48 protein-coding genes and 1 tRNA gene (1 of these 49 running past the window's edge) are annotated in these 57,671 nt (G+C 41.4%); 19 read left to right on the forward strand and 30 right to left on the reverse strand.

What is annotated here, in order from left to right:
• Positions 1 to 163 precede the first annotated feature (163 nt).
• Positions 164 to 478: a zinc-ribbon domain-containing protein gene (locus HM003_07075; protein MBX5329093.1), complete on the forward strand. Its 315-nt coding sequence runs from the start codon at positions 164 to 166 to the stop codon at positions 476 to 478.
• 7 nt (positions 479 to 485) lie between these two features.
• On the opposite strand, the gene HM003_07080 is transcribed toward HM003_07075, so the two are convergent.
• The 4 genes from HM003_07080 to HM003_07095 form a co-directional block, all read right to left on the reverse strand.
• The gene (locus tag HM003_07080; GenBank protein ID MBX5329094.1) at positions 486 to 1,568 is read right to left on the reverse strand and encodes an SPFH domain-containing protein; all 1,083 of its coding nucleotides are present in this window, start codon (positions 1,566 to 1,568) and stop codon (positions 486 to 488) included.
• Between the two features lie 5 nt (positions 1,569 to 1,573).
• Positions 1,574 to 2,101, reverse strand: a complete 528-nt coding sequence (locus HM003_07085; protein ID MBX5329095.1) for a hypothetical protein — start codon at positions 2,099 to 2,101, stop codon at positions 1,574 to 1,576.
• 12 nt (positions 2,102 to 2,113) lie between these two features.
• Positions 2,114 to 3,385 carry a hypothetical protein gene (locus HM003_07090; GenBank protein ID MBX5329096.1) on the reverse strand — a complete coding sequence of 424 codons (1,272 nt, stop codon included), beginning with the start codon at positions 3,383 to 3,385 and terminating at the stop codon, positions 2,114 to 2,116.
• Between the two features lie 184 nt (positions 3,386 to 3,569).
• The gene (locus HM003_07095; GenBank protein MBX5329097.1) at positions 3,570 to 4,256 is read right to left on the reverse strand and encodes a hypothetical protein; all 687 of its coding nucleotides are present in this window, start codon (positions 4,254 to 4,256) and stop codon (positions 3,570 to 3,572) included.
• Positions 4,257 to 4,410: 154 nt separating this feature from the next.
• Here HM003_07095 and HM003_07100 point away from each other — a divergent pair, with 154 nt between their 5' ends.
• From HM003_07100 to HM003_07110, 3 genes are read left to right on the forward strand one after another with little or no spacing between them, the layout of a single operon-like run.
• Positions 4,411 to 6,351, forward strand: a complete 1,941-nt coding sequence (locus HM003_07100) for an AAA family ATPase (GenBank protein MBX5329098.1) — start codon at positions 4,411 to 4,413, stop codon at positions 6,349 to 6,351.
• Positions 6,351 to 7,178 (forward strand): hypothetical protein, encoded by an 828-nt coding sequence (locus HM003_07105; protein MBX5329099.1) that lies wholly within the window; start codon positions 6,351 to 6,353, stop codon positions 7,176 to 7,178. Before HM003_07100 ends, HM003_07105 begins: the two co-directional genes overlap by 1 nt.
• The gene (locus tag HM003_07110) at positions 7,175 to 7,741 is read left to right on the forward strand and encodes a hypothetical protein (protein MBX5329100.1); all 567 of its coding nucleotides are present in this window, start codon (positions 7,175 to 7,177) and stop codon (positions 7,739 to 7,741) included. Before HM003_07105 ends, HM003_07110 begins: the two co-directional genes overlap by 4 nt.
• A gap of 129 nt (positions 7,742 to 7,870) precedes the next feature.
• On the opposite strand, the gene HM003_07115 is transcribed toward HM003_07110, so the two are convergent.
• Genes HM003_07115 through HM003_07130 form a run of 4 tightly spaced genes read right to left on the reverse strand, consistent with a single transcriptional unit; the run spans position 7,871 to position 15,828 of the window.
• Positions 7,871 to 8,308 (reverse strand): NusA-like transcription termination signal-binding factor, encoded by a 438-nt coding sequence (locus HM003_07115; GenBank protein MBX5329101.1) that lies wholly within the window; start codon positions 8,306 to 8,308, stop codon positions 7,871 to 7,873.
• Positions 8,305 to 8,637, reverse strand: a complete 333-nt coding sequence (locus HM003_07120) for a 50S ribosomal protein L30e (protein MBX5329102.1) — start codon at positions 8,635 to 8,637, stop codon at positions 8,305 to 8,307. Before HM003_07120 ends, HM003_07115 begins: the two co-directional genes overlap by 4 nt.
• Complete coding sequence (locus HM003_07125) at positions 8,637 to 12,461, reverse strand: DNA-directed RNA polymerase subunit A' (GenBank protein ID MBX5329103.1); 3,825 nt, start codon at positions 12,459 to 12,461, stop codon at positions 8,637 to 8,639. Before HM003_07125 ends, HM003_07120 begins: the two co-directional genes overlap by 1 nt.
• 1 nt (position 12,462) lies before the next feature.
• A complete protein-coding gene (locus tag HM003_07130) occupies positions 12,463 to 15,828 on the reverse strand; it encodes a DNA-directed RNA polymerase subunit B (protein ID MBX5329104.1) in 3,366 nt (1,121 codons plus the stop codon).
• Positions 15,829 to 16,127: 299 nt separating this feature from the next.
• Here HM003_07130 and HM003_07135 point away from each other — a divergent pair.
• From HM003_07135 to nadA, 4 genes are all read left to right on the forward strand, one after another.
• Positions 16,128 to 16,250 (forward strand) — tRNA-Leu (locus HM003_07135).
• 60 nt (positions 16,251 to 16,310) lie between these two features.
• Positions 16,311 to 16,874: a molybdopterin-dependent oxidoreductase gene (locus tag HM003_07140; GenBank protein MBX5329105.1), complete on the forward strand. Its 564-nt coding sequence runs from the start codon at positions 16,311 to 16,313 to the stop codon at positions 16,872 to 16,874.
• A 384-nt stretch (positions 16,875 to 17,258) separates the two neighbouring features.
• Positions 17,259 to 17,729, forward strand: a complete 471-nt coding sequence (locus HM003_07145) for a DUF3795 domain-containing protein (protein MBX5329106.1) — start codon at positions 17,259 to 17,261, stop codon at positions 17,727 to 17,729.
• A 76-nt stretch (positions 17,730 to 17,805) separates the two neighbouring features.
• On the forward strand, positions 17,806 to 18,744 hold the full coding sequence (nadA, locus tag HM003_07150; protein MBX5329107.1) for a quinolinate synthase NadA: 939 nt from the start codon (positions 17,806 to 17,808) through the stop codon (positions 18,742 to 18,744).
• Between the two features lie 5 nt (positions 18,745 to 18,749).
• On the opposite strand, the gene nikR is transcribed toward nadA, so the two are convergent.
• Entirely contained in the window at positions 18,750 to 19,157 is a 408-nt protein-coding gene (nikR, locus tag HM003_07155; GenBank protein MBX5329108.1) for a nickel-responsive transcriptional regulator NikR, read from the reverse strand.
• 93 nt (positions 19,158 to 19,250) lie between these two features.
• Between nikR and HM003_07160 the strand changes: the two genes are divergently transcribed.
• The 8 genes from HM003_07160 to HM003_07195 all read left to right on the forward strand — a co-directional run bounded on the left by HM003_07160 (position 19,251) and on the right by HM003_07195 (position 22,867).
• Entirely contained in the window at positions 19,251 to 19,928 is a 678-nt protein-coding gene (locus tag HM003_07160) for a hypothetical protein (protein MBX5329109.1), read from the forward strand.
• Positions 19,912 to 20,181 (forward strand): hypothetical protein, encoded by a 270-nt coding sequence (locus HM003_07165; protein MBX5329110.1) that lies wholly within the window; start codon positions 19,912 to 19,914, stop codon positions 20,179 to 20,181. The genes HM003_07160 and HM003_07165 overlap by 17 nt, the downstream gene beginning before the upstream one ends.
• A gap of 7 nt (positions 20,182 to 20,188) precedes the next feature.
• Entirely contained in the window at positions 20,189 to 20,743 is a 555-nt protein-coding gene (locus HM003_07170) for a hypothetical protein (GenBank protein ID MBX5329111.1), read from the forward strand.
• Positions 20,736 to 21,203 (forward strand): hypothetical protein, encoded by a 468-nt coding sequence (locus HM003_07175; GenBank protein MBX5329112.1) that lies wholly within the window; start codon positions 20,736 to 20,738, stop codon positions 21,201 to 21,203. The genes HM003_07170 and HM003_07175 overlap by 8 nt, the downstream gene beginning before the upstream one ends.
• Positions 21,204 to 21,209: 6 nt before the next feature.
• Positions 21,210 to 21,653, forward strand: coding sequence for a DUF1893 domain-containing protein (locus HM003_07180; GenBank protein MBX5329113.1), 444 nt, complete (start codon positions 21,210 to 21,212; stop codon positions 21,651 to 21,653).
• A gap of 104 nt (positions 21,654 to 21,757) precedes the next feature.
• On the forward strand, positions 21,758 to 22,084 hold the full coding sequence (gene trxA / locus HM003_07185; GenBank protein ID MBX5329114.1) for a thioredoxin: 327 nt from the start codon (positions 21,758 to 21,760) through the stop codon (positions 22,082 to 22,084).
• Positions 22,085 to 22,091: 7 nt separating this feature from the next.
• Positions 22,092 to 22,232, forward strand: a complete 141-nt coding sequence (locus HM003_07190; GenBank protein ID MBX5329115.1) for a hypothetical protein — start codon at positions 22,092 to 22,094, stop codon at positions 22,230 to 22,232.
• A gap of 68 nt (positions 22,233 to 22,300) precedes the next feature.
• A complete protein-coding gene (locus tag HM003_07195) occupies positions 22,301 to 22,867 on the forward strand; it encodes a hypothetical protein (protein MBX5329116.1) in 567 nt (188 codons plus the stop codon).
• 4 nt (positions 22,868 to 22,871) lie between these two features.
• On the opposite strand, the gene HM003_07200 is transcribed toward HM003_07195, so the two are convergent.
• On the reverse strand, positions 22,872 to 23,474 hold the full coding sequence (locus HM003_07200) for a hypothetical protein (protein MBX5329117.1): 603 nt from the start codon (positions 23,472 to 23,474) through the stop codon (positions 22,872 to 22,874).
• Positions 23,475 to 23,543: 69 nt separating this feature from the next.
• A complete protein-coding gene (locus HM003_07205; GenBank protein MBX5329118.1) occupies positions 23,544 to 24,026 on the reverse strand; it encodes a hypothetical protein in 483 nt (160 codons plus the stop codon).
• A 275-nt stretch (positions 24,027 to 24,301) separates the two neighbouring features.
• Between HM003_07205 and HM003_07210 the strand changes: the two genes are divergently transcribed.
• Both HM003_07210 and HM003_07215 read left to right on the forward strand, forming a co-directional pair.
• Entirely contained in the window at positions 24,302 to 24,838 is a 537-nt protein-coding gene (locus tag HM003_07210; GenBank protein MBX5329119.1) for an Lrp/AsnC family transcriptional regulator, read from the forward strand.
• On the forward strand, positions 24,835 to 25,161 hold the full coding sequence (locus HM003_07215) for a hypothetical protein (GenBank protein MBX5329120.1): 327 nt from the start codon (positions 24,835 to 24,837) through the stop codon (positions 25,159 to 25,161). Before HM003_07210 ends, HM003_07215 begins: the two co-directional genes overlap by 4 nt.
• Here the strand turns inward: HM003_07215 and HM003_07220 are convergent.
• From HM003_07220 to HM003_07300, 17 genes are all read right to left on the reverse strand, one after another.
• Positions 25,135 to 26,067 carry a hypothetical protein gene (locus HM003_07220; protein ID MBX5329121.1) on the reverse strand — a complete coding sequence of 311 codons (933 nt, stop codon included), beginning with the start codon at positions 26,065 to 26,067 and terminating at the stop codon, positions 25,135 to 25,137. The two genes, HM003_07215 and HM003_07220, sit on opposite strands and share 27 nt — an antisense overlap.
• 46 nt (positions 26,068 to 26,113) lie before the next feature.
• Positions 26,114 to 29,965 (reverse strand): PKD domain-containing protein, encoded by a 3,852-nt coding sequence (locus tag HM003_07225; protein MBX5329122.1) that lies wholly within the window; start codon positions 29,963 to 29,965, stop codon positions 26,114 to 26,116.
• A gap of 223 nt (positions 29,966 to 30,188) precedes the next feature.
• A complete protein-coding gene (locus tag HM003_07230; GenBank protein MBX5329123.1) occupies positions 30,189 to 30,440 on the reverse strand; it encodes a hypothetical protein in 252 nt (83 codons plus the stop codon).
• Positions 30,441 to 30,822: 382 nt separating this feature from the next.
• Positions 30,823 to 31,275, reverse strand: a complete 453-nt coding sequence (locus HM003_07235; GenBank protein MBX5329124.1) for a hypothetical protein — start codon at positions 31,273 to 31,275, stop codon at positions 30,823 to 30,825.
• 113 nt (positions 31,276 to 31,388) lie between these two features.
• Positions 31,389 to 32,954, reverse strand: a complete 1,566-nt coding sequence (locus HM003_07240) for a hypothetical protein (protein MBX5329125.1) — start codon at positions 32,952 to 32,954, stop codon at positions 31,389 to 31,391.
• A gap of 325 nt (positions 32,955 to 33,279) precedes the next feature.
• Entirely contained in the window at positions 33,280 to 34,065 is a 786-nt protein-coding gene (locus HM003_07245; GenBank protein MBX5329126.1) for a hypothetical protein, read from the reverse strand.
• 92 nt (positions 34,066 to 34,157) lie between these two features.
• Positions 34,158 to 35,192, reverse strand: a complete 1,035-nt coding sequence (locus HM003_07250; GenBank protein ID MBX5329127.1) for a hypothetical protein — start codon at positions 35,190 to 35,192, stop codon at positions 34,158 to 34,160.
• Between the two features lie 176 nt (positions 35,193 to 35,368).
• Positions 35,369 to 37,375: a hypothetical protein gene (locus HM003_07255; GenBank protein ID MBX5329128.1), complete on the reverse strand. Its 2,007-nt coding sequence runs from the start codon at positions 37,373 to 37,375 to the stop codon at positions 35,369 to 35,371.
• A gap of 78 nt (positions 37,376 to 37,453) precedes the next feature.
• Positions 37,454 to 39,019: a PKD domain-containing protein gene (locus HM003_07260; protein MBX5329129.1), complete on the reverse strand. Its 1,566-nt coding sequence runs from the start codon at positions 39,017 to 39,019 to the stop codon at positions 37,454 to 37,456.
• 112 nt (positions 39,020 to 39,131) lie between these two features.
• Positions 39,132 to 41,018 (reverse strand): hypothetical protein, encoded by a 1,887-nt coding sequence (locus HM003_07265; protein MBX5329130.1) that lies wholly within the window; start codon positions 41,016 to 41,018, stop codon positions 39,132 to 39,134.
• 110 nt (positions 41,019 to 41,128) lie between these two features.
• The gene (locus HM003_07270) at positions 41,129 to 42,220 is read right to left on the reverse strand and encodes an ABC transporter ATP-binding protein (protein ID MBX5329131.1); all 1,092 of its coding nucleotides are present in this window, start codon (positions 42,218 to 42,220) and stop codon (positions 41,129 to 41,131) included.
• Positions 42,217 to 43,491 carry an ABC transporter ATP-binding protein gene (locus HM003_07275; protein MBX5329132.1) on the reverse strand — a complete coding sequence of 425 codons (1,275 nt, stop codon included), beginning with the start codon at positions 43,489 to 43,491 and terminating at the stop codon, positions 42,217 to 42,219. Before HM003_07275 ends, HM003_07270 begins: the two co-directional genes overlap by 4 nt.
• Before the next feature lies 1 nt (position 43,492).
• Positions 43,493 to 44,653, reverse strand: coding sequence for an ABC transporter permease (locus tag HM003_07280; protein ID MBX5329133.1), 1,161 nt, complete (start codon positions 44,651 to 44,653; stop codon positions 43,493 to 43,495).
• A gap of 3 nt (positions 44,654 to 44,656) precedes the next feature.
• Entirely contained in the window at positions 44,657 to 45,730 is a 1,074-nt protein-coding gene (locus tag HM003_07285; GenBank protein MBX5329134.1) for an ABC transporter permease, read from the reverse strand.
• A gap of 194 nt (positions 45,731 to 45,924) precedes the next feature.
• A complete protein-coding gene (locus HM003_07290) occupies positions 45,925 to 48,303 on the reverse strand; it encodes a hypothetical protein (protein ID MBX5329135.1) in 2,379 nt (792 codons plus the stop codon).
• Between the two features lie 108 nt (positions 48,304 to 48,411).
• Positions 48,412 to 49,068, reverse strand: a complete 657-nt coding sequence (locus HM003_07295; GenBank protein ID MBX5329136.1) for a hypothetical protein — start codon at positions 49,066 to 49,068, stop codon at positions 48,412 to 48,414.
• 18 nt (positions 49,069 to 49,086) lie between these two features.
• Positions 49,087 to 50,352, reverse strand: coding sequence for a hypothetical protein (locus tag HM003_07300; GenBank protein MBX5329137.1), 1,266 nt, complete (start codon positions 50,350 to 50,352; stop codon positions 49,087 to 49,089).
• 150 nt (positions 50,353 to 50,502) lie between these two features.
• Between HM003_07300 and HM003_07305 the strand changes: the two genes are divergently transcribed.
• Complete coding sequence (locus HM003_07305) at positions 50,503 to 50,919, forward strand: hypothetical protein (protein MBX5329138.1); 417 nt, start codon at positions 50,503 to 50,505, stop codon at positions 50,917 to 50,919.
• Between the two features lie 172 nt (positions 50,920 to 51,091).
• Here the strand turns inward: HM003_07305 and HM003_07310 are convergent, their stop codons facing one another.
• Both HM003_07310 and HM003_07315 read right to left on the reverse strand, forming a co-directional pair.
• On the reverse strand, positions 51,092 to 54,763 hold the full coding sequence (locus HM003_07310; protein ID MBX5329139.1) for a hypothetical protein: 3,672 nt from the start codon (positions 54,761 to 54,763) through the stop codon (positions 51,092 to 51,094).
• Positions 54,764 to 55,070: 307 nt separating this feature from the next.
• On the reverse strand, positions 55,071 to 57,671 hold the 3' portion of the coding sequence (locus HM003_07315) for a S8 family serine peptidase (GenBank protein ID MBX5329140.1). The gene runs 3,954 nt beyond the window's last position; the window shows 2,601 of its 6,555 coding nt (coding positions 3,955–6,555); the start codon falls outside the window, past its right edge; its stop codon occupies positions 55,071 to 55,073.

Consider the following 57,671-nt stretch of genomic DNA (forward strand, 5'->3'; position numbering starts at 1 on the left):
TACCTCACCCCGGCCACTATTTCGAAAGCCTCAACTACTTTTTGATGTCAATTTTGCTTATTTTCTCTTTCGGAAGAAAAAGCATACGATTTTGCAAGAAAAATCTATTCATAAATTAGCAAAGTTTTTCTTATTCTCGGCTCCCTGTTTACTTGATAAAATCATGACTAAATACACCATCAGCGAGGCTTTCTCTGCTGGAATCGGCTTAGCTTTAGGATTAACTATGACACAGTACATTTCTCAAGCCATGAAACCACCAGAAAAAATCATTAGACAAGTTATCATCTGCTTACGATGCGGCAGCAAGAACCCAGTTGAAAACAAGTTCTGCGGACAATGCGGTAAATCCCTATACCCACCACCGCCTACTCAATGTCTAAAATGTGGAGCAACTGTTCCTTCAAATATAAAATTCTGTATAAAATGCGGCTCTCCGCTAAAAGAAGCAAAGAAAACTGGAAAAAAGAGAAAGTGAAAGCTTCTTAGCTTAATTTTTCTCCACAGTTACCGCAGAACTTTGTTCCAGCAGGATTCTTCGCATTGCATTTTGGACAGGTTATTTCGCTGGCAGCTGGTTGAGCAAGTGGAGTGCCACAATTTCCACAGAATTTCGTGCCAGCAGGATTCTCAGCCTTACACTTCGGACAGACAACTTTTGCTTGTGGAGCTAAACTTGCACCGCAATTACCACAGAATTTGGTACCCACAGGATTTTTGGCACCGCAGCTTTGGCAAATAATCAGCTGTTGAGGTTGACCAGCTTGTGCTTGCTGCATCTGCTGAGCCATCATGTAAGGCATTGTTAAGCCCATTCCAGCGCCTAAACCAGCAGCTGCTGCGCCTCCACCTTCGCTTCCTTTGAGTTCCGTTGCTGTTTCTTTCATGTACTGCATCATCATGGCTTGAGCACCCATTCCAGACGCGAACCTTCTGGCTTCTTCTGGAATTTTGACACCTTCGAAAACACAGTCTATGACTTTTAAGCCGACTCTTGCAGCTTCATCGCTTATTTTCAATGTCACCTTATCAGTGGTAGCATCAACATTTTTCACAACGGTGAATATGTCATGGTTGCCGAACTCGTTTATTATGCGTTCGTTTATGAAACCACGAATGTAGTTTTCAACATCTCTGGATGAACTGGCGCCACGGTTGCCGAAGAACTCGACAACAAAAAGCTTAGGGTCTTCAACTTTGTAAAGCATATAGCCAAAAAATCCCAGTTCAGCTTGATATTTTATGTCGCCGCTCGGCGCAGAGTAGGCTGTGCCGCCAAAGTTTGCTCTAAATTGGCTGTTGCTTACAAAAACAACTTCGCAGTCGAAAATGTCGCCTATTATACGTAATGCTTTCAAAGCAGCAGTTAAAAGTGGAATATTATTGCTAGTAATCGTGTGTCTTCCAGGTCCAAAAACATCATAGGCTTTGCCGTCTCGAAAGAAGACGGCCCACTGATTTTCTTTAACTATAACCTGACTCCCATACTTGAGCGAAAGATTAGGAAATCTGTAGGCTATATCTTCTGCTCCTGCATAGTCCCATGCTACTTTCTCAATAACTGGCATCCAAATTACACCTCCAACGATCTGAACTGTTTTTCTCTTTCATCCCATTTAGACTCAAACGTCAGTATTAAGGATTTAATGTTCTTAGCTTTAGCTGCTGCGTCCGTCCAATTTTCAGCTTCACTATCCTTGTGAAGTTCGTTCACCGCATTCACTATTGTCTCTACATCAGCGCTTAATGCCTTGTCATAATTGAAAACCCGCGCTAACTCAGTCTCTCTTATGTGTCCCTTGCGGTCCATCAAGCCAGCATATCCATAATCAGCATGATGGACTTTTTCAGCAATTCTATCCATGATTTGTATGACCTTTTTGAAGTCATCTGTGGCTTTTCCAGCATTTAAAGCTGCCAAGTAAAGTTCTTCCCATCTGTGACGCAATGTTTTGAAATCCGAATAGTATAGGTCTCGAAGTTTCTTGTCTAACTCACGCAAGTCTTCTTTTGTTGCGTATCCTAAGCCAAACACGTTCTGGATTTTGGCAAGTATTCCCTGCTTGTCTTTCACTTTTTCTATTGTCTCTTTTTCTGCCATTTTTCCAACCTTCTAACCGATGCTAAATAAAGGTCTTCCTCCACCTAAAACTTTCCCTTCACAACCGTCCACCGCAATAACATAGTTTTCTCCCTTTAAAGTGTAATGGACAAACCAGACTGGTGCGTGCACCAGTTCAGCTTCTCCAAGAGTCACGTTTACACTGCAAGTTTCAAGCGTATCAACCTTACCGCTTGCAATCAACCTTTCTTTGGCTTCTATTTCCGCTCGAATTTTGGCTTTAGCTTCTTCCTCGTTCAATTCTATGTTGAGAAATTCAGCATCCTGCGGCACCTTGCCTACATCAAACGGAATTTTTCGGGTAGCTGGCACATCATAATAGTTAATCTCACTTATCATTGTTCGTCTAGCTAATGTTGGCCAAATGTAAGTGTTTGAGAATGAATAAGAGACATGCCTTGGCGATTTGTCCTTTTGTTGTGTCTCAGCATAAGCCTTGGCTCCGGCGAGAATAAGTTTTCCAAACTTTGCCAGCCCGCTTGAACGTTTATCAGACACCGCTTCTTGCGCTTGGTGGATTTCTCCCATGACTCCTGTGCCAGTAACGCCTTTCAAGAATGTGTTGGTGGTAGCTTGGCAAACCCAGAAGGGAACATAACGTAGTTTCACGCTTGTTATTTGGGCGTCTTTTGAAACGCCAACTCTGAAAATGCCCTTGTCCATGTATTTCCGTGCGGCATCTACTGCTTGTTGAGAAAGAAGACGGTTCTCTAACATGCTATGAGCTTTTAGTTCTTCTCTTGAAGCCACAGTCATTGTGAAACCACAATATCTACACGTAAATATCAGGTCTTCTTGCGTCACAGTGATTGGAGCGCCACATCGGCTGCAATTTGTAGGGAGCGGTTGTGCAGGTTTGGGAGTTGGAGGTGGAGGAGTAGTTTGAGGAGGCATTGCAGGCGTGGCTGGTTGTGGAAGTGCAAGTGCCGCGAGTTGTTCTGTGTGGCTTTTGAAGGCTTGAGGATTCCGCGCAGAAGCCAAAATAACGTCTTCAATTATGAACCATAATTCTTGGTTATCCTCTCTAATTCCTGAAACAACAAAGTCGTCCGGAACGCCTTTCACACTTAAGGTTTCTTTTGCTGCAAGCACGCCTCCCTTTTTGTACTCGATTAGAAAACTGGTCTCGCCAGTTAGTACACGTTCTATTTTATAGCCTTGTTTTTCCATAGAAGACTTCAGTTTTTCTAAGAGCGTTTTAATGTCTACGCCCAATCCTTGATAACGCGCCATAAACAGTTCATCCTCCTCCAGAATTTTCACGGCTCTTCCGCGATATATCGGCACAATATGGTAATCTGTTGAGTTTTAGCTGCGTCCTCGCTTTTTGGGAATAAAATTTTTTAAATATGCTCATGATTTCGCTTCCGTTAAACCATTCATTAATTGTTTTTTCAGAGCTTTAAAACTTATGAATTAATGATTTGTTAGTTTTAAGCTGCAACATCTATGTTGTTATCAGCTGGTAAATTTCTTTAGCGACATACTCCAAGTACTTTTCTTTGTCTGTCAAATTGAAGATTGTTACTGAAGCGTCTCTGGTTACGCCCACAACATAACCATAGTCTCTTGCTCTTGCAACAACATACCACAAATCGCCATGCTTACAATAATCTTCGAAAATTGAAGTGTTAATTAAGTCTGGACCGTAAAGCGAAAGCTTGTTCACATTTGGAATGTCAACATTATCAAAGAAGGTGATTTTTGTGTCTTCCGGATTTTTCAAATGGAAATCCTTCAGGGTTTCCGGAGGAATCCTAGCTTCTAAGACGCCGCCCACTTTTTTGAAGAGTATCTCGCTCAGTTTGTTAGCGATGAAGTTGGCTATACGTTTCTTCTCAACAACAGTCAAAAAAGTATTGTCTTCACGCTGCGAGAAGCTGAAGAGAGCCTCAACAGTACGCGGCAAAGGCGCTACTTTGCCTCTGTGAAAAATGTGGAGAACATAATCGTGTGAATAAATACCTTTAAGCATGCCTTCCTTTGGCAGAAGCCCAACAACTTCGGTTACAAGTGTAAACTTATAGTCACCTTCCTCGTAGGGCTCTTCCGTATGGTAGCCTTCGAGGCGCGATGCGATTTCAGCAGTGGAAAGCTGTTCAGAAAGCTTGAAGACTTTGCCTGCAACAACCATGTCTAATCCAACCTTTGAACTTGCGTAGTTAGTCTGTAAATTTATATGTAAAACTTTTGTGTTTTGCTGGTTTGCTTTGAGTTAAAGTTTGCCTAATTGCTTTAATAAGAGACTTTTTACCTCTATTACTACTGCTGGAGAGGCAACTTTCCCAATGCTGATTCAGGAGGTCATCCTAGAAAACTTCATGAGCTACGAATATGCTAGGGTACCGTTTAAACATGGCGTAAACGTCATTTGCGGACCAAACGGTTCTGGAAAGTCCTCCCTTTTATTAGCTATCTCCGTGGCATTGGGACAATCTTATACGGAACGATCCAAGAAACTGAGCGACCTAATCCGGTGGGGAAAAGACCAAGCCCGCGTAACACTTATTCTCGATAACACGCGAAGAGGAAAGAACCGCCCAGTTCAGAAATTCAACAAAGACCAAATTTTCCTCACACGCGTTCTGCGTAGAGATGGGCAGTACTGGTTTGAACTTGAAAACAGAGCGGTTACAAAGCAGGATGTTGAGAGACTTTTAGATAAGCTGGGCGTCGACCCAGACAACATGCTCATCATCATGCACCAGAACATGGTTGAACAATTCACTGTACTTTCCACGCAAGAAAAGCTTCGCATGGTTGAAGCAGCTGTGGGGCTGGAGCCTTACCGCGAAAATGTTTTGCAAGCTCAGAAAAAGCTTACCCGCATACTAAGTCAAGAAGAATCAGTAAGTAAGCTTTTGGAATCAGCGGAGCAGACGCTTAACTATTGGCGGGAGCAATACGATAGATTCCAAGAGAAAAAACAATTGCAGACAAAAAGAAGATTCTTGGAAAAAGAACTTGCATGGGCAGAAGCTGCCAAGAAAGAGGAGACGGTCAAAGATTTAGAGGAAGAAATAAAAAGAGAAAAGGATGCTTTTAACCAGATCGAAGAAGAAACACGAAAAGTAAAAGAAGAATTGCAAGTTCAGCAGAACACGTTTGAAGAGCTCAAAAAAGAATGGAAGACACTTTTCGCTGAACGCTTAAACCTTGAATGCGAAAAGGCTCGAAACGAGTCGACAATCACGTTATGCGAACAATTATTGAAAGAAATAACTATGCTTGAAAACCCGCATCTCCAAGCGATAATGAAAGAACCGTTGCCTATCCAACCTAAGCTTCTGAGAAGCGAAAATTTGAAGGAGCTCCTGCAGAACTCCACGAGTCAACTATCAAAGTTAAACACAGAAATAAAAGAAATTCAGTTAAAAATAAAGAGCTTGGAAGAAGAAACCGAAAAAGTCAGCAATCAGATTTTGGATAGTCGCATTAAATTGGCACTGCTTCAATATCGCAGAGAAAACGCAATCAATAACTTGAAACAAATCGAGAATGAGTTAAAAACTGCACGAATTCACTTAAACGAAGCAATAGAAAAAGCAGAGCAGATTGGCTCCAGAATTGCAGTGATAAAAGACATCAGCGAAATCTTAGATGAAATCCGCATCACAGAAGGACATTTAGCCGCTCTAGCGGATGTTTCAGAAGACATAGAACGCATGTACGAGTCCTACTCAAAACTTTACTTAGAACTGAAAGAAAAGGCGCAATTAGTTGCCGAGAACCGAGAAAAGGCGTTAGAAGAAGTTAAAACACGAATGCAAGCGTGGCGAACAGTCATCCAAAACCTTCTAGACCACGTGAATCTTGAATACCAAAAAATTCTCGCTCAAGCCCAAGCAGTTGGCGAAGTTAGACTCGCTAATGGACATGACATGGAAGTTGCTGGATTAGAAATTTTAGTTGGCTTTAAAGGCGGAAAACCTGTTCCGCTGGATGCTTACACGCAGAGTGGAGGAGAAAGAACCACCGCAACAATGAGTTTCCTATTAGCTTTGCAGCAACATGTTCGCTCGCCATTCCGCGCTGTTGATGAATACGACATTCACATGGACCCAAAGAACCGAGAATTAATCGCGAAAATGCTCATTTCAACGGTCAAAGACGCTGACGCTCAATACATTGTGATTACACCAAGTCAGATAACATTTGCAGAGGAAGAAGCAAACATAATCACTGTCCAGAACATCGAAGGCAAATCGATAATCAGAGAGGTTGCCTAATGCAGTCGAAAAGAGAGCGAATTCGCATCGGTAAAGAAAAGCTTCAGCGCATAATCGAAATGTGTAAATCTGTGGAGGAACGCTCGCTAGACCCCTTTTTAATAGATGTCAGTGAAGTCATAAGCGTAATTAAAGAGTATTTTCCAGATTGGGAAGTTCCAGAAGACCTTTGCTTAGACGCTGAAACGGTTTATCGTTTAGCCTCGGTCATAAAACTTCAAAGTGAATGGGTGAAACATCGCTCAACCTCGCTTTATACAGACCCATTCTTATTGGAGGAAAAACTCACTCGCATAAGTAAAGAGGAAATGGTTGAAGTTTTCTTCAAAGCCTGGCATCCCATTGTTGAACTAGAACAGATTTCGCTTCACAGCATTGCAGAAGCCATGAAATACTGGGAAAACCTTTTGCCCCTCAAAGAAAGATGGAAAGAATTTCCAACAGCAGAGTTTGAAGCAGGCACAGCGACAAGGGATGAACTTATTAAACAGAGAATTTTGCGCGATAAAGCCTTCTCTGAAGAACTAGAAAATTTCTGGCAGGAAATGAGAACAAAGGTTAAGGAGAAAGGTGACGATGGAAAAATTCGTTACTGGGATTTTATTGGCGCAGAAACTTACGAGGAAACAGTGCACAAAGCGTTCATGACGAGTTTTCTGATAACCTATGGTTACGCAACATTAGAGGTATATCCGTTAGAAGAAGAAATCTTCATCAAACCATACGATAAACCAACAACAAAGATCGGCAAGAAACAGTTGGTCTCCATACCAATAGCGGTCACAACTGACAACTGGATGAAATGGAAGCGAGGAGAACTAAAGTGAGCAAACGAAAAGGCTACTACGCAAGCAAACTTAAACGTGCAACACACATGCTTTTCTACCGCAGACACGCCAAGCCAGGAGTAAAAGGTTGGGAGCTTCGAAAAGCCTTAGGTGCAGATTACCCAAAAGTTTTGAACATTCTCGATAATTACTTGAAAGCGCTTGATTTGCAAGTCAAAACGATTTTTGAAGAAGAGAAAACGGTTGAGAAGCCAACGCTGGAGCAGTTGGACAAAGCTAGATTTTACATAACACTACGAGGCGAATTAACTCCAAAAGAAGCTAAGATGATAGGATGGCGAATAGATGACTTGGCTGGACTAGCAATAACAATAGCATACATAATTTCCAAAAAGGGAAAAGCTCCACGAAAAGAAGTAGAGGAACTTTTGCGCGACAAACTTCTTGGATGGAAAGTGGACATCAACGTAGACCGTTACATTCGTTACGGATACTTAACACAAGATGAGAATGAACAATTATATCTGGATTGGAGAACACGCGCCGAAATAGACCAGAAAGCACTGATAGATTTACTTTTGGGAACAGAAACGAAAGCGTAGATACAGTCGCTATTTTCGTATCCTGTGGTAAATAAACGCGATAACGTCAATAATCAATATGATTGTCAGAATCAACAACGGATTACCAATAAACTGATTTACAAAGTCGTTCATTTTTGAAACACCAAATCAGGTAATGCTGACATTCTGTATTTGGAAGTATCTCTTAGCGAGAAAACGTAAACGCTCAGCGTTTTTACCATTTTTACCTATTGCCACACCTTTGTCTCTCGGGTTAACGGCGACAACTGCTATTTTCTTTCCATCCGACCTTTCTGTTAAGCGAACTTCCTTGACAAGAGCTGGTTTAAGTGCATTCTTTATGAACTGTGCAGGGTCTTCTGAATACTCAATTATTTCGTGTTTTTTCCCAGTCATTCTTTCCAAAGTACGAATGTTTCTTCCGCCTCTTCCAATGGCTACGCCTACTTGTCCTTCGTTGACAACAAAAATTACACGTCCTTGTTCTTCGTCTATAATGCAATCTTTGACGCTTGCGCCTGTTATGCTTTCAAACAAAGCGATATAGCGCATTTCTGTGCTTGTAAATTTTATTCCGCTTGTCATTCGCTTCCTCCGCTAGGCTCTTCTGATTCAGTACCCTCCACTAGTTTGAGAATTTCTGACTCACCCGGCTCTCTTATACTTAACGCTGAAACAGAAAAGGGTTTGCCGCAGACAGCAGCTAAATCAAGCGATGACCCTTTGTAGGTTATTAATGGGATATTTGAAAGTTTACAATAGTATGCTATATCTTCACGTGTGATTGAGGGGCAGTTTGAAGCCAAAATTATCATTTTAACCTTGCCAGTTTTCGCGTTTTGTATGGCAGAGTTTGTCCCAAAAACTACCTTGCCAGTCTTGACAGCCGCTGCGATTGCTTTGTCCAAGTCTATCATTCCTTTTTCTCTCCCTTAGATCCGAACGTTGACATGTACAGCTCCACGAGCCCTGTGCCAATTGGTATTGACTGCCCCACTATTACGTTTTCGGTCACACCTTCTAACGGGTCGCTTTCACCTTTTATGGCTGCTTCAACAATGTTTGGAACAGTTATTTCGAACGCTGCTCTTGCCAAGACGCTTGATTTCTTGCCACTTATGCCGTGCCTACCTATCTGCTGCACCTCACCAGTTGACGTCATCATGTCCGCGACAAGCATAACATGGCGTATATCAACATCCAAGCCCTGCTCTTCCAGAACACCCTTAGACTCATTCATCAACGCGTTTCTAGCCGCTTCAATTCCAAGAGTCTTAGCTATTTCATGAACGTTATTTGTCGTTGTCCTCGAAGTATCTACTCCATAAACTTCCAAAACCTTCGGAAGGTTTGAACCATCAGTTCTTATGACCCATTCTCCACGCTCTTCTGTAACAAGGACACGCTTTATGCCTAATACTCCTTTAATGTGAAAAGCAGAAACCTTATCAAGCAGTCTCTTTAGGGCTTCAGCTTTCTTGGGCTTTATATGTATGTGGTTTCCCTTCATCTTCACGGTGGAATTCTGAATCTGCAGTTTTTCCTTAAGCTCTTGTAAAGTTACTCCACGATCGTCCATCATTGTTTTGTTAAGCTCAACAACTATTTCCTCATTCACTGGGTCTTCATAAATTGCTTGCGCCAAATCCTCCAATGTGGTGTAAATTATGCTACGTGCAATTTTTACGGCGGATTCCTTGCTTTTTCTATGCACTTCGTCTAAGTAAATTGCCATTATGGGTGTGGATGGAATTCTCCGAGCATCGACAATTTCTATAAGTCTTGGCAAGCCTAAAGTTACGTTTTGCTCTCTAACTCCAGCGTAGTGAAATGTTCTAAGAGTCATCTGTGTGCCTGGTTCGCCTATTGACTGAGCTGCAACTATTCCTACGGCTTCGCCGGGCTCCATTAAGGCTCGTTTATAGTTTTCAACAGTTAATTTAATCGCTTTATCTACACATGCCTTGCTAAGTTTCGCTTTAGCTAGATTTTGTTTAAGCTCGTCAACAAGTATGGGGGTAAGTTCACTTTCAACTTCTTTTAGTTGTTTTTTAATGTAATCTTCGGGTGCTGGTTTACCTTTCTCTTCAGCTATCCTAAGTTGCTCAACCAGTCGGCTCACGTTTACAGCCTTTCCATGGTCGCTTTTTGCGGGGTCAACTCCATCTTCGCCGTACTTGAACTGGATTATATCGCCTGCAGAGTTTCTGACTGTTCCGTCATACTCCAACCGTATATGTTCAAGCGCGTTAATCAGTCGTCTTTGCATGTATCCGCTCTGCTGCGTTCTAACGGCTGTATCCACAAGTCCTTCACGACCACCCATAGCATGGAAGAAAAATTCAACCGCGTCAAGCCCGCTTTGATAAGATGAATACACGAACCCTCTCGCTCTTGGTGTCGGGTCACCAGACTTGAAATGAGGTAAAGCGCGACCCAAATATCCACGCAATATTCTCTTGCCACGTACTGATTGTTGCCCTACACATGCGCTCATCTGTCCAATGTTTAGGCTTGAACCTCTCGCGCCAGTTCGAGTCATAACTATGCCAGCATTTTCGATAGTGAAATCTTCGTCAGCGATTTTTCCAGCGTCGTCTCTGGCTTTGGCTAATTCGTTCATTACATAAATTTCGAAAGATTCCTCGAGTGTTTGCCCTGGAAGTCTGGGTAGAGTGCCTTTGTGGTAGCCTTCTATTAGCTCCTCAACTTTCTTCTGAACTCTTTCCATTGTTTTGTTTATTTTGTTCTCTGCGGTTGGAGACAAAACGAGTTGCTCGTACGAGTATGTGAATCCGCGCATTGTTATGAAAAGTTTTAATAATCGAGTTATTTTGTTCAGAAATTCGCGTCCCGCTCGTGTTCCATAATCTTTTATTATTCTGTGAAGGAGACTTTCGGATTGCTCAGCACCTATCGAACGCCTGTCTATAACACCGCTCACGAGTTCACCATTTCTGACGACTACATAAGCATCATATTTGCAATCTTCCTCTTCGCACTTGGAACACCCTTGACAAATGTTTGCCTTCAAAACATAGTTCATGTCTTTTGGCAGAAACAGACTGAAAATTTGTTTACCAGTCCAGAGAGGTTGTGGTTCTTTGATTTTTGGCTCTGGCAAAGGTCCATCGTAACCTGCTGCTAATAGTAATCTGTTGACTTCTTGTTTTGTCAAATAGTTTGATTTTCTTGTAAACAAGTACGCGCTAGTTATAAAGTCTCGAATGGCTCCGATTATTGGACCTCCAAATCTTGGAGAGAGTATTTGGTCTTGGACTTGCATTAGCAGAAGCGCTTCTGTTCGTGCTTCTTCACTTTGCGGTATGTGTAAGTTCATTTCGTCTCCGTCAAAGTCCGCGTTGTAAGGCGGACACACGCATAGGTGCAAGCGGAATGTTTTGTATGGCAAAACGCGCACGTAATGAGCCATTATCGACATACGGTGAAGCGAAGGCTGACGGTTAAAGATGGCAATATCACCGTTTTTCAGATGCCGCTCAACAATAAATCCGGGCTCCACAGCTTCAGCAATCTTTGTCCTATCAATTACAAATTCAAGCCTTATACGTTTGCCATCAGGCCTAATGATGTAAAGGGCGCCAGGGTATTTTTCAGGACCATTTATGATGAGCTGGCGCATTTCTTCAATGTTCCATTCTGTCACTTTTTCGGGCACAGACAAGCGCATTGCAACTTCTAGAGGAACACCAACCTCGCTTATGTCAAGGTTTGGGTCTGGAGAAATGACTGTACGCGCTGAAAAGTCAACTCTTTTTCCCGAAAGATTGCTTCGGAATCTTCCCTCCTTGCCTTTAAGCCTCTGAGAAAGTGTTTTTAATGCTCTTCCAGAACGATGTCTCGCCGGCGGTATACCTGAAGCTTCATTGTTAAAGTAGGTTGTAACATGGTACTGGAGAAGTTCTGACAAATCTTGAATAATAAGCGTAGGAGCCCCAGCTTCCATATTCTCTTTTAACCGTTGATTTATGCGAATTATATCCACAAGCTTGTGGGTGAGGTCGTCTTCTGAGCGAATGCCAGATTCCAAAGTTATTGAAGGGCGAACGTAGACGGGAGGAACCGGTAAAACTTGTAAAACCATCCAAGCTGGACGCGCGGCTTTGGGGTTAAAACCTAACAGTTCAAGGTCTTCGTCGGGTATGCGTTCTAGTCTTTCGCGAACCATGCTAGGCGTTAAGGGTTCTGAACCACTTTCGGGGATTTGTTCACTAAACTTTGTGGGTTTTTCAAAGACTATTTTATATTGGATAGCACCGCAATGGGGACATTGTTTATTCTTTGTCTCTTGAATGATGACTTTGTAAACTTCATCGGGAACAACGCCGAGAAGTTGGCGAGTTCTATCAACTCTTGCGTGAACTCTCTTAATGGTTTCATCAGGTAATAGTATGCGCCCACAGTTTCTGCAAGTTGCTCTTAAAAGGTCATGTATTATTTTTGTAAATTCAATGTGTATTATTGGAACTGCAAGTTCGATGTGCCCGAAATGTCCAGGACAGCGAACTGCAGTGTTGCCGCATGTTTTGCATCTTTGTCTAGGCTCCAGTGTACCAAGCCTGCCGTCCATTAGTCCAGCAGTGATGGGAGCGCCGTCTTCGTCATAAGTGTCTGGCGTTTGGATTTCGACAACTGAGATTTTGCGCATATCTTGTGGTGAAAGTAAGCCAAAATAGATTTCGTCAACAACTTTATGGATTACTTCTTCTGTTGCCATGTTACGCTTTCTCCTTAAGTTTTAATTTGGGCGTTATACAAAGGCTCATTAATTCTTGCAAGAGAAGTTTGAACGCGTAAGAAACTATTACTGGAGAAATCTTAGCTTTGTCTTCACAAAGTCTGCAGAGATATTTTCTCTGTTTCATGTCATAATAGGCTATGTGACCACAATTTTCGCAAATGTAAAGCGTGTATTTGTCTGATTCTTCTAATAATCTGTCTTGAAGTAGCATAGCAGCGCCATGTCCAATTAAGCAGTCACGCTCCATCTCGCCAAATCTTAAGCCTCCACCTCTTGCTCTTCCTTCAGTGGGTTGTCTTGTAAGCATCTGCACTTGTCCTCTAGCTCTGGCGTGTATTTTGTCCGCAACCATATGATGTAGCTTCTGATAATACACAACACCAACGAATATGTCTGCAACAAACTTTTCGCCGGTCGCACCGTTGTAAAAGACTTCACTGCCAGTGTGGCTGAACCCTAGCTTAATCAAGGCTTTTCTAATTTCGTCAGGTTTTTCACTTATGAAAGGCGTTCCATCAACTGGTTTTCCTCTCATAGCTGCAACTTTTCCAGCCATTGATTCTATAAATTGTCCAATAGTCATTCTTGATGGAATAGCATGCGGGTTGATTATTACATCGGGGACTATGCCATCTTCGGTGAATGGCATGTCTTCTTGTGGAACGATTAATCCTATGACGCCCTTTTGTCCATGACGAGAAGCAAACTTGTCGCCTAATTCAGGAATGCGCTGGTCGCGAACTCTAACTTTCACAAGTTTACTTCCTTCTCCTGATTCCGTTATGAAAATCGCGTCTACAATTCCAGTTTCTGAAGGGCGCATGTCAACCGACGTGTCTCGCATTGAAGGTCCCTTAACTTCAAATTCTTTGTATTCTTCAAGAAATCTTGGCGGACTTATCCTACCGATGAGAACGTCTCCGCCGGCCACGTTTGCTTCAAGGCTTATTATTCCGTCAGGTTCTAATAGTCGATAATATTGTTCTCCTCTGAATCCACGTGTTCCAGGCTCAGGTAAAGTGAACTTGTCTTTTAATCCACCCAGATATTGGCGACATTCAGCCTCATATATCCTATAAAATGTTGAACGCCCTAAGCCTCTTTCTATTGATGCCTTGTTGAAGATTAAGGCGTCTTCCATGTTGTAACCTTCAAAGGAAAGCACAGCTACAATGCAGTTTTGTCCTGATGGACGCAGTTTATAGCCCATTGTTTCCATTAACGCGGTTTCCAAGAGCGGGACTTCTGGATAGTGTAGAATATGTGACCGTGAGTCTACACGTTGATTGAAGTTTGTTGCATAAAATCCTAAGGCTTGCTTTGCCATTGCTGCTTGATAAGAATTGCGCGGTGACTGGTTGTGCTCTGCGTAAGGTATTGTTGATGCGCAAATTCCCAGAATTGTGTATGTGGCAATTTCTAAGTGCGTGTGTTCTTGGGTTACTTCTTCAAGGCTTATTGCAACGTAGGCATTTTCTTCTTCTTCAGCGTCTAAATATTCAATTATTCCATTTTTGACCAAATCTTCCCATGACCAATCTCCAGAAGCTATTTTGTCAATGTGTTCCGGTTGAAGTTTGGGAGAGCCTTTTTCGACGATTATGAGGGGTCTTCTTACTCTTCCTTCGTCGCAGTTAACGTATATTTCTTCTCTTTCGCCGTGGATTTTTGAGAAGTGAACTATATTTACTTCTGTTGAGATTTCTCCTCTTCTGCGTCTTTCCCTAAATTCTCGTGTTAACTCTTCTGGGTTGTTGCAGTATCCAATAATGTTGCCGTCAACAAAGACTTTTGCGCCAGAAATCTTCAGGGCTTCGCTTGCTTCGTATACGGATACAACGCCCATGCCGTAAAGTACTTGTTTTATTTTTTCTGCGTTGACACCTACTGAGATGCATGCAGATAACGCTAAGTTTTTGACCAATCCACAGTTTGAGCCTTCTGGGGTTTCATTTGGACATAAGCGTCCCCAATGGGTTGGGTGTAGGTCTCTTGCTTCAAAGTTGGGTTGGCTTCTACTTAATGGTGACTGTAATCTGCGCAGGTGGCTCAAAGTGGAGATGTGGTTTGTTCTGTCCAGAAGCTGTGTTATGCCAACTCTTCCTCTTCCCCAATTTCCTGTGGCAAGCGCATGTTGGAATCTTTCTGTTATTATTCCAGGGCGGACTGCTGCTGAGACGGTTATTATTGGACCTTTGACGCCTATCCGTTCAAGTTGATATTTTATGTCCCTACATAGGTTTCTAAAGGCTACACGGAATAAATCAGCAAGTAATGGACCAGCAAGTCTAAGTCTTTTGTTTTTGAAGTGGTCTTTGTCGTCTGTTTGTCTTCTTCCTAGTTTCAGTTCGATAACTCTGCACACCATCTCGCCTAAGAATAGAGCCTTATCTCTCCTGCTTTGGCTTGTCCTGCCGATGTGAGGCAAGAAGTTCTTGTCTATTGCAGTTTCAGCCTTTTGTATTCGATATTCTTCAACTTGTCCGTGAGCTACACGGTTCCCAATAAAAATAATTGCGTCCTTTGCAGTGTCTACGCCTATTGCTTTTTCAAATGAAGGTTCCAGTTCGCTTTGTATTTCTTTCTCTAGAGAAACTGCTTCAGCAATTTCTTTATCTGATTCCAAGCCCAAAGCACGCATTATCACAACAAACGGAATTTCTGTGGGCACGCCTGGCATCGTAACATAGATGGCTTCGTCCGACTTCATTTTCAATTCTGTTCTAGCCCTAAAGCCAACGGTTGTTGAGAATATTTTCGCTTGATGTACTGGTGCTGCTCCCTTCTCGTCTATGTCAACTATTATGCGGTTAGGTGCTAAGTCTTCCATTGCTACTATTACGCGTTCTGAACCATTGACAACGAAATAGCCACCAGGGTCGTCTGGGTCTTCTCCACAAGCTATGAGTTCTTCACGGGAAAGTTGCGATAAAAAGCACAGTTTTGATTTCAGCATCACTGGGATATTTCCAATGTAGACGAGTTCTGTGTCTTGCTCTCTACCGTCTATCACAGGCGTCATTTCTAGGGCTATTGGCGCTGCATAAGTCAGGTTTCTTAGTCTAGCTTCCATAGGGTAGATTTCGTGTTTTGTGCCATCTACTTCTGTTGTGTAGGGTCCAGTGATTCTTGTCTGTGGGTCAATTATCCAAACTTGGCCAAGTTTTACTTTGTAGGGGCTTTCAGGAACTTCTATTGGAATTTCGCCTACTTCATCTATTACTTCCTGCAAGCCGTGATCTATAAACTCGTTGTAAGAATCTAAGTGCTGGCGAACCAAGCCTTTTTCTTTAAAGAAGGCTTTTAATAGTAGATTTGTGTCTTCTTTTGAAAATTCAGTCAATTTCAACTAACCCCCGCAATTTTACATTTGAACATGCGTTAATGAACTTGTGTGATGCGGGTTTTTTCAAACTTTCAATTTCCTCCAGCTGTCGGGTCATCCAACCGAAAAATGGTCTCCAATCTTGAAGAGCTAGAAACGTAAACCACACAGCTCTCTAATAAACTTTTTCATGCAATATTACATGTTTCCGCGCATCTAATCATTTTTGAGTGGTTTCGGAACTTAGGCCTATAACGAGCCAACGACAGTTTCGGGAAATAATTAATAAGAAAGACCTTTGGCTTGTATTTGTGTGTGCAGCGGTAGCGAAGCCAGGTCTAACGCGGAGGACTCAAGATCGGAGCTACGGCAATAGAAAGCCCCTATGAGCCATCCTCTCCCGTAGGGGTTCGCCGGTTCAAATCCGGCCCGCTGCACCATTTTTGTTGCATGAGTAGAGATTTATGTGTCAAGTTTCATAGCTATTGAAGGGAATAGATATGGCGAGGGCGAGTTTGCCTCCAGGGCAGAGGGAGATTAGGAAGGTTCCGTTGCGTCACATTGGTATCGTTCCAGAATTTGATTTGGAGTTGTGGCGGTTGGAGGTGTGTGGTGAGGTTGAGAAGCCGGTTGTTTTGAGTTTTGAGGATGTGAAGGCGTTGCCGAGTGTTGTCTGCGTTTCTGATTTTCATTGTGTTGAGGGGTGGAGTCTTTTGAATAATAGGTGGAAGGGTGTTTCTTTCAAAGTAATTGTTGAGTTGGTTAAGCCAAAAGCTGGTGTGGAATGTGTTGTGTTTGAGTGTTATGATGGCTATTTGACTTCTTTGAGTTTGTCTGATTTGTTAAAGGATGGGGTGTTATTGGCTTACAAGCTTGATGGTGAGTGGTTGACGAGGGAGAGGGGCGGTTCTTTGAGGCTTGTGGTTCCGCATAAATATGCGTATAAAAGTCCTATGTGGCTGAAAAGAATAAAATTTACTTCGGAGCAGGAGTTGGGTTATTGGGAAAAGCGGGGTTATAGTAATACGGCTGATCTGTGGAAAGAAGAGAGATATGCAAAGTAGTTGTGAATTATTTGGTGTGTTTGGTTCTATAGCCCCCTTAATATATAGGTTGAATTTTTGGTGAATTGTGTTTTTGGGAAGGTTTGATGTTTTTGTCTGGGTTTGTGTTGTAGTTTTGTTGGACGCTTCTACCACAATGTTTATTAAGACTTGCGATTTAATAGGGTGAAACTTTAAGGTGGATGAAAGAATGAGAAAAAGACCGGACACACATCAAATCGAAAGAAAAGATGACCTAAAATTCGAAGCAGTAATTGACGAATTATTGGCATATGAAGCCCTAATCAGAAAGAAGACAGTTTAAAGGGAGAAAAAGGGCATAAGACACCTCTAATCTTTTAAGTTGCATTCTCATTTATTCAGAAACAAAAGGAAAAATACAAAATGATTAACAAGAATCTTGTAGGCAGATGCGGATTATATTGTGGAGCTTGCGGAATCTACAGAGCTTACAAGGACAATGGCGAATTTTTAAAGAAACTTGCTGAAAGTTTCAAATGTCCGCCGGAAAAAGTAAAATGCGAAGGGTGTATGGATTTAACGCCGGAATGTTGGGGAAACGGCTGTAAAATTGTGCAATGCCTCCAAAGTAAAGGCTTGGAATTTTGCTACCAATGCGGTGAGTATGAGAAGGGCTCTTGTGGGAAGTTTGGAAAATTGTCTCAGCGTTATGCGAAAATTGGTGTAGACGTAAGAGCAAATCTTGAGAGAATAAGAAAAGGCGAAACAAATGAGTGGTTAAGTGAAAGCGAGAAGAAATATCGATGCCGTTCATGTGGAAAGCCGTTACCTGTCTATGGAACGGAAGGAAAATGTTATCACTGCGGAAAAGACATTTCAGAACAATTCATTTAATGGAAATATGATTGAAACGTGCGGTTAAGCAAAGGATATATCTTCCCATTTGGTTAGAAAACTCTACAACATTCAGATGATAACAGTGCAAAAACAAAATTCAGCAACATTGATTGACAAAATACTCAAGCTTAAGAAAGAGAAGAAAGCGGTAATTTTAGCCCATAATTATCAGAGACCAGAAATACAAGACATAGCAGATTACGTAGGCGACAGCATAGAACTAAGCCGAAAAGCCATGAACGAAAAAGACGCTGAAATAATAGTTTTTTCTGCAGTGGATTTTATGGCGGAATCAGCGGCAATTTTGAACCCGGAAAAGAAAGTGTTGTTGCCTACTCCTGGTGCACGTTGTCCCATGGCGCAGATGCTTACAGTGGATGAGATTAAAAAGTGGAAGGCGATTTATCCGCTTGTGCCCGTGGTTTTGTATGTTAACACTTTGGCTTCAGCTAAAGCTTACGCCGACGTATGCTGTACATCTGCAAACGCCTTAGAAGTCATAGAATCTTTGAACTCTGAAACCGTCCTTTTTGGGCCTGACCGTAATTTAGCGGAATACGTGCAAAGGAAGACTGGGAAGACTGTTATCCCAATTCCAGAATGGGGCTTTTGTCCAACTCATCTGCTTTTCCAATCTGAAGATGTGCAGATTCTTAAAGCCAAGTATCCAGATGCCGTTGTCATGGTTCATCCGGAATGCACTTTTGAAATGCAAGAGACAGCTGATTTTGTTGGAAGTACATCGCAAATGTGCCGTTACGCAAAAGAAAGTAACGCCAAAAGTTTCATCGTTGCTACTGAAGAGGGACTTCTACACCGTTTAAGGAAAGATAATCCAGAAAAACAGTTCATTTTAGCTTATGAAGAAGCTGTTTGTCCAAACATGAAGTTGAATACGCTTGATAGGCTTTACTTGGCTTTAAAAGAAGAAAAATATGTGGTTACGGTTCCTGAAACTATAGCGAAAAATGCTCGAAAAGCTCTAGAAAGAATGTTTGAAATAACAAAATGAACAGTTCAGACGGAGACAATCATTGTTTTAAGTATTTTTACTCCTCGCTTGGCAGCTAACTCTTCGCTTAATTTTCGAATTTCAGCTGCGTCACCTTTTACAGCTATAGCTTCTAGACAGTCGCGTTCGCTGAGGTGAATATGCATTGTCGAACAAATTATGTGGGCGTGATGGTGTTGAATGTCTGTTAATGCGTTTTCAAGTCCTCTAGCGTCATGGTCGTAAAGTAGCATTAAAACGCCTGCTTGGTTTCCTTTTTCTCCCATAAGCCATTTCTTCTCGGAAACAAACATTCTCACTGCGTCTTGAATTGCTTTGGAACGGTTTTCATATCCCATTTTGTGTATTATTTCATCAAAATCTTTGAGCAAGTCTGGAGGAAACGTTACTCCAACACGTACTATTTTTGTCATACAGTTCCCATCATTAAGGTTAAGGGATAGCCATAAAGCTTTTATGTGTGATGGTAACACTAAACTATAAAAAAGTGTTACGAAGGCAGCATCATGCACATTCCAGACGGCTATTTAAGCGTGGAAATCTGCGCTTTGACCTATGCAATAGCGATAGTATTCTTAATTTGGTCATGGAAAAAAGCAAAAGCCACATACTCACAGTCGATTACGTCTTTATTAGCAATTTCAAGCGCCTTTGTTTTCGCAGCACAAATGATAAATTTTCCAATAACTTACGGAACAAGTGGTCATTTGGTAGGCGGAACATTTCTCTCGATAATTTTGGGACCTTACGCGGCGATTCTAAGCATGACCATTGTTTTGATGATGCAAGCATTATTTTTTGCGGACGGCGGCATATCCACCTTTGGAGCAAACGTTCTCAACATGGCAGTTATAGGCGTACTGAGCTTTTTCATAATACAACTGCTTACCAAAAACTCTAAAAGAAAAAGCTGGTTTTTCTCAAGTGTTTTCGTTGCATCGTGGCTCTCCGTGGTTTTAGGAGCATTAGCATGCGGGTTAGAGATAGGTTTCTCTCCGGTCTTTTCTAATGCAGGCGGCATAGCAGTTACTGTTCCAGCCATGCTTTTTTGGCATGTTCTAATTGGATTAGGAGAGGCAGCGATAACAACAACTCTCATCTCGCAGTTGCATAGGCTGCAAACTCCAGTTCTCACTGGTTTGAGAATTCTTAGAGGGGGCAAACAAAATGAGAGGATACCTTAAAGCGTTAATTCTCACTTTAGTTTGTCTTGCAATCCTAATACCATTCGCTTCAAACGCTCCAGATGGACTAGAAAGCGTTGCTGAAACTCTTGGAATAGAAGAACACGAGCCAATCTGGAACGGATTGATGCCTGATTACAGCATACCAACAATCGACAACCCATATTTATCAACACTTCTAGCCGGCACAGTAGGAGTCTTTCTAGTTTTAGGTGCCACCTTTTTGCTTGGCAAAGCAATCACTAAAAAGTGAAAAGCAAATGAACAAAACAAAATATTTTACAACGGTAGACATTGCGTTAGCTGGCGTTTTCAGTGCTCTCTGGGCTACCCTTAGCTTGACGTTGGGAAGGTTGAGCTTTGTTTGGTTTCGACTTCCGATACTCTGCGATTTTTCAGCATTCTTAACACTTTTGCTTGTCACATGGGCAACCGGCAAGTTCGGAATAGCCTCTCTCGTTGGTATTCTGGGCTCGTTGATAGTTTTATTATTCAATCCTTCTCCACACATAATTGGTTTTGCAGCTTCAGCGGTACTTTTTGATGTTTTGATGTTTATGAGTCGTCACAAAATAAACGCGGAAATACGTAACATGACCATCGCTGCTTTGGTGACTGCCATATCTGCTTATTTTGCCGGCGTGGTTATAGGCGTCTTTTTCATGGGAAAACCACTTGATGGAGCAACGCTGCAATGGACGTTAACCGTTTGGGGCGTGTGGCATTTAGTAGGCGGCGTAATAGGTATAGTGACAGCGTTGCCAATCATAGCTATTCTGGAAAAAGCGCAGGTAAGGAGAATTAAAGATGCGTAGTGAAGAAGAGAAACTCAAATTGCTAATAGAAGACGCAGAGAAACTCCATGGGCACTTAGGACCCTTTCTGGTCATTGGAGTCAAAATGGGAATACTAGCTGAAAAAATCCTAACAACAAAAAGGAACAAAAACGTCAAGTTACAAGTGTACGTAAAACTTCCGCTTTTAACGCCATTCTCATGCATTCTTGACGGAATCCAAACCACAACAAAATGCACGATTGGAAATCAAAAACTAAAAGTGGAAAACTCACAAAAAGAAATAACTGCACATTTTATACTACAAAAACCAGACAAGCCGCTGAAAGTAACTGTTAACCAAAAAATGATAGAGGAACTAACTGAGAAGATTTCAAAAGGCTTCTCCAACGAAGAGCTAGCATGGGAAACGGCTCACATGCCCGAAAATCGACTATTCACAATAGAAAGCTATTTTAAACCCACCACATTGAAAAACTGAAGCAGCATGCAGGATTTAGAAATAGCCAAAAAACATCTAAAAGAAAAAAATCTAGCACTCTCCATAATAAAAAATAAAGAAACAATTTTTGAGACAAAATCACATGGAATTTCCGGCTTTTTAACAGCCATCGAAACACTCGGAAACAAACTTGACGGAGCTTATGTCGCAGACAGAATCATTGGAAAAGCAATCGCATTATTATGCGCCTACGCGAAAGTTAAAGCAACCTACGCAGTGACTATGAGCAAAGAAGCCAAAAACGTGTTTGAACAACATTCAATTTTTCATGAATGGACAAACCTGGTTGAAAACATACTAGATATTGACAAGGCGAAAACATGCCCATTTGAAAGCCTAGCAAAGGAAATTTCAAATCCAAAAGATGCTTACATAAAACTTAAGGCTTTACAAAACTTTCTAAAAAACAGTCGGAAGAAACCCACATGAACAGTGAACACGAACACTTTATATCAAAGGAAAACGAAGAATTGGAACGTATAAGAAGAAAGAAACTAAGAGAACTCGCAGAACAGAAGGAGAAAAAACAAGAAATGAAAACAGAACCTGTTCACGTGACAGATTCAAACTTCAACGAAATAGTAAGCAAAAACCAGCTGGCTCTAATTGACTGCTGGGCGCCATGGTGCGGTCCATGTTTAGCTTTGGCGCCTACAATCGAAGAACTGGCAAGGGAATATGCTGGAAAGGTGCTTATTGGAAAACTTGACGTCGACGAAAACCCGAGAACCGCGGAATGCTTCCAAATTTTCAGCATCCCCACAATGTTGATAATGAAAAACGGAAAAGAAGTTGACAGAATCGTGGGACTTGTTCCAAAGAAATACATTGAAGCCGCATTAAAAAAGCATTTAGGATAGGACACTCATGGACATTTCAGAACGTAGAGTAATAGGCGCGCTGCTACTTCTTTTAGGAATATCTTCCTTAGCCGTAGCCATCCACACAAACCAGTTAAACACAATAGTGGAAATGTTAAAAACCGCCTTTAAAACAGTCATCCTCTAAAACCCTTAAAAGCTAACGCCTAATAGACTCTTTCTAAAATAACACTTCACCTAAAGGTAGTGGAGAAAATGAGCCCACCATTAATCGAAAGCCAAAAAGCAGAAAAAGAAGCACTACTAGAAGCAGCCAAACTTATGCTCATATCCTCGAGAACAGCGCCAAAAACAGCCGGCTTAGACGACACCTTAACCATGATTGTCTACGGCAAAGAAAAAGATACAATAGCCCAAAAAATGGAAGAAATAGCGGAAGAACGAAAAATAGAAGGTTTTCGACGAGACGCAAAAAACGTCAGAGACTCAGAAGCCATTGTCTTAATCGGTGTTAGAGGAAACAAAAGCGTTGGAATAAACTGTGGAGCCTGCGGCTACGCAAACTGTAAAGAATTTGAGAATGCAACTAGAAAGCTTGGGCAAGATTTTATTGGTCCCACATGCCTCTTCAAAACTTTAGACTTGGGCATAGCATTAGGCTCAGCCGCAAAAACAGCTAGCTTGCTGAACGTGGACAACCGCATCATGTACCGCATCGGCGTGGCAGCATCCAAATTGAAAATGCTACCAGAAGCTTCAGTTGTTATGGGAATCCCAATTTCAGCTAAAGGCAAAAGCATCTACTTTGACAGAGCCAGATAGCTTCCTAAGTCTGACCTTTCATTTTTTCATACATTTTCTCTAACGTCCAACGAATGCTTGATTTAAGTTCTCTTATGCGTTCTTGATCAACATTCTTAACGTTTATTTCACGGATTACGTCGCCTTCTCTAACAATATTATATGAAAATAGTTTTTCCGGAGTTAATTGTCCAGTTCTAACTAGTTCGTTGTCTTTTTCTTGCATTCTCGCAAGAACTTTGTCCACCAGAAAATGAGTAAAAGGCGGCGTGTTAACATTAAAATCTTTACCTCCCGCTGGGACTACCCGCAAAGAATCTTCACTCACGTAAAGATTTGCTAGAAGTTCGCCTGTGACAGTCTTGAGCGGTGTGACATTTTCATATTCAGCTAAAAATTCTGGTGCAGAAGGCCCAGCTATTGCCTCTTCTTTGGGGGGTGAAACCTCTGCTTCAGTGGACGGTTTGGCAATTTCAGCTCGTTTAAATCCTTTCTCTAGTAAAACTGAGTTTACTGCCTCAAGCATCGCTTGCAGTTCTTTAAGTTCAGAATCCAGTTCTTCAACTCTTTTTTCAAGTTTTTTCTTAAAGGCCACAAGCCGTTTTATTTTTTCAGAGTCTTGAGACATTGTTCTTTCACAAAAAGATATTTAGAAAGTTTCCCTTTATCAAATCTTTGAAATGTTCAGTAGCGTGAATCATGCGAGTTCTGCAATAGTGTAGTCTTCTGTTCTTGTCTTGTCAAGCGAAATTGGTTTGAGTTTAACCTTTAACTCTTTCTTCAGAAAGCTTTCGAACTCTTGAAAAACAGGGCTGTCTGTATAGTTTACTTTAACGCATAGGTTTTTTCCTTCCAGTAAGGGGCTTAAATCATAGAGAGCTATTCTCTTAGAAAAGTCGGGGTTTTCGAAAACTGAGTGAACTAAGTCTTCAGGAGGTGTTTCCATTAGAAGACAAGCGGTATAAGATGCTTCGACAACACGGTAAGATAAGCCTTCACGAACAACACATTTTCTATTTGAAGCTATCTTCTTGAAGGAAGAAGGATGAATTTCTCGAGCCCATAGAAAATTGTGATATTTATCATCAATTTCAACCCAGTCTTCGTTTTCAGAAGTTTTCCAACCACGAAACTTGCAGCTGTCCTTAAATTTCTTCAGAATTTCCCAAACTTTAGGCATTTTCATCTTTTCAAAGCAGCTCCTACTGAGAGAATCTTCTAGAACAATATTCTATTATACGAACATAAATTTAAACTTATTTGTCATTTTACTCGCAAAAGTGTAGGCAATTGAGCGTTAAAAATGAAAAATTGTAGACAAAATTATGTTTTGTCGACAAATTTACGAGAATACAGACCGAAAGATTTAAAGAAAAAACCCTAAATTTTCTACATTTTTCCGACAACAAACAATAAATCCACTCAAATAGCAATTAATAATAAAGAGGAAAGAGATTGAAGTTAAAAAACAGCACTTTAACCTTAGACATTACAGACTTGAAAATTCTAGAATCCCTACAAGAAGACGCGAGGCAAACATACACGGACATAGGCAAACGCTTGGGAATAGCTCATTCAACAGTTTATGATAGAATAAAAAGAATGGAAAAATACGGAATAATCAAGAAATACACGACGGTTATTGATGCAGAAAAAGCCGGAACAAAGGGCGTAACAGCGATTATGACTGTCTACACAGACCCGAAGGAAAGCGAAAAAGCGGCAGAAAAACTTTGCCAAGCACCACAAGTCATTGAAGTCTACACATCCCTTTCAGAAGAACTCCAAATAATAGCAAAAGTCATTGCGGAAAACCAAGAAGATTTGCACGCGTTTATCGCCAACGCAGTAGCGCCCTTGCCCGGCGTTTTGAGAATTCGCACATCAATAGTGACGAAGAAATTTAAGGAAACCCAATTTTCAATAATTAATGACCCGAAAAAGTTAACATTTATAAGAGGAACATATAATATAAAGGAAGAATCTAAATGAGTGTGGATGTTTCGAAAATTTTGAGAACAGTTCCGCGGGAAAAGGCATTCTATTTTTTCACATCCATAGGAAATTATACAGGTGTGAGCGCTTCTTCCTTGAAAGAGTTTGTAGAGAAAATAAACGAGGTAAACGTGAAATCCTTAGAGTTTCACCTTTACCGTGGAGACTTCGAAAAATGGATAGATGAAGTTTTGCAAGACAAAGAGCTTGCTGAGGGAATCAGAAGACTCCAAAAAGTCAATTTGGCAGGTGAAGTTCTCCGCAACCAATTACACGCAACAGTTTCTAGACACCTAAAGTGGTTGACAAGCCAAATCTAAAATTTTTCGCTTTAAACCCGTAAAGGTCATGCAAAGGGCAGGCGCCAACGTAAAAGATGCAATCATTCCTTGAAGATTTGAAGAAGCTTTTGTTTCCTCGATTAGGTCTGATATCTTCAAATTGCCGATTATGTCTGTATGTGGATAAAATGTCATGCGACTCCCTGGAGGAAATGTCCAATCGGGAACGACATTGCCAACGGCATCTGCAATTGACATTTTTTCTTCCAATAACATTCTAAGTAACCTCACAGTCTCTTTATCCGAGTGGCTTATGTCGACTTCTTCTGTCCAGCCGATATATGCGGTCGCGCCTTTTTGGATAAAGGCGTCAGCCATTTCCTCATATCCTGGCTTCAAACTCCAGCAACCCATCGCAATGATTATGCTTTTTGGGAAAACGCCGTCCAGATGCTTTATGAAGTCAGGGGTTATGGCAAAATAGAATTTACCGGGTTCCCATGTGTAATTGCCTTTGGAAACATAGTCGTAGACGCCGTCTCGATATTCTTCAGAAGTAAAAATATCCACTTCGGTCTCAGAATCTCTCTTCGCGTAATGCGCACGCAAAATTATTATCCCATAATCACGCTTGGCAAGTTCCTTAAAAAAATTCACTTTCACGGTTTCATATCTATGATAGGTCACGCTGAACCCAGCTTGCTCTAAAATGCTCACTGAAGTTTCATTGAATTCCTGAGCCATCGTAGAATTTGAAGGGAATTTTTCACCTATCTGGTCTATAATCGCCGCGTTTAGAGAGAATTTGTTTGGTTTTTGGAGAAGAATGAAAGATAACACTAAGCCAAAAATTATTATGGATGTGAGAACTGCTGAAATCAGCATAAGTTGCTTGTTAGAGAAACGCCGCTTTACATTCGAAACAGTAGCCTTAGTTTTACTCATTAAATAGCGTCTCCAATTCGCAATAAAAGAAAGATGTAAGAGAAAGCTATTTTCTTTTACGTTTCACAATTATCAGTGCCGCGGCAAACGCAACTAGCAGACCAGTATATGCCACGAAGTAAGATGCTGAAGGCTGTTTGCCAACCAATAACGAATAACCTCCGACACCAGGTTTTGTAACGGACACAGTAGCCATGTTGGATTTTGCACTCATGCCACCAGAGTCTGTCACGTTTACATACACGTTATAAGTGCCAGTAGCTGAAGGGGTAAACGTCCACGTCGATGAAGTCGCGCCTGAAACAGGAACGCCATTAAGATACCATTGATAGCTATACGGCGAAGACCCGCCACTGACTGTGGAAGAGAAAGTTACAGATCCACCTACAGGAATAGATGTGGAAACAGGCGTTATTGAGGCAGAAATTGAGGGTGGAGTCGGCGCTGACTTAAACACTGCTTTTAAGGTGTGGTCACTGTTCATCGTGACCGTGTATGATGCGGCTGAGCTAACATTGACGCCGTCTAACTGCCAAACATCAAACACATAACCAGTGCTAGGCGAAGCAGTTACTAGAACCATAGAACCAGCATCATAAGTATACGTGCCGGGTGCAGGATTTGTTGTGCCGCCGGCAGTTGTTTGTATTGTTAACGTGTAAGTTATTAGTGTGAAAACTGCGCGGAGAGTGTGGCTGCTGCCAACGTGAACAGTGATTGGATTTGCTGAGCCTATATTGTTACTGTCAAGTTCCCAGTGGTCAAAACGATAGTTCGCGTCTGGAATAGCTGTTACAGTAACGTCTGTTGGATAATCATACGTGTAGGTTCCTGGAGCGGGATTTGTTGTTCCACCTTGCGATACGCTAATTACAAGCGTGTGCGTCTCAGCAAACACTGCCTGCAAATCGTGGTTGGCGTCCATAAACACGTGTATTGTTAAATCTGAGCCAGCATTAGAGCCGTCTAAAACCCAATAGTCAAATCTGTAGCCTCCATTAGGCGTGGCAGTCACGTCGACGGTTGTTCCACCATTATATACATATATGCCAGGAGCAGGAATAGTTGTGCCGCCTGCAGTTGCAGAAATTGTCAGAGTATAATTTATGCGCGCAAAAATCGGCTGTAAAGTATGGTCGTCTGTCATTAACACGGAAATCGGGTCAACTGAGCCAACGTTTATACCGTCAAGCAACCAGTAATCAAGCATGTAATAAGCGTCTGGGATGGCATCTACGAAAACGTTTGTCCCGTTAACATACACGTGTGTTCCAGGAGCCGGATTTGTTGTGCCGCCTGTTGAGCTTAAGATTGTTAATCTGTATGTTAGTTGCTGGAAAACAGCGTGCAGAATGTAGTTGGCATCAATTGTTAAGGTAATTGGATTCGCTGAGCCTGCGTCGCTACCGTTAAGTTGCCACTTAACAAACTTGTAGTTAGCGTCAGGAATTGCAGTAACAACCACTGAGGAGCCATTGGCATAGACGTATGTTCCGGGCACTGGGTTTGTTGTGCCGCCTGTTGAAGCTGTTATTGTAAGTGTCCAGTTGATTAAAGAGAAAACCGCTTGCAGATTATGGTTGGCGTCCATGTAAACGCTGATGGGATTAGCTGAACCAGCGTTGGAACCATCTAGAACCCAATGGTCAAAGAAGTAGTTTGCTGAGGGGACAGCTGTAACTTCAGCGTATGAACCAGATGGGTACGTGTAGGTTCCCGGCGCTGGATTTGTTGTTCCGCCTGCCGTTGAGGTTACGGTCAACGTGTATGTTATTAATGCAAAATATGCTTTCAACTCGTAGTTGTTGTTCATTGTAATAGTGATTGGGTTGTTTGAGCCAACGTTTGAGCCGTTAAGTTCCCAATATGCAAGTTTATAGTTTACATCCGGAACCGCTGTAACTTGAACGTCTGTTCCTTCAATGTGAGTGTACGTTCCAGGAGCAGGTGTTGTTGTCCCACCAGCTGTTGCTGTTATTGTAAGCTTGTATGTTCTTGAGTTAACTGTAACTTCAGCTTCGTTTGAAAGCTGGGTTGCAGATGCAGCGTCGGTCACTTTCAAAGATACTAGATAATAGCCAACAGAAGAAGGCGTAAAAGTCCATGTTGTAGAATTTGCTCCCTCGACTTCAGTGTCGTTGACATACCATTGATAGGTGTAGGGGGGAGTGCCCCCGGAAATTGTTGAAGTAAAATGCACAGAGTCCCCAATTACAATGACACTAAATGTAGGCTGGATAGAAACCGAAAGAGCTAGATTAACAGTGACTTGAGCAATGTTTGATTTCGCCCTCACGCCAACATTGTCAGTCACGTTAAGGTATACTTGATAAATGCCCGTTGATGCAGGCGTAAAAGTCCAAGTGTTAGAATTTGTTCCAACTGGCGTTCCATCAAGATACCATTGATACGTATAAGGCGGAGTGCCGCCAGAAACAGAAGAAGTAAAAATCACTTGTTGACCTAAGTCGATAACCGCAGAAGCAGGACTTATCGAAACAGACAGCGGCAATGGTCCAGCTTGGTATAAAACTGTGGAATCCTCCGAATGCGGAGACCAAGTCACTTGAGACCAAGAAATCGGTACACAAATGTGCCCATAAGCGTCAAAATGTATTCTTGCGCCTACTGCATTAGAAAATGTAACGGTAACTTCCAAAGTTTTGTAGCTTTTAGGCAAGATTGTTCCAACATTAATGTAGGTGTCGTTAAACCATGTTGGATAGACGCAGCCGCTTGGCCAATATTTTGTGCCGTAAGGTTTAGGTTTACCATATTGAAAAGCACTCTTTGGTATCGATGTGCCATTTATTGTTAAGCTCAAGAGATTATTGTAAGCAGCATCATTCAAAGCTACAATCAAATGGGTGTCATCAGATTCTAGGCATTTGCTAGTGTCGTAGATTTTAACTATAAAACTCCAAGAGTTTCCTGTTCTGTTCAAAAGCCATCCTTCATCTATCCACGGGTCACCAGTGTACTGCTTTACCCATATTCCCTCAGGCAAAGAAACACGCAGAATCGCAGGATCTACCACTTCTATAATTTGCGTCTCAGTATCGGTTAATCCGTCATTGTCTGTAACAGTCAGAGTCACTGTATAATTATCATACATTATATATGTGTGTTCAATAGTAGGCGTTGTAACGGTTGTTACGTTTCCATCACCGAAATCCCAAGAATACGCTACAATTGACCCGTCAGGATCAAAGCTTAGAGAAGCATTAAAAATCACCGAATCATTTGCGACCGGGTAAGTAGGTAAATAGGTAAATGATGCTGTGGGCGGCGTATTCTCATAAGTCACCTCTAAGTATGGGTCTTGTGCTGTACCCGTGGATTCTTTGCTGGCGAAATATCTTGCCAAATTCGGATTGTTTTGAAGCGGATCATCCAAAAGAAGTTTTATAACCACGCTTAATATTTTGTCTCCTGAATACTGAATTTGACCGTAAGGCGTAATGTCCCAACAATAATACTTTCCAGTTCCTCCAACAGGAATGCTCGTGATAAACGCGCCTACAGCCGGTGCATTATTCCAAGTTATACTTGCCTCGTTCCAGTTGTCACCAGTCTCATGCACGTAAATTTCAACGCTTGGGTTGGCATCCATGTAGGTGCAGTATAGGTAAAGCTTAACAGAAGTTATTGTCTTACCACTAGGAATAGAATTCAAGTCAAATTTCAGATAACTCCGTCTAGTTCTGGAGTCAGACCTAACGCGCAAACTTGTTTCTGACCCATGGTTGTCATTTGGAAATTCAGCCTCAACCCAAGAATCATGCGTTGGATAGAGCTTCGATGTATAAGAAGATTCGGCTTGAAACACAAGTAAAGGAGAGCATAATAGGATCATAATTAAAAGCATAGCCAATACTGAATTACCGTTATACTTCACGCTGCCTTCTCCCCTCAGCAAAATAAAATACTACCACAACACATTTAAAACTTACGGAAGTATCTTCTATAATAAATTATTGTACCCTTTTGTATGCATCATACGAAAAATGTAATAATAAAAATCTCAAACTTTGAAAACGTACTAGAAAAAATAGACAAACATCAATAGTAATGTTAGACACGGATGTAACATTTTAATCATCAAAAAGACGCTCGTCAATCTAAACTCGGAATCTCATGCTTATTATATTGTTCATAAGCCCGGTTTCGTAGAAGTAGCGTGCAAGATAATCTTTTATTTGGTCATAACCAACATTTTTTCCAACAACTATACCACTTAAGTCAGGTTTAGGTCTAGTTCTAAATTTCGGCTTTATTAAGTCCGGGCTAACATTGTACCTTTTAATTATTTTTATCTCGAACCGTTCTAGCCCATGCTGAGGACACCGCATTTCGATCCATACACTGGTCAAGCGATATCCCTCCCCCCTCTCATCTTTAATGACAAAAGCAATATAAATTGTTGTTGCTTTAAAATGTTGTGGACGGACGTTCTAACTGTCTTATTCTTTCTTATAGTGGATATCCCGCATCAAAAATAAATTAGAACACAACCTAACAATACTATTAATGTTATTACAGCAATTGATACGTATATGGCTTCGGATTTAACAGTTCCCCCCATTCTTTTCACGATAACAAACAAAATTATGAAAATTTGCAGTGCTATAATACCACTTAGTACTAAGGCCATTCCCATTATTTGGAGTAAAGGATGCAAATTTTCACTCCTTATCCAATATTTTCGCTTTTAGGAGTATTTAGGTACTGAAATACTTTAGGGTTCCTATGAAACTACAAATACCTTATCTTGAGGTAGAGAGAATAAAAGAGGAGCGTTAATCCTGCAGCTGCAAGAATAAGAGAGACTGATGAATAGATTGGAACGGGTACAAGTTTCGCTACTAATGCCTCACGAACTTCGATGTGACTAATGCGAACGGAAGTTCGCACGATTTCTGTTCTGACTTCCACTATAGTATGAACTACTATAGCTAGAACTATTAAAAATATTGCTAGTGCTCCGCAAGCGGCAAAGATCTTCTCTAAGCGCGTACTATTTTTATAAACTTGGAAATGTGTCACAAAGGCGATTGCAAGAAGAGCGCCTCCAAATAGCATAAAAGTAGATGCCTCTGGAGAGAATGTGAAAGGCTTAATAAGGGTAATACCTATTATCAGAAAAATTATGCCTATAATCACAGACATCTTACTTATGTAGCCACCAACTATGTCTAGCGCGTTCACGTTTATTTAGCCCAACTCATAGTGTTAATTCTAGAAACATATATTCTTTTCGAGTACGACATTGAAATTACAGTTGGAGTTTCCAAAATAATTAAAATAGAAAAATGTGGGTGTTAGTTTGTTTTTTTAAATATCTTAGTTTTTTTAGAACATATTAAAACAGTCATGATGGAGGCAGTCATAAGAAGCAGCATCATTGTAAATAGTGTATATTCTGGAATTACTGTGTAAGTGAAGTATTCTCCATCTTTGTCATTTACAGCATAGTTTTCAGCGTTGTCATAAGCTTCTATCCTGTATTGTATGAATGTGCCTGCAGCATGCCCTGGAATTGTTGTTTCCCACAGCCCACTTGTGGAGTTGTATGTCATTTCGACGCTGTACCATGTGGTGTCATTTTTATAGTAGAGGGTAACGTTTTTAACTCCGCTTTCAAGGTCTGTCACATTCACTGAAACTGTTACTGGTTGATCAGGTTGAACGTTGTCTTCAGGTGGGTTCTGTGCAGGAGCATCTATTGTGGGAGGTGTCTCGTCAATGGATAGAAAGTTGAATGTTGCATGTTCAATGTTGTGGGGAATTTGAGTATAAAACTCATTCCATAGTTCGGTTTCATTTAATGTAAGCAGAGATGAAACCGGAGGCTCAGCTATCACTTTCAGAGTTATTGTACCGATTACTCCACTTCCACTCGGGAACGGTGCATGATATTTGCCTTCGCTGTCAGGGAGAAAGAGAACTCCTACAACAATTTTATTGTGACAATAGGGAAGATCTGGATCTCCATGATAATCGCTCGAGGCAAAATATATTATGCTTTCTCCTTCTGCTTCGTTTACAAAGCCATCTAAGTATGTTCCGTTCTGCCATTGGACAAACTCAAAGATGCTGGTGTTGTAGACTAAAGCAAATTGGATGGCTATTAAATGCCATTCTTCATCTAAGTCGGCAAGAACTATATCGATATTAAAGGTTTCGTTTAATCGATAGGCATTGTATGTCGGCGGTTCTACTTTAAGAGTGGGAGTAGGTAATGGCGACCAGTTGTATTCAAAGTATGCTGGTTCAGTTGGTGGAGTTTCTGAACCAATTGGATGATAGTATAAACTTGTCCAATCGGGATCAAAAGCGAACCATGCGGTTACTTGCGGGTTTGTTTGGTTTACTTCTTTGATTATTTTAAATTGTATTTGACCTAGTGTTCCTGAGCCGTTGAAAGTCCATTCAGTATTCATGATGTAGCTGTAACCCCATTTTAGGATTCGATGTGTAGCGTTGACCTCATCATTAACTACTGGAGGAGCTATAGGTACATTACCCGCTTCTTCGGATCCCTTAAAGACATGGTCAGTTGGACGCCAAGCGGACACATACCGGAGTGTCTCGTTATTATATATTAAACCTGTTCCCCAGCCCTTTAACGCTTCAACATTGTTTACTGTCAAATTTAGAAAGAATGTGGAGTCGACAGAGGTTTCGTTAGAATAAAATATGAAGTTCGATGTTCCTAAATCTCTTACGGTTGTTGATGCATTCCATTTTGCAGGGTAGCCGTCTGGACCTGGATTAGTTACTGAGATTGTGGTAGGTTCTTGCGGATTTACTTTGTTTATTGAAAATGGCATTGCAAGACTTATAGCGAGCAACGTAATAATTAGAGAACATGTAGTCTTTCTCAATATCTACCACCGTAGCATAAGATTCTAAATGAACCAATATTTGAAACTTTCTATCTATAAATCAGTGTCAGAAAACAAAATTTGCCATCGAGAAGAAGAAAACACGCCAAATCGAAATAATGCTAAACAATAATCAATGTATCTAACAGCTAAATTGCCAATTCTGAGTATGGTTTTTTATAATCAATTAAAAACTTACGTGTCTCTCTTAGGTGCTTTGAGAACCAAAAACCAAACAAATCTAAAAAGTAAGATTAAATTTAAACGGTTTCAAACTCTTATTATACCGCGAAGATTTAATAAATGAATAAATGGCAAGACATTTTTAACCCTTTTTGCCGCCTCTTAAAATTTTCTTAGATTTCAGCTTAAAATTTAGAACGATAGCACCCACCACTATTATTGCTATAACAGCTATAACAGCTATAACCAATATCCAAAAAGCCCCTGCATCTTGAGATGATTCCGCAAAATACTTAAAAAATGCATTTTTAACAGTTGGTATCTGTTTTATTCCTGGATAGTAATAGACTGCTGTCCATTCTTGGTCCCATTCTATAAAAGTTTCGGCTAATGTGTCTTTGACTATTTTGAACTGAATTTGGCACAGCGTGCCTGATCCGTTAAAAGTCCATGGTTCCTCTTCTTCGGGTGTTACGTATGTGCAACCCCACATAAGAAGTTTGTGTGTAGCATTAATATCTGTAAATGTTACATCCGGAGCAACAATGTCCCAACCCTTCTCTTCGATAGACTTAAAAACATGATCAGACGGTCGCCAAGCGGAGGAGTAACTTAGGATGGTCTTATCATAGGCTATGCCAATGCCCCAGCCTATTAAGTTTTCAACATTGTTCACTGAGACATTCATAAAAAATGTTGAGCCAGCAGAAGTCTCATTAGAATAAAATATAAAATCTGATGTGCCAAAACTTCGAGGGTTAGTTGAAGCAGTCCATTTTACAGGGTAACCATCAGGACCCGGATTAATTAATGATACTATAGGAGGAGACGCGTTATTAAGAGTATGAGCTGCCTGTATTGGGTATGTCGTAATAGCAATTAAGAGATATAAAATTATCCCTATTGTTTGAATTTTCTTTTTAATCATAGTTTTCACCATAGGTGTTCTGTTATTAAGTACGCTACACCGAATCTTTCTAATATTAACATATATTAACGCATTGCATTCTTCATAGTGCTCTAGCGGGCTGTTTGTAAGCGCTTCAACTTTCGAAATACAAAAGGCGTCGCCAACACTAAAACAACCAAGATTACATAAATTATCAACAAAGTGCCTAAGGATGTTGAAAACCACAAAGATATAAGCCACATAGCATATTCAAATGAAGTTAACATTTTTTCGATTGTTATTGTAGTTTCATACGTGTTATTTGCAATCTCAGTCTCGAATTCTAGTGGTTCAGCATAAACTACAAGTTGATACGTGCCAAGTGACATATTTTGAGGGACATCCCACACATATTTAAATCGATCTGATTCACCGGCTCCTAATGTTAAGTCGCTCCTCACAAGTTCAATGTCATCAACCTTCAAAGTGAAATTGAAAGTTTCAATACCGTTTCCGTAGTTTTTGAAATTGATGGTTATTGTTAAGTTTTCACCTACATAAATTTTATCTTTTGATATTTCAACAGTTTCAATTGCAATGTCCTGAATGGGTAGCGGTATTTCTGCACTAGCACTAGTTACGCGAACTTGGGCTGGTTCAGCCTTAATTTCTCTTTTCTCTTTAAGCGGGTATAGAAACACACAGCTGTCCAGCGAGCCAGGTGCGCTTCCAGGGGCTTCCTTTATCACAATTATGTTTGTTTGGTAATATTCCCCTTCTGGAGGAGTTGCCAATATTGTAAAATTCATCTTGCACAAAAGGCCTTTTCCTGAAACGCTTACTGGATAATACGGTGGATCATTTCCAAAATACATGGTTACCATTCCAGCTTTTACGTACCCCATTCCTTGCGACTCTTCGATAAACTGCATGGCGGATATTAGGATTGCACCATCGTCTTCCGCTGTTTTGAAAATGTGATTGTCTGGGAACCAGCCCCCCGTGAAATTAATTATGCTTATATTCCATGAAATATAGATCTGCCAACCATACATGTCTGTAACGTCTTTAATGTAAAAATCAACTGTAAACACACTTCCAACGGGGTATTCAGTCGCGTTGAACTCGAATTTAAGGCTTTGGTCGATAGGATTCTCTATTCTCATAGTCGCATATTCTTCTAATAAGCCTGAAACTTTGTTGAAAGTTAAGGGGGAAAATGCAAACAAGATAATAGAGGATATAAGAAAAACTTTGTATAATTGTTTAAGCCGAGGCAACTCGATCACAGAAGTGATATTTTAAAAACCAATTTATAAGCTTGTTGAAAAAGAAGGGAAGATTAACATGTTTTACCAAAGCTCATCACTACGAGTATGATGTCACCCATAGTTATTCTTCCGTTTTGGTCTAAGTCAGCGTCAGGAGTCCATCTTGGATGCCCAGGATAAGTGCCAAAGGCGGTTACAATAACGTTTATGTCGTCCATGCTGACTCTTCCATCACCGTTGATGTCACCCATAATTTTAATCTTAACAGTTCCATCTGCCAATATGTTGTCTGACAGGTTCATTTCAAACGGAACAGTTTCAGCCTCAGCAGAGATAGTGTAGTTGTGACAAGGTGTGACTCCTTTTGTATCCCAGACAAGCGTTACTGTAGTTTCCGTGTGCGGAGGTAAGTCTGCCACTGTAGTTTGATTAAACATGGTGCTGTCATATTTTCCTCGAACATTGAAGGTTTCTGTTAGATTGCCGTTGTTTCTAACAGTGACGTTTACGTAGACCAACCATCCAGCATAAGCAACATTGGGATAAACTTCGATTTTTACTACGGCTACGTCACGTATGAGCCCTATAAACATTCCATGATAAACCTCATGCACTATAGGCTTTCTAGTGGGGTCTTCAATATGCGTATCGGTTAGATTTATCGGACTGACACCCATAGCTTCTACATGGAAAGTTATAGTGGCAATTGTCACTGGAGTATAAGTTGTTATTGGATTCGGATAAGTCAAGTTTACCCAGATGTATCCACTTTCGTCATCGATTGAGATCTTCTTTGTAGGCATTTGACCTTGTACTGAAGGAATGTTAACTTGTAATTCCAAGAGAACTTCGCGAGTATAAGTCAGGTTGAAAATTACCATCTTCATGTTCTCAATGTCGGCTACTGTTACGTTTATGGTGAAGTTAGTGCATGGCACAAGTGACGGATCTATGACCTCCGAAGGATCAATGCTTAATTTTGCAATTAATATATTACTAAAGTATCCACTGCCTTTCGTGTGTGCGATCGGTAGGTCAAACGAATCGTAAAGGTTGTCATCAGCAATTGTTATCGGAGTATCCCCGAAATCTAACACCTCAAAAGTTATTTTTGCGAGTTCGCCATCTCCAAAACCCCCGTTTTCTGCACCAACTAGGTAACAACTAATCGATATTTGTCCATGTGTTGCATTGTAATTACTCAGAATGTCAAATGCAAAAGCTGTCGTTCCAATTGATTTCAGAAAATCTCCTTCGAACACGTTTGTGGCGTTTAATATTTGGTTTTTGTAGTAGATCTTGACCTCCCAACTGTAAAGGTCTGTAGCATTAAAGACTTTTAGGCTCATGTTAAAGCTACTTGTTGGTACAAGAGAGACATCAACCACTCTTTCTGGTTCAAATGTTAAATGGGCAATTTTTGGAACAATTGGATAAAGATATTGATAATAGCCGCTACCGAGCGAAGGAATTATTGTTCCAGCAGGATGCTGATACAATGCTGTCCACTCAGGGTCAAACGCAAACCATGCAACAACCTTAGGACTAGTTTCGCTTACTCCTTTTATTATTCTAAAACGAATTTGGCACAGTGTACCGGTTCCATTAAAGGTCCATTCGGGTTCACCCATGATATAAGTGCAGCCCCATTTTATGATTGTGTGCGTTCCATTGATGGATTCAATGGTTGGAGACGGAGCAATTATCGTCCATCCCATATCCTGAACTGGTTGGAAAATGTGGTCTGGCGGGCGTCTTGAGCCATTGTATGCTAGTTTAGTATGGTCGAATACTATTCCTATTCCCCAACCCTTCATTCTCTCAGCGTTAGTTACAGTGACATTCATGAAAAAAGTATCATCAACATCGGTTTCATTTGAATAAAATATGAAGTCTGAAGTGTCAATATATCTCGGAGGACCCGCAGTCCAAGAAGTTGGCCAGCTTGCTGGACCAGGATTAATGAATGAATACTCTGGAGTTGGCGATGCATCTGTTTTCTGTGTAGTGGAGTTAAGAACTATTGTCGCAGCTAGCATTAACAATATTAAAGTTGCACAATATATTTTTGTTTTCAAGAGAATTTCCCCTTCCTCCTATTACGTGATTATTGCTACGGAATTTAAAAGGATTGTGGTTGAATATTCTATGTCAAGCTAGTATTCTTTTCCAAAGTTGCTAACAACTACTACGACATCACTCATGTCAACTCTGCCGTTATTGTCTATGTCTGCGCGGGGGTCCCAGTTTGGTTTTTCCGGGGTTGAGCCAAAAGCTGTCACTACAATGATTACGTCTGTCATATCAACGCGTCCATTACCGTCAACATCTCCGTTGCCTTGAGGGGGTTGTTCATACACGGTGATGATTTTGCTTTTGTAGCTTTGTTGTCCTTCTGAATCCTTTATTGTTAAGGTTACGGTGAAGTTGCCTCCTAGCAAGTATGGGTGATTAACGGTTGGTGTGGTGACGTTGGCAATGTAGCCATCACCGAAGTCCCAATGATAACTGATTATTGGTGGATATCCAGTGCCGTTCCAACCCAGTGTTGATATGCTAGCATCAAAAGTTACTATCTGAGTTACGTAGGGAAGATTAGGAAGCCATGTGAAATCGGCTTTTGGTGGGATATATACGTGAATATCTACTGATTTTGATGTTGAGTTCCATAAGCCTTCGTTGTCAGTTACGTTTAAGCTGACCATGAATGTTGCATTCGCGGTGAATACATGAGTAACTGTCGGGGTTGTTTTGATGACCGCTGGTGTTCCATCACCAAATCGCCATTCATAACGGATTATTGTATCGTTATAGCCTTGAGCCAAAGAGCCGGAAGCGTCGAAGGTTATTGTCATGTTGACGCCGGCTGGCATAGGAGAATACTCAAAATAAGCGACTGGAGGCACAGTTTTTGGCTGTACGCCAAAAGTTAAAGAGTTTGAAACTTGATCTCTATTGTAAGCGGTGGCTCCATAAATGTAATAGGTTCCTGGTTCTGCGTATAGAAGCGAAAATTTCATGTCGAAGTTTGGCGGGCTAAGGGGCGTCACTGTACTTGATAATGTCCAAGAGCCGCCCAGTGAGCTAGTTATCAAGAAAGTTGTGTTTTTCTCTGGGCAGTAAGGATAACCGTCTTCTTTTGGTGTTTGGGTGAGAAGGCTTGCGTAGAGGGTAGTAACTCCTAGAGGTGAGTTGCTAAAAACTTCGAACGAGGTTATGAGTGACTGTTCAGTTTGGGGGGGTGTCCATTCGTAGAAGGGGAAGTATGCCTTGCATGGGGCTTTGTTTGAGTATTCTATGTATATGGCTATCATGACGAATTGAGGATCGTTGCTGTAGTTTCTCCATTTAATTTTGTAATAAGCTGTGGAGCCAAGTATGAATGATTCTTTCGGGTTTCCTTGAACATCACATGTGTATGCCTCTGTTATGTTCACTTTCCAGTTGGCGGTTTGTATTGGGCCTGTCTGAACTGTTCTTAATACAAACGGTGTTTGGGATGGCGAATTAACTTGGATTGCTACTAATGCATCTGTCAGTGGAGAGCCGTCTAGTGTTACATTCCCAGTTATTTGAACCGTGTCTCCTACATAGTAAATTTGTTTATCTGTTGAAATGTTTAAAAATAGGCTTGGTTGGGCTGAAACGACAGCTGCAAAAAGAGTAGTAAGCAGTAACGCTAATGCTGCGACTTTTAAGCGGCGAATATTTTTGTGTGTCATGTCCCCTTGCTCCCATTATTATTTGCTGAAAGTTAACTGATAAATGTTGTGGAATATTGTTCTGTTTTAATTTAAATAAAAAAGGGAAAGTAGGTGGAATGTTTATCCCGTTTTAAGGCTTCCTTATGTTGAATGTACTGAATACTTCTGGACAGTACGGGACTCCGCCGTTCCACGGTAAGTCTGTGTATGCGTTTGCGTAGACTGTGGCAACTCCTACCACAGCGTTTGTCGGCATTGGCACTGTAAAGTCTCTAGTGTATGTCTTAAACTCGTCAATCGGTATGTGATATTCGCCCCAGCCAACTGTTGTTGCGTAGGTTGCATAGCCTATGAAGAATCCTAACTCGTCGTACACGGTTACTGTCAACACGACTGGTCTTATTTGCATGCTTAATGTTCTATACTCAACTGTGAACTCCATGTCCGGTGGGTGTAGCTTGTTCTGATAGTATTCTGTGTACTTGGAGTAGACGTTCGTTATTTCTACAGGCCACCATACCATGAAGCATAGTGTATCGTTCTTGATTTGTTCAGCAACCTCAACCGTAGCTATTACACACCATTGTCCGAAGACCCTTTCTACAGGGTTAACGCATGGCCACGGTATCCTGAATTTAACCATGGCAATGCCGTCTTCGTTGGTGTAGGCTTCTCTGTAGATGTAGAATTCACCGTGGCGTATTTCGAATGCTACAAGTTTCATTTGAACTGGCCATTCATTGTAGAGAACGCGGGCATAGAGTACGACTTCTTGTTGAGGCCCGAACATGTCGCTTGGGTTGTGTGCTCCTTGACCACCATACGGATAATCGTATTGTGTGTAGAGGTCGATGTCCAAGCCAAGAGTCTTAATTGGGCATCTGTATTGTGCGTGCTCAGATACGCCAAGAGGAACTTGAAGACCGTAGATGTCGTATATCACTTCCTCTTTGACTGGAAGTGTCGTCCAACATTCATCTGGGAATATTGTCTCATAGACTGCGTTGAAGTGCACTCTAAAGAGCATTCCCTCTCCAGTTGGGAATGGTGGAATGTATCCGCTGCTGCCCGGCACTATTACTGCGCCAACGAGCCACTTGTTGTAGCAGAACGGAAGTGCAGGGTCACCATGGAAGTCATTAAAGGCAAAGTAGAGTATAGACTCGTCTCCATCTACAAAGCCATTAAGCCATGTTCCAGTTTCATAGTATGTAGGTTCGAGGCATGTTGTGTTGAACCACAGTGCAGCTTGGAAAGCGACTGCGTACCAGCCAGATTCGACATCTCTGACCCAAATTTCAAATGCGACATCTTCACCAAGCGCGGCTGCCTTATAGGTTGCTGGTTTAACATAGAAAGTTGGTGACGGAGGCGCTACCCACTCGACTTTAACATTTGCAGGATTCAGATTTGGAACTTCTGAGCCTGTTGGGTGGAAGTACACTGATGTCCAATCAGTGTCCCAAGTGATCGATGTCGTGAGCAATGGACTCAGCCGAGAGACGCCTTGAATTATCTCAAATTGAATTTGAGCCAATACACCATCACCTGTGAAGGACCATTCGGGGTCACCCATGATGTAGGTGCAACCCCACTTCAGAAGCGTGTGAGTGGGATCTATTACCTCAGTGCTCACGGATGGCGCAACGATGGTCCAACCTTGATCTTCAGCGTATTTGAAGATGTGGTCTGATGGACGCCAAGCTGAGACATAGGAAAGCTTTGTGTGGTCAAAGACTATGCCAATACCCCAACCTTTCACATTCACAGCACCAGTTATTGTGATGTTAATGAAGAATCTTTTGCCGTATTGGTCTCCTGTAAAGAAGAAGTTTTCTGTTCCAATTGTGCCTGGATCTGGGGCTGAAGCAGTCCACTTTGCTGGATAGCCGTCTGGACCTGGATTTATTATGCTTAAAGTTGTTATTGCAGCTTTTGCAGTGAAAATGTTGAGTCCCGCTAGCATTGATGTCATAAGCAGAGCAATTACAATGGCAGAGATTGTTTTATTTCTCATATTCCCCTTTCTCCTTTCTTTTCAGCGATAATAATCTTGAACGATTTAGAATTTAAGCATTCCGGAATTATCTTCTATCAAAATAAGAAACATAACAGAGAAAAAAGCGCTTAACCACTCACTGCGTAGCATGCAACATAATGAGAATTTCCAACATCCACAAGAGGAGGCTCCTCCCTACGACATATATCCATCGCTAAAGCACACCTCGGATGAAACCTACACCCACTTGGAGGATTAATCGGGCTCGGAACCTCACCTTTTAAAGGGGCCCTTTCTCTGCGTTTGGTAGGGTCCGGAATTGGCACCGAACCTATCAAAGCCTGAGCGTAAGGATGCAAAGTATTTTTGAAAATCTCTTCAGTACGCGCATACTCGACAATTTTGCCCAGATACATAACGGCTACTCTGTCGCTTATACACTCAACCACGCTTAAATCGTGACTTACAAACAAATATGTCAAATCGAAATCTTTTTGCAGTTTCTCAAACAAATTCAGCAACTGCGCCCTGACAGACACGTCCACAGCGGATGTGGGCTCGTCTAAGACTATAAATTCAGGTTGAGTAACAATTGCCCTTGCTATGGCTATTCTCTGTCTTTGTCCTCCACTAAATTCGTGCGGATACCTATAAAGCTGATTAACGCTTAACCCTACACTCTCTAATGTTTTAATAACTCTTTCACGTGCGCTGGCTCCCTTGGCAATTCCCTGCACTATCAATGGTTCAGCAACTATGTCTTTTACAAGCATTCTAGGATCTAAAGAAGTTGTTGGGTCTTGATAAACAATCTGCATCCGTTTCCGTAATAGCTTAAGTTTCTGTCCTTTAAAAGCTGTCAGATCATACTCTCTGCGTAATTCATTCAATCTCCGTGTAAGCGCCAACAATTCTCTTCTAGAAGCTTTCTTCTTTCGAGCTTCATCAATCTGCATGTCCAAAGATGTTATTTCTTTGATAACTTTTTCTGGAGCGCCCAAAAATATGTGTCCACCGTCAGCATCAAGTAACCTGAGAACAGTTTTTCCAAACGTTGTTTTTCCACATCCCGACTCGCCGACTAATCCGAAACATTCGCCTTTGTGTATGGTGAGGGTTACGTTGTCTACAGCTTTTACTTCTGCGACCTTCCTCTTAAAAACACCGCCAAGCACTGGATAGTATTTTTTCAGTTTTTCTACATGAACTAATGTGCTCATTTTTTATGTCCTCCATAGAGATGGCAAGCAACGAAATGATCTTCCTTAACCTGTAGAAATTCAGGTTTAACAGTTTGGCAGATTGGCATTGCGTAGCTGCATCTTGTATGGAATCGGCATCCTTTTGGTGGATTAATAAGACTGGGAACCATACCAGGAATGGATTTGAGCTCTTTTCCTGGTCGTGGGATAGATTCAAGCAGAGCGGTTGTGTATGGATGCATGGGTTCTTTAAAAAGTTCGTTTACATCAGCTAATTCGACGACGTTTCCAGCGTACATAACGGCAACGCGTTCACATAACTGTGCAACAACTCCTAGATCGTGAGTAATGTAAAGTATTGATGATTTGTAAGTTTCTTTCAAGTACTTTATCAATTCGAGAATTTGAGCTTGGACTGTAACGTCAAGGTTTGTCGTGGGTTCATCACAGATTAGAAGCGTGGGATTACATGCAAGAGCCATTGCAATCATCACGCGCTGCGCCATTCCACCGCTCAATTCATGAGGGTACATTTCAGCAACTCTTTGCGGATCTGCTATCTGCATGGACTTTAATATTCTGATAACTTCTTGTTTAATCGCATGCTTCAACCATTTCTTGAATCTGTTGACTAGTGGAATTTTTGCGAGAAAACGCACGTAAAGCGAATCAGGATTCTGCAACATTTTCTCGTACACTGTTACTGTGAAGCTTCTTTTTGTTGAAGACTCACTTTTAAGCTGTTCAATTCTCTCTGTTAGTTCTTTGATTTTTTCTTGGTTCTCCTTTTCTCCTTTCATCTTTAGTTTTTCTATCTCTGTCTCAATATTCTTTAGTTTTTTGTTTAATTGTTTCTCTTGCGCCTTCTTTATTTCGTCAAGTGCCATTTTTAGCATTTCTTTCTTTCTATGTTGAAGTAGTGCTTCACCAATTTGGTATTCAACTGTATAGACAGGATTCAAATAAGCTCTTGGCTCTTGGAAAACCATCGCTACTTCATCGCCGCGTATTTCCCTAAGAAAACTGTCCTTTTGTTTCACTAGATCTACAGGTTTTCCATTGTAAGTGTAGATTATTTTTCCACCTTCAATTACTCCCGGCGCCGGAACCAGTCCCATTATTGAAAGGCTTGTTACACTTTTCCCACAACCGGTTTCTCCGACAAGTCCAAGTACTTCTCCGGCTTTTATTCCTAAGTCAATTCCGTCTAGAGCTTCAACCACTCCTTCGTAGGTATAGAATCTTAATAGCAGATTCTCGATTTTTAGTATTTCATCTCTTATTACCATTTTATCTTCTCCTTAGTGTTGGGTCCATGATGTCTCTTATGGCATCTCCAAGCAAGTTCCATCCAAGGGAGAAAAGAAAGATAAAAGCGCCAGGTATGACCCATATATACCAATATCTAATTAGGCTACTACCTGTTCCCATGTAGGTTTGGCTTTTTTCTACTAGTTGCCCCCAATCTGCAAAGTCCATCTCGGCTCCAACCCTTAGAAAACTTAGGGCTGCTGCAGTCAAAACTATTGAGCCTATGTCCATTGAGGCTAGAATCAATATTGGGTAGACAGCGTTTGGTAATATGTGACGGCTTATTATTCTAAAGTCTGAGCAACCTGAAGCTTTGGCTGCTTCTATATAGTCCTCAGATCGTACTCTCAGCACTTCGCCACGAATTACTCTGGTGTATCCTGGCCAGCCTACTAGGACTAGCGCTATTAGTACTTTGTCAAGTTTTGTCATAGAAAAGGAGATTATGTTTACATTTGGGAGGTTTCCTGTAAAAATCAACACTGAGACTATTAAAGTGATTATTGCTGCGTCCTGTATTACGACCCATTTCCAAGATGGCCCTCCTTTCGAAATCATTAAGCTTATAGTTAAGATAAGGGATATTATGGCGAATATTGGAAGCATTTCTCTTAGAGTTATACTTAGTGTTTGGGGAAGGGCGAGAGCAAAGGCCATAGCTAACACTAAACCAGGGAAAATTATGATTATGTCTGTAAAACGCATTAGAATTTCGTCGATTATTCCCCCGTAGTAGCCCGCAAGCAAGCCTACAGTTATCCCTATTATCAGAGATAACCCCACTACATAAATTCCTACACGGAACGCAGTAATTGCTCCCCAAACAGCTCCGTAGTATATGTCGAAGCCTTCTGGAGTTAAACCAAATGGATGAGCTAAACTTGGCGGCTGAGGCTCTGTAACATACGAAACTCGTGGGAGTATAAAGGGATTTTTACCTTCATACCCTGCAATGTCCCAAGAGGGGTTGGGAGGAGCCAAGATTGGGGCAAGAATGCCAACCAGAGCAAAGAATAGGATTATGCCAGAACCCATTAGTGATAATGGACTTTGTCTTATCCGGTACAACATGAATTTTATTTCTTTTATTGTTGGCGATGGAACTTTTTCTTTCTTTTCTTTTGACTTTTTGAAGATCATGTTTTATCCCAACCTTATTCTTGGATCTATGTAGGCGTATAAAATGTCAACTATCAAGTTTGAGAAAACAAACAAGAATGCTGTGAAAAAGGTAAACCCGACAACTGAAGCGATATCAGGCGCTCCTCTTTCGCCTCCTGTCGCAGCGGCTGCAGCCCATCTTCCAACGCCGTCAAAGCTGAATACTGTCTCGGTTATTATTAGTCCAGACATTAAACCAGCAACCATTAGTCCAGAAACTGTTACTACAGGTATTAACGCATTTCTTCTGGCATGTCGATTTATCACTTCGCTCATTTTTAGTCCTTTGGCCTTTGCGGTTATTATATAGCTTTTTGTTAGAGCCTCAAGCATGGTCGAACGTGTGAGCCTTATGAGCCCAGCAACGTTTATTGTTGTTACAACAGTGATGGGGAGGACCATGTGTATTAATGCGTCTAATGTTATTTCGTAGCCGTATGGTCTTCCATTTATCAACCCGTTCAGCAGTCCGTCCACCGTTAACAGCCCTGTGTATCGCGTGAAGAGACCTGCGTTATATATTGTGTTTTCGTTTGTTTTAGAAACCCGCCCAACCATGACGGTCCCCGTTAAGGCGAAAGTTATTGACAGAAGTATTATTCCTAGCCAGAAGGATGGAAGTGAATATCCACTTATTGAGAGCAGACGTGTTACGTGGTCAAGTGGCTTGTTTCTATGAACGGCGGACTTTACTCCTAGAAAAACTCCAATTAGAATTGTTATTGGAGCTATAAAGATGGCGAGTTCTATTGTTGCTGGCCACCGACGCAACATTACTTGAAGAACCGGCCCTTTTTCCAAACTGCGAGAGTATCCCATGTTCCCTTGAAGAACTTGGCTTAGCCATGTTCCGAATTGTTCAAAGGCGGAGCGGTCTAAACCATAAATTCTAATGTAATTTGGAATATTCGCTATGTCTTTTTCGCTTCTTATGTAAAGAAACGCCCTCTGTTCAGGAGTGAATAATTGGGTTATCACGAAAACAAGTAAGATTGCACCTAAAATTGTGGGAAGTATAAGGATAAGTCTTCTTATAATATATTCCTTTAGTCCCATAGTTGTTCATTCTCCAGAAAAAAGAGTTAGATGAACAACATATAAGTTTGTCGAAACCTTTTATAAAATTTACCACAAGTAATGCCCAATATAAGGGTATATTGAGTTGCACGAAGAAACTTTAACTGGCATCTTTAAAACTTTTACGTTAACAATAAATAAAAAAGGGGAAGGTAACTTATGCTATTCGCCTTTTATAGGTGCCACGTGATGCTTGTTTTGCCGAAGTTGGCGATTGTGTTGACTACGTCGCCCATGTCGATTTTTCTGTCTCGCCATCTGTACATTGGCGAGTCGTCAACGTCGCAGTAGAAGTTCCATCTTGGGTGGAATACTGGCATTCCTTGCTTGCCCGCGTATGAACCGAAGCTGCCGATTATGGCGATTATGTCGTCCATGCTGACTTTGCCGTCGAAGTTGACATCCCCGACAAAGTAACCTTCTGTACCAGGTGTATTTGTCATTGGCCACTTCCACATGTCGTAGCCGAATATTCCTGGAGCCAGTGGGTTGTAGTAGCGTCCTTGGACCCAGTCTCTCATGTAGCCTCTTCCGGTGGCTACGAAGAGTGGGACTGTGGGCACTTCATTGTAGAAGATGTTTTCAATTTGGTAATATATTGCTTGTCTTATTGGGCCGTCTGGCGAGTATAGTCCTTGCTCTACTAGAGAGTCTACTGTTGGGTTGCTGTAACGTTGTGGATGAGCGAAGGTTCCTTGGCTGTGGGCGTACGGATAAGCGAAGTTGTGGATGTCTGCGTAGTCTGCTAGCCAGCCGATCATGAATGCTGGCAGCATGTGAGCGTCCATGTCGGTTAAGTATTGGCTCCATGCTGGTCCTGCTGTGTTGGCTGTGAATGGCCAGCCATTGTCTCCTGCTACCTTGTTTATTGAAGTTGCTAGTTGTGTGGCGATTGCTTGTCTGATTGTGTTTCCAGAGTTATAGGTGATGTAGACTGTGAAGCCTACGCTTGTGAGCGGTGTTCCTCCGAAGCTTGCTGCAGCAAAGTAGCTTGCAGCTAAGGATTCGTCATAGTAGTATTTTGGTATTGAGCCGTCTATGTATGGGAAGCCTCCAGGAGCGAAAGTGTTTGGTTGGTAGGCTTCGCCGAGCAGCTGGTCTTGAAGTATCATTGTGAAGTTTATCAAGTGCGCAAAGGCTTTGCGCACGTTTACGTTGCTGAAGAAGTTCCTTGGAATACCGTCAGCGTAAAGCTCGTCTGCCGCATAGATTATTCCGTAGCGGTTGTCAGGAGTAGGCTCAATGTCAAAGGTCATGTGGAAGGAGTTCATGACCAATCCGGGTATTGGATAGTTCAATCGTATGCCTGATAAGGTTGGGCCATCCTTGTTGTTGCCCACATGTAACTCGCGTACACGTGCACGTGGAACAGCAGCAAAATCTGTGTCTCCGGCAATCAGCTCGGCGATTCCGGTCGAAGTAGCTACTTGTCTCTCAGTAATTCTTTCAAGGTATCCTTTAGGACTTATGCATGTTGGCGGAATTGGACTGTCTGGATATGGCGGATGTGGATCCTGTGCAGGCCAACCACCCCAGTAATCGTCGAATTTGACCAGGGACCAACCGTATGACCACTGCAGCCAGTCTAGTATGTATGGTCCTGTTCCACACATTACTCCCGGGTCTGCAACGTCCGGTATAATGTCCATTGCTGGTAGTTGTCCAACGTCTGGGTTCCAGTAGTTGAGCCATGTTGTCCAGTCTCCGTCCCATTCTCCTGGGTGCGTGGGGTCAACTGCTTGAGCTGTGGGACCCACATAGTCCAGTAGCCAGCTCTTGCTCAGTATTGAAGCCCAAGACTGGCTTATCACTTGGAAGAATATTCTCAAGGGATAGCCAAGCGGCAACGCTCCAACATCGTTCCAGAATGCTGCGCGTGTTCTGCCATACCAGTAGCTGCCTGGGTCGTCGTCGAAGAGTTTGACTGGCGCAAAGGATACTGAGCCTCCTGGGGTTAAGCCTTGGTTTGCGATGTTAAGCCAAACGTGTGTGCTGTTGCTTTGCACAGCCTGGTTTATCGGGTTGGACGGGTCTGAAGGCCACGTTGGGTCGGCCCCATAAGTGTTGAACAGCGGCTCATAAATCATCCACTGCGGACCACCAACATAGTCAAGAACCATCCAACGCTCAAAACTGTGCTCAACATCCTCAGTCGTCAAATAGTACTGCGTGAAAGTTATCGTGCCCAAGTCAGACCTGCACCAAGGATGGAATGGTACACCAACGCGGATTTGGAAGTACACTGTAAAGTTCGTGCAGTCAGGCGCAGCAGGGTCTGGTGGTGCAACCCATACCTGTGTTGCCAGTTTCGGTATGAAATAGTCGAATCTTTCACCATCAAAGTATATCAATGGTTCATAAACGTTGAAGATTAATTCGGCGCTGGCTGTGTCGTAACAGTTAGCAGGGTCCAAAGTAGCTGGACCGCCACCCGTGATTGTGTCGATTACAAGCTCGTTTATTGGTGTCGCAGCATAAGCAACTTTTGGCGATATAACAAGTGGCATCAATGCAAATAATGCAAGACTAACGATTAGAAGTTTCTTGTTCATTTTCCTCTCTCCCTTCTCATATTTTTCAGCACTACATACTTTAGTTCCGAACTATTTAATTTTTACGGAAGATTGTTTCAGTTCTTTTTTCTATTCAAAAACCAAACCTCATCTTCCAATACGCTTTCGAAAACGTCTATGAGTGCCCTTAAACCAAAAAACAACAATACTAGAAACAACAAGAATCAAGCTTAGGGGTAACAAAAAAAGGTAAGGTCGTACAACACTAAACTCACATACAGCTAAAGTCAACTTTCTAGGAGCGTAAGTTGAAAGAAAATTTTCCCAAACAGATTGTGAACTAACAACTACAGTGATGTTGCCTGCAACATTAACACGTCCAAGTCTCAAATAACCTCCTGCTGGACCAGAATATTTAATATCCAAAAACCTATTTTGTACAGTTTCGCCAGAAGAAACATTTAAAGGTGATAATATAGGTGTTTGTAGCGGCTCTAAATAAACTTCATAATGACAAATAAGAGATGCGTTTTCACCATTGGAAGAAAACACAGTAATATTTATGTCTACGGGAAAAATCTCAGTTTCTTCTCCTGAAATAATCTTGCTCCACTCATTACTTGCTTTCAAATCAATTGCAATGACATCATCCTCTTCAACGTACCCTGTAACATTCCAAACATTAGCAGAGTTATAGCTTTTTTTAATGTTAACATTTTCAAATGATTGAGAAGAAAAAACAGTCAAACCTAATCCAATAACGAGTAGCAAGACGCTTAGAAAAGCAGCATCTTTAGCCTTCAAGTTTTGACACCAACAGAATTAACGCGTCCATCCATACTTAATCTTTATTCCCAAAACAACCAAACAACAAACAAGAGAAATAAACAAAAACGCCAAAATCGAAAACTCCGGAACAGCTTGATTACCAACAATTTCGATAACACTTTCCGGCATAAGCTGTGCACAAACAAAATAAAGATATGTAAACTCACCATCTTCATAGGGCAAATAGGACAAAACATCACCGCCTAACAAAACTACCCATTCATTCAAAGAATCACAAGACAACAAACTCTTGGGAATGACAACTCTACAAGAACAAATGCCATCTTCAACACTCTCCAAAGTTAGAGCTAAAGTTTTATCAGAAACATTAAACTCATTAGAAACTAAAGTGGCATTTGTTGAAACAAAAACATCAAAATCCTCTAACTCAACAGTAACGGTAATCTTCAAAAACGGATTCGCCAATGGATACATATCCCATGGATAATCACCAGATGGATATCCAACATCCAGTATTCCATCTCCTCCAGTGACGTTCTGATAAGGCCCATTGTACATGTCTTGTGCAACATGGTCACTCCAATAATTTCCGCCAGAAGGATACCCATCATCAAAAAAGACTGCTGCCGAAGGAAATGGCAATGTAGCATTGACAAAATTGTTGTGATATATTTTAGTAAATTGCGAATCAACATCCGAGATGACAACAGCCGTTATGTTCTCAAATGTATTACCAACTAGAGACGAATTGCAACTTACGGTTTTAATATTTACTCCACAATATTTAATATTCAAAAACTGGCTAAACATTAAATTAGTAAGATTTGATCTAATAAGTTGAACTCCCACATAAACATTGGTAAATATCATATCTCTTATTGTAACATTAGTAACATTGTAAACTCGAATAGCTGCAACGTCAAGATAAAACAAATTTGTGTTTTGACAAGTAAAATTCTCTATAATAACATTGCCGACATTAATCTTAAATATGAAAGCGGTTGTTCCACTTCCATCTATCACTGTGTTTTCACGGTCCATTCCGACAATGCGTACAGTCTTGTTTATTTGTATTAACGATTCATAATATATCCCAGGTTCAACGATTATAGTGTCACCGTCTGCGCAATTAATCAAGGCAGAAGTTATGTTTGGATAATCAGTAGGAACCCGTATAGCTCCATTTTCAAACAAAGCCTCTACGTTGGCTTGAAAACCCGAATTTGACAAGGTAAGAAACATTGAGATTAGTATGGTTAAAAGAAAAACAACAATCAACCAGCTCTTATTCTTAACCATCGCCAAATCCTACCAAACACAGTCTCGTATATTTAAAAACGCATACCAAATATATAAATTTGGGATAGAAAGCCAGAAAAGTGTTTAAAATAACATGATAAACGATAGAAATTAAAGTAAGCACAAACTATAGAAACTGCAGGTATCCTTATGCAAAGAAACTGGACAAACAAAAACGTAGATTTAGATTTACTCACTAACCAACTAGGCGATTTTTTTAAAGAGAAAGACTTTAACGCGGTCAAAGGTAAAAGTGAAAGAGGTTATCAAATATTTGCAGACGACTCCGGATACTACAAGGTAGACGGGTATGTTTCTGTGAGCATAGAAGGGAAACCCGAGGACTTTACCATAACATTTGAATTATGCAAAGAAGAGAAAAAGCGTAAGAGTCTACTACCGCGCTCAATAATGCTAACCACAATGTTCGGCGGTGGATATTTTCTTAGAAAACAATTAAAATTCGACGAAGAATGGCTCAAGCTTAAGCGAGATTTTTGGAACTACGTGGAAATGATAGTCTTAAACTTAACAAACACTGCAGCCCAAGAAACAAGCGACAAATAAGTGTAAGCCAAAACGTTTGCAAATTTTTACCCTATTAAGATCAATTCAATTATAATAGATACTCAACGGCATTACTGTACTTCATCTTCAAAACCGCAACTTAAAAATGAATCTCACACAATCAAAATTTGCATTAAAATATAAAAAAGAAGGAATATCGTGTTTTCTGTGTTTAGTACACTTTTCCAAAGTCTACTAAGATTATTATTATGTCGCCCATTGTAACTCGTCCATCGAGATCTATATCTGCCAGCGGGTTCCATCTTAGATGCCCTAAATAGGTGCCAAAGGCATCCACAACTATCATCAAATCATCCATGTTAATCCTTCGGTCAAAGTTTACATCTGCAATGTGAGCTGGTAAGATTTCATAGTATCCATGTTGGATGCTGTGAGTAATTCGTTCTCCTTCATCGCTCATTATTAGAGTGTCATCGAGTTTCAAATCGCAAGTGGACTTTGGTTTGTCTAGCCCTCTAGGCTGATACTTCGCTCGGAAAGTTATAGTAGCTATTGTTCCTGTACCGCTAGGCCACTCCGTCCATCCACCTTCTTCTTGAGGTAGTAGAACAACACCTACAATTATGTTGTCTCCATAGAAAGGATCGCCATATTCAACGTAGTAAAAGAAAAGCGTTTCACCATGTTGCTTCAAGAAAGACCCCTCACTAACGCTTACTACTTCCAACAATGTGCTATTGAACTGTAGCCTAAACTGAACACCTGCTGTTCTCCAACCTACACTTAGGTTGCTTAAGGTTATGTTAATGTTGAAAGTTTCGTTCAATCTAAGAGCTTGATAGCTGTTTGGTTCCACTCGCATTGTGGGTTGTGGAAGCGGCACGGCATACTCAAGCCATGGGCTATATAGGACGTAGTCGCTGACGTTGTCTCCCAAACCAAAATGTGGACCATAAGGCTCACCCATATACTCCCAGCTTGTCTCATGATATGGACCTGTAGCGTCGCCCCACCAGTTGAAACGCGCATCAAGAACGCCTGTTCCCCCGTTCAAAATGCCGTATTCGTCATTGCTTTGTATGTTATTGAGGTTAACGTAGATGCCAGCAACATCTACGGCTGATTCGATGTAGATGCCGTGTCCAAGGTTATTGAAAAGGGTATTACCTTTAATGGTTGCAGTAGTTATCGAGCTTACCAAACGGATGCCGTGTTGCCATCCAGAAACGATATTGTTAGTTATTGCGGCGGTGATTTCACCAGCAGGCTCGTATTCTGGAAAGTCTCCAATAAAAATGCCGTCAGCGGATGTTATTCTATCGCCTGAAAGTTGGTTGTTTTCTATTTTCACTGTGATGAACGCATTTTCAGCCCAGCTTTGAACACCTGCCGCTGCGTTTTCATATCCTGACGCATCATGAACCCCACTTATAACATTGCCCGTGAAAGTCGCCGTCCAAGTTCCCGCTTTTGTATACTGTGCCCATACACCTAATAGCCCTATGCTTCCACCGTTCACAATGTTTCCTTGCGCCGAACCACTACTGTCTTGATAGATAATTCCAATTTGGCAGTTAGTTATGATGTTGTTAGTGGCTGAACCACTGCTGTCCATAAATAGGATTCCAGCACCCCACCAAGTTTCGGGAGTGTAAATGTGGTCGCTTATCCTATTACGGTTTATAGTTCCTTTCGCACCGTCCATAACAACAATGCCATTTTGAACTTCGTCTCCGGAAGGCAAAGGTCCTCGACCGGTGAAGTTGTTGTCATGAATGTTAATTGTGAGTTTGCTACCGTGGACATCGATGCCGTTTTTGTCGTAGTTTGTTAGCGTAGAGCCTTTTACTTCAACAGTGACGGTATTAGCTACTGCAGAAAGATAGATGCCGTAACCTCTTACTGCGGTACCAGCATCTGTAACGGTTATCCCTGTAATATTGACTGAGTCTATCAAACCGCCAGTTTCGCGATAAAAGATTCCCGCGACGAAATCTGCGCCTGTTGGTCGGGTAGTCACGCTTTCCCCGTCTATTTTCAGTTTTTTCACGATTACACTGCTTCCAGTGGCGACGTTTGCAACAATAATGCCAGCTACTTGTTTAGTTGTGCCCCACCAATGTCCGTTAAGCACTGTGGTAAGTTTGTCTGCAGAAGAAGGCTTTACAATCGTACTGTCGCCCATGCCTTGAAGAGTCAAACTCTTAGCAATTACTACTTGTTCATCGTATGTCCCAGAGTGGACTATCACTGTATCGCCGGAACTTGCTTCACTGACAGCCTCTTGAATAGTACCCGTTGGGTTTACATGATAAGTTCTTGGAGTAGTTGCAAACGATGCTCCAAGCCATGGACTGTAGTCAACATTATCACCAATTTCGCCTCCAAGTCCAGACGGGTTTGTTGTGGAATGGTAAGGTCCGCTTGCGTTGCCCCACCAGTTGAAACGTGCATCAAATGTTGCATTGTCTGCATTGTAATTGGCGCCCCAGTTGAAGATGCCATATGGGTTGTTGTAGATATTGTTATAATGTGCATAAGATAGCATGCCTTTTGTTATTTCAATTGCTTCGTAGTTGTTGTAAATTTCGTTGTTTTCTATGGAAACTGTGGAAGGCATCATACTGCCTTGATTGTAATACATCCAAATATCAACAATTATTGCTGCAGATGACCAAAGTGGACTTGGATGAGTGTTGTTGCAATTATATATTTTATTTCTAACTATCTCAGCTACAGAGGGACCGGTGTAGTCTTCGATCTCAATTCCGTAGTTAACTTGATTGTCTAGACTGTAGACTTGTCCGATTATCTCGTTATCTTGTATTATGGAAGTCGCATTGTTTGAGTATATGCCAATTCTTCCGAAATTTTTGATTAAGCACTTATCAACTGTTACAACAGAATTGTCCCAAAAAGCTACTGCAGCCGAATACATGTCGCCTATTGTGTTTGGAGACGCTATACAGTTTTTGATCGTTCCGCTGGAATTTTCATATAATATTGCATAGCTTCTAGTGCCGGCAGGTATGCCTAATCCTTGACCCTCTATATCTAAACCTTCTAAGACAACATTTAGGGCGTTTTCAACAAATATTGTAGCTTGCCTATTTCCATAGTTTGTAGCACGCATTTGCGCACCACTGATGACCGGGTTGCTTGCGGCTTTCACAGTGAGACTTTTGTTAATGTACAGGGCTTCACTGTATGTTCCATCGTAAACATAAATTGTCTGCCCTGCGCTTGCAGCGTCTATCGCAGCTTTAATTGTGTCGTAAAACAGTCCTTGATCTTCAATTTCGGTAGTCCACCAAATCCAAATGTCAAGCTTCACTGGAAAATCTCCGCTCGAGACCACAATGTCAATGTCGGATAGTTTACGGTCACCATTAACGTCCTTAAATATCACCACTAAAAACTCAACTTGATTGCCTACGTCTCGGTTGAACCGAACTTTTCCATACTGTGTCATAGAAGCACCGACGGGTAAAGTGACTCCTCCAACAGGACCCGTGATAACTTCCACTTGATAGTCTAGATATGAAGAAACTTCGAGTGGCGGAGCAGGATACCATATCACGCCATCAAGAGACCACCAGCCAGTGCCATCTTCCGGAGTAAGCGTCCCGCCTATCTCTTTAGCGAAAACGCCTAAAAGCAGTCCTGTTAACTCTTCGCTACCAACATTGGTTGCTGTGGCTTTATCTGTGAAATTTGATCCGCCTTTGGCACCAATCATAGCGTTGATTTTGTTTTGTGCATCATCCACTATCAGACTTGGTCCACTGGGACTTGCTTCAACAGATTTTGTCGTTAGCATAATCGGTATAGTGCTTGAAAGGAGCATTAAAAGCAAAGCTATTGCTGTTATTTGGTTTTTCATTTTCCTTTCCCCTATCCTTTTTAGCATAAACGCAAGTGCAACATAGCGTTTACGCAAAAATATTTTTTAACTCTTCAAAGTTTATAAAATTTGTGAAACTTTTTTCCACATCTCTTCATTTTGTGGACTCTTATGTTTTAGATGATACGCATATATGAACAAAATAAGCAAAACATAACATCAAAAAGTCTTAAATCATAAGTATTCCTCAACTTTTCTAATCATTTTTAGCACACTTTAACAATTCTATAAGAGCCTATTATCCAGCATTTTGAACATCTAATGCTTTAAGGAAAAAAGGAGGAAATTAACAGCTTCCGAAGTTCAAGAGAACTAGGACTATGTCGCTCATGGTGATTCTTCCGTCTTGGTCGAGGTCTGCGTCGGAAAGCCATCTAGGATGTGTCGGGTAAGAACCGAAAGAATCCACAGTAAGCATTATGTCGTCCATAGAAACTTTTTCGTCGCCGTTAACATCGCCCATCATTTTAACCTTTACCAAGCCATAAACAAGAGTGTTATTTTCTACATTGATTTCGCCCGAAAGCGTACTAGCAACAGCTTTTATGGTGTAGCTGTGACAGTATGGTACATGTGTAGTATTCCAACTGAAAATAAGCTGAGTAGACGCGTTGGGTTCCAAGTTATATACTGTTTCAGTTGATATGCTTACGCTATCATAATATAATGTGACTGTGAAGGTTTCAGTTGCGTTTCCTAAGTTCGCAACGGTTACAGTTATGTTAATAATCCATCCTTGATACACTTTGCTTGATGGAACTGCGAGGTCGATTACTGCTATGTCGCGAACTAGGCTGGGCACGACAGCAATTATTCCGTCATAATAGACATTGTCTTCCGGATTTTCATCGTAAACAACGTCTGTTGCTTCTGCTAAAAGCGTATAGTTTCCAGGCATAATATCAGAAGTGTTCCATAGAAATGAAAGAATTCTTCTTTCGCCGGGTTCTAAACCGTAAACGGTAACTGTTCCTATCACGTATCTTGGTGGTGGCAGAGCAGTAGGCAGTGAATATTCAAAGTATCCGGATTTCATTTGTGGTTTTATTTCTCCTGGAGGATGTTGGTATATGGATGTCCATTCAGGGTCGAAGGAGAGCCATGCGCTTGCTGTTGGTTTGGTTTCGTTTACTTCTTTGATTATTTTGAATTGTATTTGGCACAATTGACCTGTCCCGTTAAAGCTCCACTCTGTTCCCTCTGGTAGGAGATATGCGCAACCCCACTTCAACATTCTATGAGTAGCATTGAAAGGGTCATCTATTGGCGGCGGTGCAATAATTACTCCGCCTATCTCCTCGATTGGTCTGAAAACGTGGTCTGAAGGACGCCATGCGGACGCATATTCTAGCACGCTATAGTCATAGAGTATACCTATTCCCCAACCGTCCATACACTCAACATCTTGCACAGTCACGTTGATAAAGAACATAGCGTCCACAAAAGTTTCATTCGAGTAAAATATGAAGTTAGAAGTGCCAAGATATCTGGGTGGTCCAGCAGTCCATTTAGTTGGATAGCCATCTGGACCTGGATTAATTATTGAAATCGTTGGATTACCAGAAAGGGTTGCGTGAGCAGTTGACGTTGAAAGCCATTGTTCAAGTGCGTATAGAGTTACTGTGAAATCTTCGGTGAAGTTTCCTTGATTTTCAACAACAACGTCAATGTTAACGCTTTCACCAGTTCTTACTTCATTAGTAGAGGGTACAACATCTACGACAGCAGCATCATGTCTGCTTGGAAAAGGCAAGAAAATTATAGTATGTATAAAATCAAGGTCTGTTACGTCTTCTGCAATTATATGGCCTGCACCGTTTGAAATGCCTATTGTGGCTGTGACAAGTCCATCGCATGATGCGTAGTTACACTGTATTATGCCTTCTTTGCTTAATATTGCTTCAAAATTAGCAGTTGTAGATGAACCGTAGGCGCGCACAAACCAGCGGATACCAACATGCGTGGAATTTTCCCATACATAAATGTCATAAGGATCATTCGTTATCCAGTCGTCCCATGCGACAGCTATTGCCAATTTACAACTCAAATCAGTTATGCTGTTACTAGGACTAGTGTCAGGACCAGTGAATGTTATTAGCCCGTTGCTTGAAATATAGATTGTTTTGTAGCTCATTTCATAGAATGGAAAGTCAAAAGATAAATTATATTGCCAGCTCACATCGTCTCCGTGCCATCCCATAGAACTGCCGCCGCCAACCCATTGATGTGGAATATAAGAGCGCCTATAGAAGAATACGCGAGTCCATCGAGTTACAACATTGTTTGCCATATTCGTTTCTCCGGGTACGAGTGACGCATAAACGGTCACGTTATAACTTCCAGTTTCTGAAGGAGCCCACAGATAATTAATGGAATAAGAATTGCCTACAGGCAACTCCTCGATTATGGTATTGTATACTACTGTGCCATTAATTAACATGGAGAATCCCACGTTAATTTCATTGTTTAGTCCTCTGTTTTGAACGGTCGCGTTGAGTAATGTTGAATTACCAAGTTCGAGAAATGTAGGGGCTGTTAAGGAAACCTTTAAGTCGTGTTCTGAAGGCGTTAACCAACCTACAGAGTTAATTATCAATGTGTCTCTTTCTGATTGCCAAAGGCAATAGATTGGAAAAGCGTAGTAAACAACCGAACCATAACCCACTTCTGTTCCATCAAACACCGTGACAGCCGTCCATAAAGTATCTGTGTATCGAATAACTTCAAATCCTCCGTTTGTCGGGAATACGCCATCATCGTATGGAGGGCCTTGAAGCCATGTGAAGGTCATGGGTAGCCCTTGCGTAACTGGATGGGACGGATCTGTGACAGTTAATCCGTAGGCATAAGTGTCGTCAACTTGATAGACTGCATGGGCAACATTTAC

The sequence above is a fragment of the Candidatus Bathyarchaeota archaeon A05DMB-5 genome, from assembly GCA_019685655.1.
GTDB lineage: Archaea > Thermoproteota > Bathyarchaeia > Bathyarchaeales > Bathycorpusculaceae > DSLH01.

Coding starts and splice junctions, on each gene's coding strand:
- HM003_07075 (MBX5329093.1), top strand. CDS start 164: ATGACTAAATACACCATCAGCGAGGCTTTCTCTGCTGGAATCGGCTTA.
- HM003_07080 (MBX5329094.1), bottom strand. CDS start 1,568: ATGCCAGTTATTGAGAAAGTAGCATGGGACTATGCAGGAGCAGAAGAT.
- HM003_07085 (MBX5329095.1), bottom strand. CDS start 2,101: ATGGCAGAAAAAGAGACAATAGAAAAAGTGAAAGACAAGCAGGGAATA.
- HM003_07095 (MBX5329097.1), bottom strand. CDS start 4,256: ATGGTTGTTGCAGGCAAAGTCTTCAAGCTTTCTGAACAGCTTTCCACT.
- HM003_07100 (MBX5329098.1), top strand. CDS start 4,411: ATGCTGATTCAGGAGGTCATCCTAGAAAACTTCATGAGCTACGAATAT.
- HM003_07105 (MBX5329099.1), top strand. CDS start 6,351: ATGCAGTCGAAAAGAGAGCGAATTCGCATCGGTAAAGAAAAGCTTCAG.
- HM003_07115 (MBX5329101.1), bottom strand. CDS start 8,308: ATGACAAGCGGAATAAAATTTACAAGCACAGAAATGCGCTATATCGCT.
- HM003_07125 (MBX5329103.1), bottom strand. CDS start 12,461: ATGGCAACAGAAGAAGTAATCCATAAAGTTGTTGACGAAATCTATTTT.
- HM003_07140 (MBX5329105.1), top strand. CDS start 16,311: ATGGCGAGGGCGAGTTTGCCTCCAGGGCAGAGGGAGATTAGGAAGGTT.
- HM003_07145 (MBX5329106.1), top strand. CDS start 17,259: ATGATTAACAAGAATCTTGTAGGCAGATGCGGATTATATTGTGGAGCT.
- nadA (MBX5329107.1), top strand. CDS start 17,806: ATGATAACAGTGCAAAAACAAAATTCAGCAACATTGATTGACAAAATA.
- nikR (MBX5329108.1), bottom strand. CDS start 19,157: ATGACAAAAATAGTACGTGTTGGAGTAACGTTTCCTCCAGACTTGCTC.
- HM003_07160 (MBX5329109.1), top strand. CDS start 19,251: ATGCACATTCCAGACGGCTATTTAAGCGTGGAAATCTGCGCTTTGACC.
- HM003_07165 (MBX5329110.1), top strand. CDS start 19,912: ATGAGAGGATACCTTAAAGCGTTAATTCTCACTTTAGTTTGTCTTGCA.
- HM003_07170 (MBX5329111.1), top strand. CDS start 20,189: ATGAACAAAACAAAATATTTTACAACGGTAGACATTGCGTTAGCTGGC.
- HM003_07175 (MBX5329112.1), top strand. CDS start 20,736: ATGCGTAGTGAAGAAGAGAAACTCAAATTGCTAATAGAAGACGCAGAG.
- HM003_07180 (MBX5329113.1), top strand. CDS start 21,210: ATGCAGGATTTAGAAATAGCCAAAAAACATCTAAAAGAAAAAAATCTA.
- trxA (MBX5329114.1), top strand. CDS start 21,758: ATGAAAACAGAACCTGTTCACGTGACAGATTCAAACTTCAACGAAATA.
- HM003_07190 (MBX5329115.1), top strand. CDS start 22,092: ATGGACATTTCAGAACGTAGAGTAATAGGCGCGCTGCTACTTCTTTTA.
- HM003_07195 (MBX5329116.1), top strand. CDS start 22,301: ATGAGCCCACCATTAATCGAAAGCCAAAAAGCAGAAAAAGAAGCACTA.
- HM003_07200 (MBX5329117.1), bottom strand. CDS start 23,474: ATGTCTCAAGACTCTGAAAAAATAAAACGGCTTGTGGCCTTTAAGAAA.
- HM003_07205 (MBX5329118.1), bottom strand. CDS start 24,026: ATGCCTAAAGTTTGGGAAATTCTGAAGAAATTTAAGGACAGCTGCAAG.
- HM003_07215 (MBX5329120.1), top strand. CDS start 24,835: ATGAGTGTGGATGTTTCGAAAATTTTGAGAACAGTTCCGCGGGAAAAG.
- HM003_07220 (MBX5329121.1), bottom strand. CDS start 26,067: ATGAGTAAAACTAAGGCTACTGTTTCGAATGTAAAGCGGCGTTTCTCT.
- HM003_07245 (MBX5329126.1), bottom strand. CDS start 34,065: ATGATTAAAAAGAAAATTCAAACAATAGGGATAATTTTATATCTCTTA.
- HM003_07250 (MBX5329127.1), bottom strand. CDS start 35,192: ATGAGAATAGAGAATCCTATCGACCAAAGCCTTAAATTCGAGTTCAAC.
- HM003_07260 (MBX5329129.1), bottom strand. CDS start 39,019: ATGACACACAAAAATATTCGCCGCTTAAAAGTCGCAGCATTAGCGTTA.
- HM003_07265 (MBX5329130.1), bottom strand. CDS start 41,018: ATGAGAAATAAAACAATCTCTGCCATTGTAATTGCTCTGCTTATGACA.
- HM003_07270 (MBX5329131.1), bottom strand. CDS start 42,220: ATGAGCACATTAGTTCATGTAGAAAAACTGAAAAAATACTATCCAGTG.
- HM003_07275 (MBX5329132.1), bottom strand. CDS start 43,491: ATGGTAATAAGAGATGAAATACTAAAAATCGAGAATCTGCTATTAAGA.
- HM003_07280 (MBX5329133.1), bottom strand. CDS start 44,653: ATGATCTTCAAAAAGTCAAAAGAAAAGAAAGAAAAAGTTCCATCGCCA.
- HM003_07285 (MBX5329134.1), bottom strand. CDS start 45,730: ATGGGACTAAAGGAATATATTATAAGAAGACTTATCCTTATACTTCCC.
- HM003_07290 (MBX5329135.1), bottom strand. CDS start 48,303: ATGAACAAGAAACTTCTAATCGTTAGTCTTGCATTATTTGCATTGATG.
- HM003_07300 (MBX5329137.1), bottom strand. CDS start 50,352: ATGGTTAAGAATAAGAGCTGGTTGATTGTTGTTTTTCTTTTAACCATA.
- HM003_07305 (MBX5329138.1), top strand. CDS start 50,503: ATGCAAAGAAACTGGACAAACAAAAACGTAGATTTAGATTTACTCACT.
- HM003_07310 (MBX5329139.1), bottom strand. CDS start 54,763: ATGAAAAACCAAATAACAGCAATAGCTTTGCTTTTAATGCTCCTTTCA.